This window comes from Acinetobacter sp. RUH 2624 (assembly GCF_000162375.2).
In the GTDB taxonomy this organism is placed as follows: Bacteria; Pseudomonadota; Gammaproteobacteria; order Pseudomonadales; family Moraxellaceae; genus Acinetobacter; species Acinetobacter nosocomialis.
In genome coordinates this window covers 3,118,472-3,176,142 of the sequence record NZ_KI391939.1, presented here as the reverse complement: position 1 = coordinate 3,176,142, position 57,671 = coordinate 3,118,472, and the positions used below count along the sequence as shown (strand labels likewise).

Here is a 57,671-nt window from a genome sequence, read left to right as displayed (position 1 = left end):
TTTTCTACATAAGTAAAATGATCTGCATTGTAGCGTTGTATAGGTGCAATAAAATCACAACTTACTGCCTGAGTTCCCTGATGGAGTAATTGATAAAAGGCATGTTGAGCATTTGGCCCAACTTCACCCCATACAATTGGGCAAGTATCTAATTCAACTTTTTGTCCACCACGTTGTACCGATTTACCATTAGATTCCATTTCGAGCTGTTGCAAATAAGCTGCAAAATATTTTAAACGGCCATCATAAGGTAATACAGCATGGGTCTGAATATTTAAAAAGTTATTATTCCAGACTCCTAATAATGCCATAAGTACAGGTATATTCTGCTCAAAACTTGTATTTTGGAAATGCTCATCAACAGCATGGGCACCAGCTAAAAGCTGTTGGAAACATTCAACCCCAACTGACAATGCGATAGGTAACCCAATACACGACCAAAGAGAATAACGTCCACCAACCCAATCCCAAAGTAATAATTGATTTTCAGGAGCAATCCCCCACTCTGACATTTTGTTAGCTTTTGTAGAAACACCAATAAAATGGCTTTTTACCACCCGTTCGTGTTTCCCTAAAGCTTTCTCAAGCCACTGACGAACAGTTTGTGCATTGGATAAAGTATCAATAGTGCCAAATGACTTCGAAGAAATAATAAATAACGTTGTTTCTGGACGCAGCTGATGAAGCAATTCCGATAACTGGCTACCATCCATTGTTGATACGAAATGAACATTGAGTGGTTTAGCTGTTTTTACTTTAAAATCCGATAATGCATGGGTTACCATTTGAGGTCCTAAATCAGATCCTCCTACCCCAATATTAACGACATCTTGAATGACTTCACCTGTGGCACCACGGTATTGTCCAGCATGGATTTTTTCAACCAACGCATACATACGCTGCAATTGGCTATGGACCTTTTCAGTTAATTCCGGAAATTTAGAATATTCTAATGGTAAACGTAAAGCCCAATGCATTGCAGCACGCTGTTCGGTACAGTTGACTTTATCTTGAGAAAATAATCGTTCAATCCAGTGAGTCAATTGTTTAGTTTTTGCTAAAGCCACCAATTGCTCTAACACACTTTTAGTCACACGGTGCTTACTATAATCAAAAACCAGTTGATCGAACTTTACAGAATATTGCTGAAATCGATCAGACTCTGATGCAAATAATTCTTTTATATGTAAGTTTGAATTTTTCTCAACCAAAGAATGAAGCTGCGCGATAGGAGAAACTAGCTCTTTGGGAAACTTCTCGATAGATTTACTCATAATCGACCTACTCCTTCATAAGCAAAACCTTTAGATTTTACATATGCTGGATCATAAATATTACGCCCATCCAAAATAAGAGGATGCTGCATCAATTGTTGTAACTGTTTAAAGTCAGGACTCCAATACTGCTTCCATGCCGTAACTAAGCATAAAGCATGTGCTCCTTGTGCTGCTTCATATTGATCAGCGCATAAAATCAGGTCTTCACGGGTACCATATAAAGCTGCAATTTCATTAAGAGCTTGTGGGTCATGTAACCGAACCTTTACATCTTGCGCCCATAAAGCAGCCAATAAAATATGAATAGGTGAGTTATGTGTACTTGGAGTATTCTCTTTAAATGAAGCTCCCCAAATTGCAACAGTTTTTCCACTCAAATCACAATGATAGTAGTTCCATAATTTACGGAATAAAATTTCTTTTTGTTGTTCGTTAATCGCCCAAACTTGTTCTAGAAGTTGACTTTTCACACCTGTTTCAGAAACTGTACTTGAGAGTGTTAAAATATCATGTGAAAAATTTTCACCACCAAAACCCACACCTGCAGATAGGTATGCTGCGCCAATACGAGTATCAGCCGCAAGCCCATGTTTTATATTGGCAATATCAATACCCAGCTTTTCAGCAACTAGAGCAAGATCATTCATGTAACTGATGCGAGTTGCCAACATACCTGAAATACTGAGCTTGGTAAATTCGGCATCTAAAATCGGCATGAATAAATATTGATAGCTGAAACGGAAGAATGGTCGTAGTAATTCTTGCATCGTATCTTGAGCATAACTCGATTCAACACCAACAATGACATGCTTTACATTGAGTACACTATTAATTGCATTCCCTTCTTGAATTACATCAGGAAAATAGACCCACTCATCTTTAGGTAAATATTGCTTTAATTTTTCTGTCCCATGTAAACCAAAAGTAGATCCATTAACCATTAACTTTGGATGAACAATTGGACGTTCACTTAACTTCTCAACTGTTTTTAAAGCTAGGTCTATTTGTGTTGGGCTAAAACAGAATAAATAAACTTCAACATCCAAAGGAATTTGAGAAAAAGGACTTTCTGTTAAAAAACCTGCTTTTCGTTGTTTATTTAAATAATGATTAACTTCTTGATCTTGATATGAAAGTACAGATATATTTTCTTCACAGGTGACACTTGTACACCAATAGATCTGATTGCCATATTCAGCTAATAATGCTGCCATTACACCAGCATGTAAGGTGGTTCCAAATACCGCGATTTTCATTGTACACCTGATTTTAATATTCTATAAAATTCTCTTCCCTTTCCAGGAAGAGAATATATTGCTCTGTTCATATATTCATTCGTTTTTACAAATAGTTAAACAGAGCTACAAAATTTTATAATTTAAGTTCCTGAATTAACTGTTTAAAATCATTTCCTAACTTAGGGTGTTTAATTCCATAGTGTAGTACAGCTTTTAAATACCCAATCTTACTACCACAATCAAACGTTTGACCTTGCATACGATAAGCTTCAACAGTATCTGTGTCTTGAAGCATTGCAATTGCATCAGTTAACTGAATTTCATTACCCGCACCTTTCGGCGTGTTCTCAAGTAATTGCATAATCTTGGCAGGTAACACATAGCGGCCAACCACTGATAAGTTTGATGGTGCAGAGCCTACTGCAGGCTTTTCAACAATACCCTGCATAGCAATGCTTTCACCTTCATTTGGGCTATGTTTTACATCCACAATCCCATATTGATCTACTAAATGGTCTGGCACTGCTTCAACCATGATTTGAGCAGCTTGGCTTGAGTTATAGCGAGAAATCATACGGGATAGATCATTTTGTCCAGAGCTATCTTTCACCAATACATCTGGTAATAGCACAGCGAAATCATCTTGACCGACAACACTCTTTGCACATAACACAGCATGCCCTAAGCCTAAAGGCTGAGGTTGTCTTACACTTACTACACTCACATGCTCAGGCACAATTTGAGTAATCTCTGCAAGTAAATCGAATTTTTTCTTTTGTTCTAGAGTGGTTTCCAACTCAAAGTTACGATCAAAATAATTTTCAATTGATGCTTTCGATGAATGAGTAACTAAAATAATTTGTTCAATTCCAGCCTCTACCGCCTCGCGTACTACATATTCAATTGCAGGACGATCAACGACCGTTACCATTTCCTTTGGAATAGACTTACTTGCCGGTAGAAAACGTGTACCTAAACCAGCTACTGGTAAAACTGCTTTTTTAATCATAAGAAAGATTTCAAGATATAAAATTTACTTAACAGAAGAATCAATATTTTCTTGGGTATCATTACCTTTAAATAAAGATGGCCCAACATGCCCTGGAGCATTAATTCCTTCACGTTTTAACATCACTTTGACTGTTTTAAACATGATTTTGAAATCAACCCAAACGTTGTGATTATCTACATACCATACATCACACTTAAATCGTTCTTCATAATCAAGTTCATTACGCCCGCTTACTTGAGCTAAACCCGTCATTCCAGGGCGTACTTCTAAACGACGCGCTTGTTCTGGTGAATATAAAGCAACAAAATCTTTTAACATTGGACGCGGCCCTACCACACTCATGTCACCTTTTAGTACGTTAATGAGCTGTGGCATTTCATCTAGACTAGTTGAACGCAGTTTTTGTCCAAACGGAGTAATACGAGCTTCGTCTGGCAATGGATTTCCTTGAGCATCAAAAGCATCTTTCATAGAACGGAACTTAATCATTTTAAATAATTTTCCGTCTTTACCAGGTCTTTCTTGGTAAAAGAATATTGGTGAACCTAAATTTTTACGGACTTTATAAGCAACTATCAGAAATATTGGCGACAGAACAGTTAAAGCTATTAAAGAAATGACTATGTCTACTAAACGCTTCATATTTTCATTCACTCATTTTTTAATATCTTTACGAAGAAAGGTATTATAAATTGTACCTAATAAATTCGCTGGTAACAGTCTAAACGCAGACCGTACCAGAAACAGCATGTTAGCATATAGAGGATTTTGTAACTTTAGTTGTTTTTTTAAATCTAGTAACTGTTTTTCACTTTTAATATATTGGAAACCTTTGCGCCGTGCGTGCATACCATTACCAACACGAGCATATAAAAGCACATCAGGCAAGTTTGCTACTTTGTAATTATTTCCAATTACACGTAGCCACAAATTATAGTCTTCCATAAATAAATGGTGCTGATAACCACCTAAGCCTAAAATTACATCTCTCTTATAAGCTACAGTCATATGATTAAATGGGCAACGCTTTTGCGCAAATTCTCTAATTTCTTCATAAGTTATCGGTACTGCTTTAAGAACATTTGCATCAGTAATGTCTTTATCAAACTCCATCACTTGTCCACTAAACAGAACAACATCAGGGTTCTGCTTTATAAAAGCAACCTGTTTTTCAAAACGATCAGGGGTACAAATATCATCCGTATCCATACGGAATACCCAATCATAACTGCACTGTTTCAAACCTTCATTTAATGCTTTTCCAAGCCCAACATTTTGAGGTAGCGCAACTACTTTTAAGCAATCACCAATTTTTAACTTCCACTTTTGTACACATGCATCAAGCTCATCCCCAATTGAACCATCTAAAACTAATACAATTTCACTAGGTTCTAAGCTCTGATTATCCCAAATACTTGCAAAGCATTTTTCTAGGTATTCGGGTTTCTCTTTGAAATATAAAGATAACAATACAGAAAACTGCAACATTAGAAATTCACCCTTTCATAATATTTTAACTGATTATCAATATCCACTTTCCTAGCAAAAAAATGGGAACACGTATTTTTGAGCTTTAACAACTGATCAGCATTTAAGTAAATAGGATTATTTCCATTATTATATCTCTTATCAAAAATAATATACCTATTGTTACCTTTCAAACTAATATTATTTCTAAGACCAGCTTTCACCACTATATATTGGAAGAAATGCTCATCAGGATTTAATCTATGTTTAAATAATGAAATATCTCTATCTGTAATTGAGTTTAAAATAATTTTCAATTCTTCTCTACGAATTGAAAACCAATTACTTCCAAACCAGAAATCTTTCTTGGTAATAAAAATTTTATCTAATATCTTTAAAGAAAAAGTAAATAATTTACCTACTAGCTTACGTTGCCATCTAGTCTCAACATGGGGAGCAAAAAATCTTACACGATATCTATGTCGAGGAGAGTCCGTAAGTTCCATAAAAATATTAGAATTACTCCAAGTTAAAGTTTCAGATAAATTTTTATTTGTTGATAGAATAACATCTTCACCACTTACTACATGAAAAAATTCAGAATCGGAATTATGGAATACAAAAGAAAGTAAATTGAGGGTAGCTTGTACTTGCGAAAATCCTCCCCACTTAACATCTACTCTTAACTCATCTTTTAAAAAATATAAATTTTTAATTTCAGGATTAACAAAATTAGTCTTTATATCCATGTGGACAAAAAAATTAACTTGCTGATTATCTCTTGCTAAACCTTCAAAATACTTTATAGGTTTATGAGCCATAATTAAAATAGCTATTTTTCCCATACACTCACCCAATATTCTTCAAACTATAACTTTTTGACAAAAGATTGTAAAAATTCATAAATAAAAAAATAGATAATAGTAAATTTCCATTAAAAATATTCTCATAGAAATAGAAACATACAAAAATTATGAATGTTGCATTTACTCTGTAATCCTTCTCTCTTTTTAAAAAAATAAAAAAAAATAATGTATATAAGAACCATCCCCCTTTAATCAGAATATTACTTAAAGCAGAGTCAATGAAGAAGTACTTTGAACGAGAAAATAATCCTGTCCCTACATATTCCATATATATTGTAGAGTCGTCCCAAACCTGTTCGTTGATTAAAATAACATCATCGCTATTAATTAAATAAAAATATTTATTCCGAGTATCTTGCTGTAAAATATAGTTCATTAAATTAAGAATATCTTTCACTATACTATATCTAGCCCATTTACTATCAACCCGATTTTCCACACAGAAAATATTTCCTATATTAGAAGTAGCTTTTTTTATTTTAACAAAATTAACCTTTAAATTAATGTGAATATAAAAATTAGAATCAAGTATTTGTTGCACCAAATTATAAATATGATCAATATTTTTATGAGACAGAATTAAAGAAGCATTCATAAATTAAAGACCTACATATAAAAGCATATTAAAAACTGATGGGAATATAAACGTTGGGACTATAGCAACAAATACCAAAGCAAATCTAAAAACAAGAATATTCTTTTTATTATCTTCAATAAACCAATAAATTGAATATAATAAAAAAATTAAAGCAATCATACAAATTCTTTTTGCTGGAGCATTAGATAAAAATAAAACAGAAAAAAGAGATACAAATATGCAGTACATATTTATATAATATAAATCTATATTTTTTTTATATAATATTAATTTATTCAATGATAAAAAAATCAGCATTCCAGCGCACACAACAGCAAAAAAAAGCAATGGAGATGTTTCTCCGGTATCTACTTCAGATTTTGAGCCCGATAAGAGAATCATAGCAAATATAGAAGTAATAGAAGCTAAAATAAATTTAATTTGAAAAAATTTCTTCCTTATGAAAATCAAAGGCAAGAATATAGCTCCCACATTATGACTAAAAAAAGAAGCTAAATAAAAAAACTTGGAGTTTATATGATTCTCATAAACAAGCAAAAAAGACAAGAAAAGAAATACTGTTGATATATATTGCCTATAAACGTTTAAAAAACCCATAACATTAGGAAAGAACAATATAAAAACCAAAATAAAATATGGTTTTACATCTTTTTTATAAGCAACATAGGTAAGTAAGCTAAAAATTATAGCATCCCATATAATAAATACAAAAATAGGATCTTTAAAAAAATCATAAAGAATTTTACTTGTAATCCAATAAACTGGCTCTCTTAATACATAAAAGCTTTTAAAAAATTCCCAATCATAAGTCATTACCTCCGAATAAACTGTCAAATCTTGTTGAATTGAGTTAAACCGCGCAACAATAGACCACCCCATCAAACAGGAGAAAATAAAAACATAATTTAGAAAATGTTTTTTTTGCACAAAAGTAAAACCTAAAGCTATTAAACAAAGAAAACAATACATAAATAATGTCATTGGCTAATCCTATTAAATAAGATTGAGAAATATTTATTAAAATTTATTTCCATTACAATCTATGTTTTAAAATTTCATAGAATTGAAAATAATTAATATTAAATATTATCCACATAATACTTTGATTTGTATATTCTTTAAAGAGATCACATTCAAATCTGCTGTGCTCAATAAGTATATAAATCTCAAAAAACAGCTATCTTTTAACAAGTTTAAAATATAGCCCTTATAATCTAATAAAGAATCTATACATTTAAAATATTACCCTTCCTTGTTTTACGTGAATAATAGAATCAATTATCAACACGCAAAACCTCAATAAACATATCACTTTCACTCAATATCCGTATTAATATTTAAGAATATCGAATCGACCAATTCACTAAAGTATCTTTTTTTATCATTGACTCTATTACCATAATCAATAAAAATTACACCTTTATAAACATATTTTTTATATGCGATAAAATCTTTTTTTACATCTAAAAATTGAAAATCCAGAATATCTCTAATATCTCTAATATCTCTAAAGGATTTGAGGTTATATACGTTATTAAAGTTTTCATAAAACACTCTACCCAAAAGATAAACTGGTTTTCCAAGAAGTAAAGCTTCATACCCAGCCGTGCTATTAACAGTAATAACACCTAATGACTTTAGAATTAATCTCTTAATATTCACATCAAAATTAACTAAACGAACATTAGGTAATGAACTTACTTTTTTATAGAATTCATAACTCTGCACACCTTTTGCACTTTTGTGGTCTTTTACATATAAATAAGTACCAAAAGGAAGATTATTGGCAATATTTATAATATTCGAGTATTCATTTGTATATTCCGGCGCCAATACAGAAGTTGAAGACTCAGGATGAAAGTGGATTGGATATATATAAAATCTTTCTTTAGATGAGCAAATTTCTAACTCGTCATTATTTATATAAAATTTTTGAGATTTTTTTGTATTTAAATATCTTTTAATATTTACTCGGATTGCTTTAATAGGGACCATAAATGGATTACCAAACTGATAATCGTAATAATGTTTATATTTAAAACCAATAGTAAGTAAGCGTAATGCTTTTAAAAACTTATTAAGTTTCACTATTCTAGAAATTGCAACATTATCCAATCCATTCTGTTTCATATAATCTGGTTGAATATCTACAATACTCTTTTTATAGTTTTCAAACCACTCCATCTCATCTTGTGTTATTGGTTTTTGAGCCAAGATTTCTAGTTTTTTTAACTCCTCCTCCACAATAGAATTTTGAATTTCAAAGTGATTTGGTAAACGTGACCCCATTAATCCAATATATTTTTTACCAAGTTTCGTGCACTGTAAATAAGCGGCATAAGCAAAACTGTTTGATATATTTTCATACAAAACAAAGTCAATTTGTTTATCTTTTATAATATCTTCAAAAAAAGAATCTAGACTAACTTTTACATTAAGCCAATAATTTTTATCTTTATTTAAATTAAAATCATGCGTTAAAAAACGATCATAATCCGAATAAAAATAATCTCCCCAATATTCTTGATTATTATTGTGTGAAACACTTAAATTTTTATCAAAATTTTTCTCTAAATAGCTATCAAAAAAGAAAGAATTTTGATTATTATCTAATTCAGGTAATGGTTCAAGATACTTTGAACGATGAGAATCTATAGCAAAATAAATGTTGTGCCCACGGCTTTCTATTTCTTTCGCTAACTCATAAAAGAAATATTTATAGTTGGGGGCAGAATTTATCAATATTAAGAAATTCATCGCTAAACAAACCTATTTTTTTTGAACGAGAAGACCACTTTTGCTATCAATATTGATAAAAAAGCACAGCATAATCCATAAGCTACAGCAACTTGTACTTTATTAAATATTAAAACGAGTGTACTAAGAATAAATATAGCTAAACCAAGAATATGAGAAAGAACAATCTGCTTATCTCTATGTTTTGCATATAAAATATAATGAGGAACCATACTTACGCAATAGATTAAATTCGCAAACAATACAACGTAGAAAATATGTTTATATGTATAGTATATATCTTTCCCAATCCAATGTAGGAAATAGGGAAAACTTATCACTAATACAATAGATATAAGTAAAGCTAGCCCTAAGGACTGGAAGAACATTTTCTTTACAAGTATTCTAAAATTTTCACTATTACTTTTCTCTTGGATCATTTTAGGATAGATAAAGGAAAAGACTCCTGTTTCTAAAAAACTAATAATTGCATTGGTAAGTCCAATAAATAAGCTATATGCAGCAATTACTTTTAAACCTTCTAATTGTTCTAACCAAAGCCGATCTACTGTTGTGATGGCTCTCAAAATTAAAGTGGAAATCAGTAGTGGTATACAAATTTTTAACCCACTTTTCAACCATTCTATTTGTATGATCTGACTCTTACTAAATACTAGTCCTTTCTTTAAAGCTAACCAACCTACAATCAAAGCAATCAAGTCAGAGACTATCCAAGCATCAAGAATACTATCGAGTTGATTTTCAACTAGTGCAAAAATCATACATCCAATAATAAGGTAACACCAAAGGCCACTTCTAATAAAAAGTAGGTTATTTGCCATAACTGTTTTTTTATCAATAATCAAAAGCCGCATGAGTTCCTGATTTAAATGTTCCAAAACTATCAGCAAACCCAAAAAAAATAACCACTTAGTTGGAATCGAGTAACTAGCAAGGAAAAGAATAATTGGTAATATAACAATATAAGCAAAAATTATTAAAAAACTTTGACTTTTTAAAAAGCTTCCCCATTCTTTTTTATCTTTTAGCACAAGCTCACGTGTAGAAAATGTATAGAAATCAAATCCTACAGCATATAATGAGTAACTCACCAATACTACAAATAGACCATAAACACCGACCTCTTCAGCACTAAGAAATTTTGCCATATAAAAAAGTAAAATAAACTTGCCCAGAAGCGTCAGTGCTCGGATAGACAAGTTTATGAGCGGTGCTATTTTCAAACCTAAGGTCATTAGCTAATAATTTCTAACTTTACTGGCGTATTTACACTTACGTCCTGCGTTACTTTTTTACCTAAAAGTTCGTCATAAAATTTAGGTGGTAGACCATAGCCTGGGCGTACGCTTCGGATACTTGATTCATCAATTACATCACCTGCTTTTAAATCTTTTACAAAATAAAGTGAGCGTCTAAATTGAGCATTGCCTTGTTCACTTGATTTTCTACCATAGTCTACATGACCAAGTGCCTGCCAAGCTGTTTTGGCGCCTTGGCACAATTGCTGAAGTTCTTTTGGCTCTAAAGAGAAACTATCATCGGGTCCTCCACCATTGCGGTCGAGTGTAAAATGCTTTTCAATAAGGCATGCACCCAAAGCAACAGAAGTAATTGCCGTAGTATTATCTAAAGTATGGTCTGATAGACCAACTGGCACATTAAAAGATTTCGCCATATCAACCATGGTCAGCAAATTATAATCTTCTGCCGGAGCAGGATAACCACTTACACAGTGCAAGACTACAAGTTCTTTGCAACCACCATCATAAGCAGCTTGAATTGCTTCACCAATTTCTTCTTTATCCGCCATACCTGTTGAAATAATCATTGGTTTGCCGGTTGAAGCTACATATTTAATTAATGGCAAATCGACCGCTTCAAAAGAGGCAATTTTATATGCTGGTGCATTAAGGTCTTCAAGTAAATCAACTGCAGTACGATCAAATGGTGAGCTAAAAATCGTAATATCTAAAGCACGCGCGTGGTCAAAAAGCGGTTTATGCCATTCCCATGGCATTTGTGCTTTTTGGTAAAGCTCATATAGAGACTGCCCATCCCATAAACCACCACGGATCATGAACTCTTCGTTTTGGCTATTTAATGTAATAGTGTCGGCACTATATGTTTGCAATTTAATTGCATCAGCACCACAGCGCTTCGCTTCTTCAATAATCTTGAGTGCCGTTTCTAAACGCCCGTTATGGTTCGCAGAAAGCTCAGCAATCACATACGGTGGAAAGTCTGTACCGATATCACGATTATTAATTGTAATTTTTTTGCTCATCTCATTTACCCTCTAGCCATTCTGTTCGCAACAAACCAAATTGATATATATCAAATTCGCCTCGCTGATCTTTAAAATGTTTTCTCAACAAACCTTCTTGGACAAAACCCATTTTTCTATGAAAATTTAAAGACTTACCATTAAATGATAAAACCTGACCAAAAACTTTTTCTAAACCAAGTTTATTAAATGCATGATTCAGTGCAATGTTACCCAGCAACTGTCCCATTCCTTTTTCAGCATCGGGTTTTATATAGAAACCCCATTCATAAGCTGTACTATTTGGGATCATAACAAAGGAGATGTACCCCTGTGGTTGCTGCTGATATTCAAAAATATAAAATAATCGATCAGTTCTATTCTTGTTCCGCTCAAACCAAGCGAAATGGTCACTTAAAGTAATAATATCCGAGTTAACCATCCATTTACGAATGTCATCATGGTTGCGCCATTGCAGTACCATTTCTAGATCATCATGACCAAGGAGCCTGAGCTGAGCATTCTTTTGATCTAACATTCCTTAAATTCCTCAGAAAAAATGGTTTGCAAGAGCAAATCTACACCTATACCATCGGTAATGGATAAAGCTTTTTGATGCATAAGTTGCAATTGTTCCTGATCAAACTGTTGTAATGCCCATAATAACTTTTCATGAATCTCTGCTTGATCCAAAGATATGGCGACACCTAAATCATGCAAATATTTTGCAATCATTTTTTGATTATCCGCCATGCAAATCATAATCGTGGGCAGTCCTAAACAACATCTTTCCCAAGCTGTACTACCAGCAGCACCAATCGCCAAATCATGCTCAGCCATTAAATCTGCCATATTATTAGCATTAATAAGTATATTGATGCTAAAGGGAAGTTTCTTTGCTTGTTGCAGAACAGATTCTTTCCAAGGAGCGTTAACCCCCATAACCACAGTAACAGATAAATGCTTTTCCTGTGGGCTATTTGATAGAGTTTCTAGCACAGTCCCTGTTAAATTATCTTTATCTACCCCACCAAGATTAACCAAAATTCTTAGCTTTTCCTGATTATATGTTTTTGGATGTTGCTCTAACCATAATCGTTTTGTACGAAATTCCGGACGAAGTAAAGCATAGCGTGGCCCCATTAAATAATGGCCCACTCGCTGATTTAATTTTGCATAATCTGATGGTGTATTCGCCAAGCCACAATCTAAAATGATATCTGCATCGTGTTTGCGGTTTGCCAAATCGTCAATAACGACAATACGGCTAACCTCTGGGCGAATTATTTGCTGCCATATTGCTGACAAACCATAGTGATCAACAATCATCCAGTCTACTGGGTATTCTATTAAAACTGCTAGCGTCTCTTGGGCATCTTGTTGCTCTGTTACACCCAACCAACGTTGATACTCAGAAAACTCTGAAGACATATTAAATAATGGCTGTGAAAGAGCATGAACCATATAGCCACGCTGCTTTACAAACTCGATTAAATTGCCTTGATGCGGGCGACAAATAAAATAGCTCTCGTGTCCATGTTGGGCTAAAGCATCAGCTATCGTTAAACAGCGGATCACATGCCCAGAGCCTATATATAAAGATGCATCCGCTCTAAAACAAAACTTCATTTTTTATACATCTAATAGTAGTTGTGCCATCAACTCTGCACGATGCCAATCTTCAGGAGTATCAATATCCTGAACCCGTGTTCTAGGAAGCTCTACAATCCGTGATCTATTTGAAAAAATCACAGATTTCTCTAGCCATGCCTTTGCCGTTCCCCAATAGAATTGCCCCGCGTCGTGCCATGCTTCTTCTAAATCCTGAGAACGCTTATTAAAGTTTTCTGGCTGGAACATTTCAACATTACCATCCTCATTCAATTTAATAGCTCTTTGAATCGGGAAAGCAAAAGTCGTTGCACTAAAAGCATAATCTAGCGGATGAGATTGTAATAGCTGTAACCCAGTTTTCAGATCATCAACCTGTACAAACGGTGCAGTGGCATATAAACAGCAAACAAAGTCTGGCGATTGACCCCGTAATTGTGCAAAAGCTTGTGTCGCATGTTGCATGACATCTGCTGTAGTTGCATAATCATCAGACAAGTGAGCTGGTCGCATAAATGGAACTTTCGCTCCAAACTCTACTGCAATCTCTGCAATTTCTTGATCATCAGTCGAGACCCAGACCTCGTCAAAACATTCACTTTTCAGTGCTGCTTCTATAGACCACGCAATCATGGGCTTACCGTAGAAGTCTTTAATGTTTTTACGAGGAATTCTTTTGCTTCCACCTCGCGCAGGAATAACCGCCAGTTGCATTCTTATACCAACACCTCTTTTAGTGTCTGGTAAATGTACTGTATTTGCTCATCAGTCAAATCAGGGAACATTGGTAAGCTAATAGCAGCTTCATAATAAGCTTCTGCTTCAGGGAAATCGCCTTGTTTGAAGCCTAATTGTTGATAATAAGGTTGGGTATGTACTGGAATATAATGCACATTTACTCCAATACCCTTTTCTCTCAATATCTCAAAAATTTCTTTACGCCCTTTACTCAATTCATCTAGCTTTAAGCGAATAACATATAAATGCAAACCAGAATATGTTTCCGGTAATTGGTACGGAGTAATTAACGGTAAATCTTTTAAGAGCTCATTATATTTTTTAGCAATCTCATGTCGTTTAGCCACAAATGTTTCTAAGCGAGTCAACTGTGTAACCCCTAATGCAGCTTGTAATTCGGTCATGCGATAGTTATATCCCAACTCAACCTGTTGGTAGTACCAAGGGCCTTCTGATGGTTTGGTCATAAATTCCGGGTTTCTTGTAACGCCATGACTACGTAATAAATCGATTTTCTTAGCTAAATCTTCATTATTGGTAAGCGCCATTCCACCTTCAGCTGTTGTAATAATTTTGACTGGATGAAAACTAAAGATTGTAATATCAGAATACTGGTTAGAACCAATATAACTTTCTTTATATTTACCCCCAATTGCATGGGAGGCATCTTCAATAATGCTAAAGCCATATTCTTTCGAAAGCGCATGGATTTTTTCCATATCGCATGGCTGCCCACATAAATGCACAGGCACTACAATTTTTGGTAATTTATTATTTTGCTTTGCAATTTCTAATTTGGCTTTTAGAGCATTAACCGAAAGATTATAGGTATCTGGGTCAATATCGACGAAATCAACATCTGCTTCACAGTACAATGCACAATTAGCCGATGCAACAAAAGTAATCGGAGATGTCCAAAGGACATCTCCTTTTTTCAATCCCAATGCCAAACAAGCTACATGTAAAGCTGATGTTGCACTATTCATAGCAAAGGCATATTTTGCCCCAACTAATTCTGCTACTGATTTTTCAAATAAAGGAACTTGAGGACCTTGTGTTAAAAAGTCAGATTGGAGAACTTGAACCACTGCATCAACATCAGCCTGATTTATATTTTGTTTGCCATATGGGATAAACATGTTAGATATTTCCTACTTTCTCAGCGTTTTCAATTAACCATTGTTGTAAATCTTCTGGACTCATCCATTCAGTATTATTATCACTAGAATAGTGGAAACCTTCTGGAACTCGTTTACCGTCTTTAATACGTTCTTGTGTTTCCGCCCAATCATTGATTACAGGCAGGATTTTATAATGCTCTGGATATTCATAAGTATAATAAGCGTCTTCGACACTGATCATTTGCTCATGTAATTTTTCGCCTGGACGAATACCTACAACTTCTTGTTTAGCTTCAGGAGCAACCACTGCAGCAAGATCGGTGACTTTCATTGATGGAATTTTTTTCACATAAATTTCACCACCAACCATATCTTCAAATGCATGCCAAACAAGCTCTACACCTTGTTCTAACGAGATCATAAAGCGAGTCATACGGTCATCTGTAATTGGCAGCACGCCTTTATCTTTAATTGACATAAAGAAAGGAATAACTGACCCACGAGATCCCATTACGTTACCGTAACGCACAACAGAGAATTTTGTACCGTGTTCACCAGAGTATGCATTACCAGCAACAAATAATTTGTCAGATGCAAGTTTTGTTGCACCATACAAATTAATTGGACTACTTGCTTTATCAGTTGAAAGAGCAACAACACCTTTTACTTTTTTATCAATACATGCATCAATCAGGTTCATGGCACCATTAATATTAGTCTTGATGCATTCAAAAGGGTTGTATTCAGCAGTTGGTACAATTTTTGTTGCAGCAGCATGTACAACATAATCAACCCCATCTAAAGCGCGATATAAACGTTCTTTATCACGCACGTCACCAATGAAAAACCGAACACGTTTATCATCTTTAAATTTCTTCGCCATTTCCCATTGTTTCATTTCATCGCGAGAAAAAATAATTATTTTTTTAGGATTATATTTTTCCAATGTCATTGGAACAAATGTATTACCAAAAGAACCTGTTCCACCAGTTACTAATATTGTTGAGCCTTGTAACATCTCTTCCTCATTTTTAAACAAATTAAAATTATTAGCCTAAATAATATCAAAGTCTGATATCGGTCTCTGATTTATCTAAAACATACTTCAAATCATAAAGTACATGCTTTTCTTTACCTAAGGCATGAAACTCATGTGCACTCATTGATTTAAACTGATTATGGGCAACGGCAATAACGATCGCATCATACAAGCCTTGTTGTAATTCTTTAATTGGCGCTAAACCATATTCGTGTTGTACTTCTGTATCATGTACCCACGGGTCATAGATATCTAAATCTAAATCGTATTCTTTCAACGCTTTAATAAAATCAACAATTTTTGTATTACGAATATCAGGGCAATTTTCTTTAAAACTAAGTCCCATAACTAAAATACGAGCACCAACCACCTGAATACGTTGCTTAACCATCTCTTTAATGAGCTGAGTTGCTACATGCTCACCCATACGATCATTTAAACGGCGAGCCGCTAAAATAATTTCAGGATGCAACCCGATAGACTGGGCTTTATGAGTAAGATAATAGGGATCTACACCTATACAATGCCCTCCAACCAATCCAGGTCGGAATGGTAGAAAGTTCCATTTAGTGCCAGCAGCCTTGAGTACATCTTCGGTATCAATATTTAATTTATTAAAAATAAGAGCCAATTCATTAATCAGAGCAATATTGACATCACGTTGTGTGTTTTCGATTACTTTAGCCGCTTCTGCTACTTTTATATTCGGGGCCTTATGAGTGCCTGCCTCAATAATTAAATTATAAACTTCATCAATATAATCAGCGACCTCAGGTGTGGAACCCGATGTGATTTTTAAAATATTAGTTACACGGTGCTGCTTATCACCGGGGTTAATGCGCTCTGGACTATAACCTACAAAGAAATCTTGATTAAACTTGAGTCCAGATACTTTTTCCAAAACCGGAATACATACCTCTTCTGTTGCGCCTGGATATACGGTGGACTCATATACCACTACATCACCTTTTTTTAAAACCTGTCCAATACTCGTCGAGGCTTTAATTAAAGGCGTTAAATCGGGCTGCTTAAAGTCATCAATTGGTGTAGGCACTGTGACTATGAAAAAATTAGAGTCCTGTAAATCATCTAAATGAGCAGTATAGTTGAGGTGAACAGCTTGCTTTAATTCATCAGGTGAAACTTCTAAGGTATGATCTTGGCCATTCTTAAGCTCATCTATACGTTTTTGATAAATATCAAAGCCGACAACTGGTACCTTTTTTCCAAACTCAACTGCCAACGGCAAGCCAACATAGCCTAACCCAATAATTGCTATTTTTAATTTGGCAATTTGCATATAAACGAGCCTTTTTCCTTAGAGTTTATATCTAATAAATCATGCTTTTGGCACTAACAGTGCAGCGTACTATATCAGATTTTCATTCAGCGCCGTACGTCAATTGTATAAATGTGTTTACAACGTTTATAAGCTACCTTTTTAATGTAGCCAAAATTATACATTATTAATATTTCTGCACTGTGACCACTGCTTAAAAGCCCGTTCCAGATAAACTAAACATACAAAGCCTTGCGATTTTTCTATGTTTTTTCATTTCTTTTCAGCTAGAATCAGTTCAGCCTGCGTTTAATAGACACTTGTCGCTATGCAGTGGACAATATCAATTAAAGATAAATACACAAAGGGTCGCGTGTGAAGTATTGCCAGTTTTTCTCTGTTCTTGCCTTAAGTTTAAGTGCTGCCAGCTGCGCGGTTACTTCCGGTTTACAAACTTATGATATTCCGAGTGAGGGAGTTTATAAAACAGACCTCGGAACTACGGTTAATGTCATTAAAATTTCTCAAGAAACATTACCGGCAATACAACCAGCTCAAATTGACTATCAACGTGACTACGCTTCCTTATTTAAAAACCAACAATCTATTTATCGTTTAAGTCCAGGCGATGTTCTCTCTATTCAGCTGTGGGCTTACCCGGAAATTACTCCTCCTGTAAGCAACATTAGTAATGAACAATCTGTTCAAGCGAATGGTTACCCAATCGACCAAACGGGGTATATTCAGTTTCCACTAGTTGGACGCTATAAAGCATCCGGTAAAACACTTGCTCAAGTCAACCGTGAGCTACACAACCAACTGGCTCGCTTTTTAAAAAATCCGGATGTGGTAGTGCGTGTAGTCTCTTATGAAGGACAACGTTTCTCTGTTCAAGGTAGTGTTACTAAAGGTGGTCAATTTTATTTAAACGACCAACCTGTCAGTATTTATACTGCATTGGGTATGGCAGGTGGTGTAACTACAACGGGTGATAACACTTATATTCAACTCATTCGCAATGGCCGAACTTATAACCTAAATACGATTGATTTAGAAAAGGCTGGCTATTCACTTCATAAACTTCTGGTTCAGCCAAACGATACTATTTATGTAAGCACACGTGAGAACCAAAAAATTTATGTGATGGGTGAGTCAGGTAAAAACCAAGCGTTACCAATGCGTGATCAAGGCATGACACTGACTGATGCCCTAGGTGAAAGTTTAGGAATAAATCCTTTATCTGGAAGTGCTAGCCGTATCTATGTAGTACGGACTAACCCGAATGACCGCACAACCGAAATTTATCATTTAAATTTAATGAGTATTGGTGATTTTGGTTTAGCGAATCAATTTAGACTACGTAGTAATGATGTCGTTTATGTTGATGCAACTGGCTTGACACGTTGGCAACGTATTATCAACCAAATTATTCCTTTCTCAAATGCTTTATATAACATAGACCGTTTGGGACAATAATTTTATGCAAATTAAAAATATTTTAGTCGTCTGTATTGGAAATATCTGCCGTAGTCCTATGGCAGAATATTTTTTAAAACAGCAATATCCTCAACTCAATATTGAATCTGCGGGTATTTCGGGGTTGATTGGGCATCAGGCTGATGAAAAGGCACAACTCTGTATGCAGCGTTTAGGCATTGATATGCAATCCCATATTGCAAGAAAACTCAATGCCGAACTCATCAAAAAAGCTGATCTTATTTTAGTGATGAGTAATAACCAACAAAAGCATATTGAGCAAACTTGGCCCTTTGCGAAAGGTAAAACCTATCGCTTAGGCCACTGGCAAAATAAAAATGTGCCCGATCCTTACCAGCATGAGCAAGCTGTATTTGATGAAACTTGCCAGCTCATTCAGCAATGCGTGGCTGACTGGAAACCTTATATTTAACGTATAGATTTTTAAGCATATGAACCAACAGAATACTAATACCGAAGATACAATTGACTTAAAAGAATTGTTTTTTTCACTGATTGCACAGTGGAAACTCATTGCTCTATGCGTTATTTTAAGCGTTGTATGTGCACTACTCTATTTACGTGTAACACCAGATACCTATTCGGTAGATGCTTTAGTTCAGGTTGAGGACAGCAAGGGAGCTTCTGCTGCACTTTTAGGCGATCTATCACAAATGATCGAGCAAAAATCACCAGCTCAAGCAGAAATAGAAATTTTAAAATCTCGTTTGGTTTTAGGTTCTGTTATTAAAGATTTACATCTGAATATACAGGTCTCTAGCACTGAAAATACATTTACACATCGCTTATTGAGTGATACTGATTACAAAACTGAATATGCTAAAAAATCGGTTTTATTTAAAGATGGTTTAAAAAGTTTTGATATACGTCAGTTTGAGATTCCAGCTTATTACTTAGATAAGAACTTACTTCTTGATTTTGATAAACAGTCTTTACGTTTAACAGATCCAGATACTGAAGAAGTCATCTTAACTGTTCCATTAAACCAAGCTAACAGCGTTACAGGACCGTATGGTGTATGGAAAGTTGCTATATTTACAAACGACCAATTTGAATCAACTTATAATATTAAGAAATTATCACTTCCTTTAGCTATAAAATCTATCAGTTCCGACTATTCTGTAGAAGAAAAAGGTAAACTCACAGGTATATTAGGACTTAGCTATCAAGGGCAAGATCAAGAACATATTACTAAAGTCTTAAATGCTATTTTAGCGACCTATAGTGCACAAAATATTGAGCGCCGTTCGGCAGAATCTGCTCAGACCTTAAAATTTTTAGATGAACAGCTACCTGACCTGAAAAAACAGCTAGATGATGCTGAGCGTCAATTTAATAAATTCCGTCAACAGTATAATACCGTTGATGTGACTAAAGAATCTGAGCTATATTTAACTCAAAGTATTACTTTGGAAACTAAAAAAGCAGAGCTTGAGCAGAAACAAGCTGAAATGGCAGCAAAATATACGGCTGAACATCCGGCAATGAGAGAAATTAATGGCCAGCTCGCTGCGATTAATAAGCAAATTGGTGAGCTCAATAGTACTTTAAAACAATTACCCGATGTTCAACGCCAGTATTTACAGCTTTATCGTGAAGTTGAAGTTAAAACACAGCTTTATACAGCTCTTTTAAATTCATATCAGCAACTTCGTATTGCCAAAGCCGGCGAAATTGGCAATGTACGCATTGTCGATACGGCTATCGAACCTGTTCAGCCTATTAAACCAAAGAAACTATTAGTCCTTATTTTATCTGTATTTGTGGGTGGTTTTCTTGGAACATTGATTGCCTTATTACGTAATATGTTACGTACAGGTATTAAAGATTCTGGACAGATTGAAAATGAATTGGATTTACCGGTTTATGCAACTGTTCCTCGTTCTCCAATTCAAGAAAGCCGCATCAAGATTTTAAAGAAGAAGAAGAGTATTCCTATTCTTGCGGTTAAAAACAGTGATGATATTGCCATTGAGAGCTTACGTAGTATCCGTACAGCTATTCACTTTGCATTAGCAAATGCAAAAAATAATATCATTATGATTGCAGGCCCTTCTCCTGAGGTAGGTAAATCGTTTATTTCAACTAACTTGGCGACTATTTTTGCCCAAGGCGATAAACGAGTACTATTGATCGATGCCGATATGCGTCGTGGTTATATGCATAAATATTTCGATGTTGATGTGAAACCAGGTCTATCAGAATTGTTAAGTGGACAAGCTGATTTACAAAAAGTATTGCACAAAACTCAGGTAGCCAATCTTGATGTGATCACTCGTGGTAAGAGTCCAACAAATCCTTCAGAGATTTTAAGCTCAAATCAGTTTAAAGAATTACTTGAACAACTACAAAGCCAATATGACCACATCATTATTGATACTCCACCAGTACTTGCGGTAACCGATGGTATTATTATTTCACAATATACTGGTGTGAACTTAATTGTTGCACGCTACGCCAAGTCACAAATGAAAGAGCTTGAACTAACTGTTAATCGTTTTGAACAGGCGGGTGTTAAAGTTAACGGCTTTATTCTCAATGATATTCAACGTGCTAGCGCTGGCTATGGTTATGGTTATAACTATGCTTATGCCTATAAGGCACAAAAAGAAGACTAATTAAAACTCTTCATAAAACCGGATCAAATGATCCGGTTTTTTATTTGCTTTTTAAGTTTTGCCACATTAAAACTAACTAAAATATATAAAAAACCACTCGTTTTTTTTGTTAAACATTCTATGCTTAAGTCGAAGCATGCTAAGATCGAAGCAGCCTTTTAGACTCAAATGATTATTTTTGGAACCTTTTATGAGTAAAGCCTTACCCATTGCTGTCGCTGTAGTTTTAGGCGGTGCTGCACTTGTACCTGTATATTATGCAACTCAACATCCGACCACAGAAGTCGGACGTAAAGCAGACAAAAATGCTTCTCCAATTCAAAAAATCAGTTATGTTCTTGGGTATGAAGTTGCTCAGCAAACCCCTCCTGAACTAGATACTAAAGCATTTGTTCAAGGGATCCATGATGCGCGCAATAAGCAGCCTAGTGCTTATACTCAAGAAGATTTAAAAGCTGCCGTTGCTGCTTATGAAAAAGAGTTACAACAAAAAATGCAGCATCAAGACAAACCTGAGCAAGCGGGTACAGCTGCTGACTCTGCAGATGCACAGTTCCTTGCAGAAAACAAAACGAAAGCTGGCGTAAAAACCACTGCATCAGGTTTGCAATATATCATTACTAAAGAAGGTACTGGTAAACAGCCAACTGCTCAGTCTATTGTTAAAGTACATTATGAAGGCCGCTTAATTAATGGACAGGTTTTCGATAGTTCTTATAAGCGTGGTCAACCAGTAGAATTCCCGCTTAATCAGGTCATTCCGGGTTGGACTGAAGGTCTTCAACTCATGAAAGAAGGTGGAAAAGCGACTTTCTTTATACCATCAAATCTTGCATATGGCCCACAAGAGCTTCCTGGAATTCCAGCAAACAGTACACTGATTTTTGATGTAGAACTCATTTCAGTGAAATAATAACAATCCAGGAGAGCCGTTATACTCTCCTGTTTTTTTTGGAAAATGACATGAAAAAAATCAGTTTGGTTATTGCAGCGTCAACAATGAGTTTATCTGTTTTTGCTGCTGCACCGATAACAAATAAAAGTCCGGCAAAAGATCAGTTTAGTTATAGTTATGGTTATTTAATGGGCCGTAATAATACTGATGCGTTAACAGATTTAAATCTTGATATTTTTTACCAAGGTTTACAAGAAGGTGCTCAAAATAAGACAGCACGCCTAACTGATGAAGAAATGGCGAAAGCAATTAATGATTATAAAAAAACATTAGAAGCTAAACAGCTAGTCGAATTTCAAAAACAAGGTCAACAAAACGCTCAGACTGGTGCAGCTTTTCTGGCAGAAAATGCTAAAAAATCTGGTGTGATTACGACTAAATCAGGTCTGCAATATCAGGTATTAAAAGAAGGCACTGGTAAAACACCTAAAGCCACCTCTCGTGTAAAAGTAAACTATGAAGGACGTTTACTCGACGGAACTGTATTTGATAGCTCAATTGCACGTAATCACCCTGTTGATTTCCAGTTAAATCAAGTGATCGCTGGATGGACCGAAGGCTTACAAACTATGAAAGAAGGCGGTAAAACCCGTTTCTTCATTCCAGCAAAACTTGCTTATGGTGAAGTTGGCGCTGGGGATAGTATCGGTCCAAATAGTACTTTAATTTTTGATATTGAGTTGCTACAAGTTTTGCCAAAATAATTTTCGAAGATAAAAAAAGCGATCTAAATTGATCGCTTTTTTATTTTAGTGTTTTAAATCTCTCGGTCTAAAGCCTGTCAGTAATAAGCCAATTAAGTAAGCGATCACACCTACAACGCATAAACCTACCACCTCTGCAACACGAACCCATTGAGAGAGTTCTCCGTTATACCAATTTAACCCGAACCAAAGCGCTGCAATCATCGCAAGATTAGCCAAGCCATATTGAAGTGCCAGTTTTTTCCAATGTGCACCAAATCGGAAAATATTACGCTTATGTAGGTAGAAATAGAGCAAACCTGCATTTACTAAAGCTGAACCAGAAGAGGCTAATGCAAGCGCCATATGCTCTGCATGCCAATTGATTAATTTAAAGAATCCAATGAATACAACGTTTAAAATCGCATTGGCAGCAACCGACATTAAACCCACACGGACCGGTGTTTTTGTATCTTGCTGCGCATAGAAACCTGGTGCAAATACTTTAATTAACATAAAGGAAATTACGCCTGCACTCATACATTGCAATGCAAGTGCTGTCATTTGTGTATCGCGTAAATCAAACTCACCACGTTGGAACAATGCCTGAATAATCGGTGTAGAAAGCATAAATAAAGCAATACTTGCTGGCAAACCAACCAACACAATCACTTTTGCTGCCCAATCGATCATACTGCGAAACTTCGCTTGGTCTTGTTCAGCATGACGTGCTGACAGTGAAGGCAAAATCACTGTACCAATCGCAACACCGATTAAACCTAAAGGTAACTCGGTCATACGTTCGGCACTGTAGAGCCAAGACACTGAACCATCTTGCATGAAAGATGCCCAAATCGTATTTAGCAATAGGTTAATCTGAGTCACAGAGACACCAAATAATGCTGGAAGCATTAATTTTAAAATACGCTCAACGCCTTCATGTTTAAAATCAACTTTTGGTGGGATCAGTAAGTTTTTACGCCATAACTCAGGAATTTGTATAGCTAACTGTAAAATACCAGCCGCAACAACTGACCAACCTAAAGCTTTGATTGGCTCAGCCATATACGGTGTAAGCCACCAAGCCCCTGCAATCATTGCTACGTTCAGTAAAACAGGTGAAAAAGCTGGCGAGGCAAACGAGCCATAACTGTTTAAGATGCTACTGGCAAAAGCCGTAAGCGACATAAACATTAAATAGGGAATGGTCAGACGGAACATACTGACCGCTAAATCAAACTTTTCAGGGTCATTATGGAAGCCCGGCGCATACATGTAGATAATTGCTGGAGCTAAAACCATAGCCACGAAAGTCAGTAAAGTCATGACTGTCAGCAAACAGCCAAATACCCGACTAATCAGGATTTGAACTTCTGCATGCGCACGACCTGTTTTATATTCGGTCAATACCGGAATAAAAGCCTGTGAAAAAGCCCCTTCGGCAAACAACCGTCGAAAGAAGTTGGGAATACGAAAAGCCACAACGAAGGTATCGAAATCTTTACCCGCACCAAACACGTTGAGCAATACGACATCTCGTACTAAGCCTAATACCCGTGACAACATCGTCATCGCACTGACAATAAAAGTCGATCGCCATAATGCCATCGTACTCACCTACAGCTATATTCGAAAGTCGCTATTGTAATGAAACTAGAAAATCTTTTCGTTGTGAAATGATGAATGAACTCAAGTTTTTTTCTGTGCTAACAACTGCCTAAAGTGCTGCCATTTAAAATAAGGTCCCGGATCGGTTTTTCGGCCCGGTGCAATATCTGAATGCCCTGCAATATGGTTTTTAATTTCAGGATAGGCCTGATGAATAGCAGTAACAACGTCAGTTAGCACTTCATATTGTACGTCTTCAAAAGGTAAATCATCACTTCCTTCAAGCTCAATACCAATTGAATAATCATTACATTCAACTTTGGCTAAGTAGCTTGAACGCCCTGCATGCCAAGCACGATCATTAAAGTTAACAAACTGTAGGACTTCACCTGTTCGTAAAATTAACAGGTGTGTAGAAACTTGCATACCTTCAATAGTCTGAAAATAGGGATGAACGGACCAATCTAATTTATTCTGGAAAAACTGTTCAATATAGCCTCCCCCAAACTGAGAAGGCGGCAAGCTAATATTATGAACCACAATCATTTGTATTTCGGTACCAGCGGGACGCTGGTTAAAATTTGGAGAAGGTACTTGTCTCGCCCCTTTTAATTGTCCATCTATAACTTCATACGGTGTGATTTGCTTCATTGAGATGCCAATAAATTGCTTGCCAATTGTTTTAGTTTAAAACAGTTAATTGCTTTTCAGAGTAGTCAGTATGATTGTTTATCGCGATTAATCTGATAAAACAGCTTATTTTTAAAGTCGACGGTGCTAATATATCGCAAGTTTTAGGGTCATCGACAAAATGGAAACCGTATGAGCATACCTCAGTCTTTGCTTGAACAGTCAATTCAAATCAATATTCAACAAGCATTACAAGAAGATATTGGGGACGGTGACATTACCGCCATGCTCACACCTGAAGATGAACAGGCTACTGCAACTATCATTAGCCGTGAAGATATGGTTTTAGCTGGACAGCCTTGGGTGAATGCGCTCATCTCAGCTTATGACAACACTATACAGGTGACTTGGTTAAAACAAGAAGGTGACCGTGTTGCTGCAAATGAAGCCTTTTTAAAGCTTACTGGTTCTGCACGTAGCTTACTGACTGTAGAGCGCCCTGCTTTAAACTTTATTCAAACTTTATCTGCTGTTGCTACAAAAACTGCTGAATATGTTCAGCATCTTGAAGGTTTAAATACAAAACTTCTCGATACACGTAAAACTTTACCGGGCTTACGTATTGCACAAAAATACGCCGTAACCGTCGGCGGCGGACAAAATCACCGCCTCGGTTTATTTGATGCATTCTTAATTAAAGAAAATCATATTATGGCAGCGGGCGGTATTGCCCAAGCGATAGCAAAAGCACATCAAATTGCGCCGGGTAAACCTGTTGAAGTCGAAGTTGAAACTTGGGATGAGCTAAACCAAGCGCTTGAAGCAGGTGCAGACATTGTCATGCTCGACAATTTTAGCCAACAACAAATGATTGATGCTGTAAAACACGTGGCGGGACGCTGTAAACTCGAAGCTTCGGGCAATATCACTATTGAAAACTTACGCGAAGTAGCGACTACTGGTGTCGACTATATTTCTATGGGCGTGTTGACTAAAGATGTCAAAGCCGTTGATTTATCAATGCGTTTTAATGCCTAAATAAAATCAGCATCATTATTGGTATTTTTTTGCGACTTGGTCATGTCTGCCGCTTGTGTTTTTTGCCATGCTGACTGAGTCGCTTGTGCCCCACTATCCCGTGGATCGGCAGCCATTAAAACAAAAGTAACTACTGCTAATAATACAATAAAACCTTGTAGCATAAATTTTCCCCATCACTTTAAAAAATTAGGGTTTCAAGGTAAAAGATAAATATGACTAGGCTTAGGAGATTCTGTTACAAAAGGTAAGTCTTTATTTTTATTATTCATCTATACGACAGCATCTTCCCACATAGTATTTTATATAAACACCCTATTCCCTTTATTTACTATCGTGACAGGTGACATGGATGTTACCGTTTCTCTGTGTTACATGGAGGTAACATCAGAGAAACAGAGGTTTTTGTCACTTTTGACCTTTCAAAAGTGAGGAAGCCTATACAACATCTATTTGAATTTCATATGATATAAGGCCGTGCTTTTTTATCAAAGTCATCTAAATCGGCTTTAAATAACAATTCCAATTCAGACTATATAACTTAAGACTCTAAATAACCCATATATGGATCAGAAATTGAATCTTCTTGAGTTTCTATACGTCCTGCAAAACGGCGACTAAACGTCGCATCGTCCGCTAATGTCACTGTAAAATCATACCAACCACCAAATTCAGACATATCCCAAACCAGTTCTTTTTCAGAACTATTAGTTTCTATCATCCATGTCTTGTTTGGTAGATAAGCATTAGCTTTGACGTTGAGCTTGACTGACTTATTACCATCATGACGCACTTTTAAATATAAATTCGCATCACATTCTTCTACACATACTCTAATTTCCGGTAATGCTTGAGTCTGATTAGCTTGACTTAAATTACCTTTAAACGCACGGTGAAAACCATTTGGTCCAAGTACCCATAAATCATACTGTCCATTGATAGTATTCCACGCGTCATCAAGCTGTTTGCCCGCCTCAACCATATAACGGCGTGGAATTGCCGTAAGATCTAATCGGTTATAGACATGGAAAACGGCTGCCTGTTTACCCGTATTGGAGAACATCAGTTTAACCGTTTTTTGAGTGACATCGACTTTGGCACTAGTGTGCAAAATATAAGGTAAAGCACGCGAAGGTCGAATTCCTATTTCCTGCTGAGGAAATTGTTGCTGGCTCGGAACAGAAACTTGTGGCAATAGTTCTTGAGCGACACGAATCGCATCGGCTTCGGCTTTTGTTTTCTTCCCATCTAGTTCAGCAACAGGCAAAAGATTCGGTGTTTTAAAATTAAATGCCGTTGTTAAATCACCACATACAGCACGGCGGTATGGGCTAATGTTAGGTTCTTGCACACCAAAACGTTTTTCTAAGAATTGTAAAATAGAAGTATGATCAAAGACTTGAGAATTTACCCATCCTCCACGGCTCCACGGCGAAATCACATACATTGGAACGCGTACACCTGGGCCATACACCCGTCCGTCTGTTTCGGGTTGAGATTTTGAAGTCGCTACTGCTGGATGGTTAAAGTATTCATAAGATACTTGTTGGTCCGTTAAAGTAGTTTTTCCATATACAACACCGTTTATATCTTTAGAAGGTGCGCTTGGTGAAGGAACATGGTCAAAGAAACCGTCATTTTCATCGAAGTTCACCAATAAAACGGTTTGACTCCACACTTGAGGGTTTTCAGTTAATACATTTAATACTTCCTGAATATACCAAGCGCCTTGTACAGGACTAGATGGCCCCGGATGTTCACTGTAAGTTGCAGGAGCAACTAACCAACTCACTTGCGGTAATTTACCCTGCGCAATATCAGCTTTAAAAGTTCCTAAAAAACCACCGTCTGGCATGGTATTGGCAATACCTTTGTAAAGTGGTTGAGTCACATCAATCTTTTCATCATATGCTGGACACGTTAGTGTGTCGTTACTGACAGGTTGACCAGATTGCTCATTTGCACGGCGATATTGCTTGAAACCAGCTAAAGGGTTATCAGTAAAGTTATCCGGCATGTTTTGATAAACTTTCCATGTCACGCCAGCCTGCTGTAAACGCTCAGGATATGTCATCCATTCATAACCTTCTGTTGATGGACCAATTCCATCAAATTCGTTGACCACACTCGCAACACCTGCGCCTGTAGGTCCATTGGTTCCCGTCCAGATAAATTTACGGTTCGGGTTAGTTCCCGCGTGCATGGCACAGTGGTAGGCATCACAAATCGTAAAAGCATTCGCTAAGGCAAATTGATATTCAACTTCTTGTTTTTTGTAATAGCCCATCGACTGCGGTTGTTTATGCGCTACCCAATCACTCATACGCCCATTATCCCAAGCACCTTGACCATCTGACCATGAATGATTTGTACCAGTAACACGCTGAGCATTGCCTAAACGACTATCTAAGTGGTATGGCAATACTTTCTTTTTGTTGGCGTCATATTGTTCCCAAACCTTTCGGCCTTCTGTCATAGGAATGGTAAAACGGTCACCGAAACCACGTACACCTTTGAGTGTTCCAAAATAATTATCAAATGAACGGTTTTCCTGAGTCAAAATCACAATGTGTTTAACATCTTGAATAGTTCCACTTTCAACTTTGGCGTCAATTGCTAACGCTTTTTGAATACTCAGCGGGAAACTCGCCAGAGCAGCGGTCCCAAACATTGTTTTTGTAGAATTTAAAAGAAATTCGCGACGATTCATTAGTTCTATCCTGAGTTCTTATTATGGTGCACAGTGCATTTTGCAATTACTGGTAGGCGGTGTTGTTGGCGATGAATTATCTGAGTCATTATCATCGTTACAAGCACTGAGCATGAGTGCTAAAGATGTAATTAATAAAATTGAAAGTTTTCGCATTGGTTTTTTCCAAACGGTTTAAATGCGAACTACTAATAAAGCGAAAAGGTGACAGGCAAGTGATGTTTTTATGTCGATTTGATGAAGGTATAAAAAAACGCATCCGAAGATGCGTTTTTTAGAAAACTTAAACTTACCAGCCTAAAGCTTCTTGTTGCTTTTTAATAAGCTCGGCAATTCCTTTTTCAGCCATTTCTAACATGGCATTGCTTTGAGCACGGGTAAACGGTTTGTCTTCCGCTGTACCTTGAATTTCAATAAACTCGCCTGCTTGTGTCATCACGACATTTAAGTCAGTTTGACAGTTCGAGTCTTCTTCATAGCAAAGATCAAGTAATACTTCATCTTGATACATACCTACAGAAATTGCAGCAACTAAGCCTTTAAGCGGATCTTGCTTAATTTTTTTCTGTGCAAGTAGAACATTCATCGCATCAACCAATGCTACAGCAGCACCAGTGATTGAAGCAGTACGTGTACCGCCATCTGCCTGAATGACATCACAGTCGATGGTAATGGTATTTTCACCAAGCTTTTTCAAATCAACCATCGCACGTAAGCTACGACCAATCAGGCGTTGGATTTCTTGAGTACGACCAGTTTGTTTGCCACGAGCAGCTTCACGATCACAACGTGAGTGTGTTGAGCGCGGTAACATGCCATATTCTGCTGTTACCCAGCCTTGACCTTGGCCTTTTAAAAAGCGTGGCACTGAGTTATCAATGCTTGCAGTACAAAGGACTTTGGTGTGACCAAATTCGACCAGCACAGAACCTTCAGCATAACGGGTGTAGTTTCGTGTAATTTTCACTTCACGTAATTGGTCTAATGCACGTTGGTCAATACGCATAATCCTTCCTAAATTCTCTTAAATACAAACTTGGGCATAGTATAGCAAAGGATTTTGACAGGTTGAGTTTATTCCCTACTTTCAAATGTAAGTCTGCACTTTTCAGGACTTAAAAATAAAAATAGCCCCTTTTTAGGAGCTATTTATTGGTCTATCTATTAGGCAAATTTGAATTTTGCTTTTAATTTTTCTAATGTCTGCATCACTTTTGCAGTGGTGTGGTTTGGTAATGAGCATTTTACTAAACGCACCCATACACTCCAGAACTGACGCATGAAATTAGCTTCATTGTAGTTAATGCCGTATTCTGCACAGAGTGCCTTAATTTTCGGTGCTACTTCTTTATAGCGGTTGGCAGGCATATCTGGGAATAAATGGTGTTCGATTTGATGGCTTAAATTACCACTCATAAAATGAAGCCATTCTGTACCACTAAAATTACTTGAACCACGAATCTGACGTAAATACCACTCTGCCTTAGTTTCAATGTCGGTATTATCCGGCTCAAACGTTTCTGCATCTTCAGTAAAGTGACCATTAAAAATCACAGCAGATGACCACAAGTTACGAATAATATTAGCAACTACATTGCCTGCAAAAACCGGTAAAAACATAGGACCAGAGATCACAGGGAAAAACACATAATCTTTTAAAATTTGGCGCGTTGCTTTTTTACGGACCTTAGCCGCATCTTTCCACACCTGTTTCCAGCTTTTGGTTTTATAAACTAATGCATCTTCAAGATGTAGATTTTGTACACCTACATACCATTCAAAGAAAAACATTAACTGTAGAGCCAAAGGAATATTAAATAGGTGACGAGGTTCCCACTTCTGTTGATCACTTACTCGCAAAATACCATATCCGACATCGTGGTCTTTACCAACAATATTGGTATAGGTGTGATGTACATAGTTGTGTGTTTCACGCCAGTCATCACCAGAGGCAATGGTATCCCAATCGTAAGTATTACCATTCAGACTTGGTTCATTTAACCAGTCAAACTGACCGTGCATAACGTTATGACCAAGTTCCATGTTTTCTACAATTTTAGAAATACCCAGTAAACCTGTACCCAATAACCAGACAGGAGGAATCCAGCCACAAAACATCAACATGCCACGTGATGCGATTTCGGTATAGCGAACGAAGTTACGGACTTTGTAGATATATTTTGCATCTTGCTCACCAAGACTTTGCATAACATCTTGACGAATCTGTTCAACACGACGGCCAAATTCTTCAATCTGCTCAGGGGTTAAATGAGCAGATTTAGAAACGGTAGAAAATTCTAATGCCATATTCATAGGGTTAATCCTCTTTAATTCTTTTTATAGATCAATCGTGACGGGGCTTAATGCCTGGCTCACGCATAGTTTAATTGGACGGTTCGGTTGGTCTTCAATTTCACCTGTTAACAGGTTTTGAGTAACTCCGCTTACCTTGGTACAGCTGCATTTATTGCAGACACCCATACGGCAACCATATTGTGGGCGTAAACCAGCTTGCTCTGCACTGCTAAGTAAATTCGTTTCAGCTAAAAACTCGTGTTGAGCACGGCGGAAAATAACAGGCTGTGCTGCATGTGTACCAGTCACTTGAAGTGGTTGGAAATATTCTTGGTGAAGCTGAGACTGAGCACCTTTTTGCGCATAAATTTCATTCGCCTGCTGCATCATGCTGTGGTGCCCACATATATAGGTCGCAGTCTGCGCAAAATCTGGAACCAGCTTTTGTAGTAAGCTTTCCGTTAAATGTTGTTTTTGCTCGCTGGTATTAAAAAAATGATATTGAAGCTGTGGATGCTGTTCTGCCAAAGCTTTTAATTCGGCATGAAAAATTTCTGCACGATTAAAATAAATGACATGGATTTGTTCAAGCTGCTGTTTTAAAGCTTGCTGCAAGAGTGAATAAATTGCAGTAATACCACTTCCTGAGGCAATTAAAATCGCAGGCTGCTGACCTTGATGTAAAATAAAATCACCTTGTGGCTGTGAAATCTCAACACACTCGCCTACATGTAATAGTTGAGCTGCACGAGACACCAAGCCTTGTATTTTAATACCTAAAGCGATTTCACCTTGAGTGGTTACCTCAATAATCGAATAGCTACGTTGTTGGTAAACGCCATCGATAAGCAACGTCAGTAGAATGCTTTGTCCCGCTCGAACTTGATCGAAATTAAAATTACGATTTGGTTTAAGCTTGATCAGTACCATATCGGTATGAAGCGGCTGAACAGCGGTAACTTCTGCAAGTACCCTTTTCCAAGCCCAAGTCGCGTTAATTTTCTGCAAAACAAAATCAACGAAATCTTCTCGAACCCAATGTGGTTGATAGTTAAGTGTTGCGTTCATACGTTCCTCTTTTGTTTCTGGCTATTTATTTGAGTGAACACATGTTCGTATAGTGAACATATGTACACTATATTTATAAGTGTTCACTCAGTCAACACTTGTTCACTATTTTTTTTATGAAAGTTTGCTCTTTTTTGTTAGACTTTGGCTCACGGTTTAAATAGGTTTTTTTAATGTCGATACGGGATGAACGAAAACAGCAAAGTCGTCAGGCACTTCTCGATGCAGCCTTGCATCTGAGCACGTCTGGGCGTTCGTTCAGTAGTATCAGTTTGCGTGAAGTTGCACGTGAAGTGGGTTTAGTGCCAACAGCGTTCTATCGTCATTTTCAAGACATGGATGAACTCGGGAAAGAGTTGGTTGACCAAGTTGCCCTACATTTAAAAAGCGTTTTACATCAACTTGGCCAGAGTTATTTACAGCACAAGTCTGCAAAAACCCAAACCAGTATTGAACTATTTGTACAGGCAGTGAACCATAGCCCTAAACAGTGGCAATTTATGATTGCTGAACGTTGGGGTGGTTCAGAAACGGTCCGTGCAGCCATTGCTAGAGAAATTGAATTTTTGATTGAAGATCTCACAACAGATCTGACTAAACTCGAGAATTTTAAACATATTCAAAATCCTCAAGACTTAAATGTCTTATCTACCATTTTGACCAATATGTCATTTACATGGGCAATGACGTGGCTCAACCTCGCCAAACAATATCAAGGTGAGCAACTTAAACAGCAACAAACCGCGTTTATTGAAAATGCGTCTACACAAGTTCGCTTACTGTTTAGAGGCATTGCTAACTGGGAACGGTAAAACTGGCAAATGACAAAAAACAGGTTATGTGTTAATACGTAAAGAGTGAAAGAAAAAGGCGAAAATTTCAAGAAAAGTCTTTTTCTTTTTACAGGAAGTAAACTATTCGTTAGGCCAAACTGGTGTGGGAATACCTATGAATCTTGATCGTCATACACAGTTTTTGATGCGCAAAGAAAAAATTCTAAGCGTTGCAGAAAAATTGTTACTAGAAAACAATCAGGAAATTACTCTAGATGAATTAGTGGCCGAGCTAGATATTGCAAAAGGTACGCTTTATAAGCACTTTAGAAGTAAAAATGAACTTCTGCTTGAATTGATTATTCAAAATGAAAAACAAATTTTAGAAATTTCTCAAAAATATAATACTGATTTTAAAGAGTATGCACCACGGTACATGCTCCACCATTTGCTCACACCGGGAAAAACGATTTTATTGCATCAACTTGAAGAAAATCTGACGATGACAGAGTCTAAGTTGAAGCATCTTTTTGAAGAGCTTTATGAAGTTCGTCAACAACGTATTCTAGCGATTAAAGACATTACAGAAAGTTATTTAAAATCATTAAATTATGATATGTCGATTCGTGACTATTTATCTTATATCTGGTCACTCACTTACGGTGCATCGTTGCTTTTAAACTCGACTTATTATCAGCGCTCGATTGGTTCTCGCCAAAAATTAATTAATTTATATATTAACCAAGCATTATCACTACCTACCCAAACCACCAATTTTGATGCGCTAAATTTTCAGATTGAAGACGAGACTTCTCAAAATTAATTGAATTATTTCGTGATTATGAAATAAATTTTATAAAAAAAGGGCTTCTTATGAAGCCCTTTTTAAAGCAAAAAACTATTATTTTGCCTTACGTTCTTTTTCAATTAAGTAATTAAGGACTTGAGTGACTTTACCATCTTCACCCTGTACAACATATTTACCATTAACGACAACTGCTGGAACACCTGTTAATTGGTACTGTTGAGCAAGTTTATTTGACTCGGCAACTTTTGCAGTTACAGCAAATGAGTTGTAAGTGCTATTAAATTTTTGTTCAGGCACACCGTAACGAGTAAAGAATTTAGCCGCAGAAGCCTGGTCAAAAATCTGCTGACCATTCACCTGAATTGCATGGAATAATGGTAAATGCGTGCGCTTACGTACACCTAATGCCTCAGATGTATAGTAAGTACGTGCCCCTTGTTCCCATACTTTGTTCATGGCTGCTGGCGTACGCACAAAACGTACATCACTCGGAATTTGTTTTAACCACGTTTGCATATGTGGTTCAAGTTTAAAACAGTGCGGACAGCCATACCAAAAGAACTCACGAACTTCGATTTTCCCCGGTACTTCCACTTTGCCTGGATTGGCGATGACGGTGTAGTCTTTACCAGCAACAAAATCTGCTGCCATTGCACTACCCGATACGGCCATAATTGCTGCACTCAAACCACCCAAAACCAATTTTTTCATTGTTACAGCTTTTCCTCTAAGTTGTTATGCATTAGCTTATGCCCTAAATATAAAACAAATATGCTAAATTCGTTTTGCTTCTGTGAAGTTTTTTATTGGGTTTATCGCTTTTTTCCCAATAATCGCTACACTAACGGCGAACTACATCAAAAAGATAACCCAAGTTTAGAGGTGACACCATGTCGCAATTGAATGTTGATTTACAAGAAATCGCAAAATTTGAAGCACTTGCTGCCAAATGGTGGGATCAACATTCTGAATTTCGCCCACTTCATCAAATCAATCCTTTACGCTTGAACTGGATTGATGAACGTGCAGGTGGCCTTGCCGGTAAAAAAGTACTTGATGTCGGCTGTGGCGGCGGTATTTTGGCTGAAAGCATGGCACGTCGTGGAGCAGATGTACTGGGCATTGATATGGGTGAAGCACCTTTAGCCGTAGGTCGTTTGCATGCTCAACAAGAAAATGTTCAAAATATTGAATATCGTCAAATTCCAGTTGAAGAGTTGGCGCAAGAACAAGCAGGCCAATATGATGTGGTCACTTGTATGGAAATGATGGAACATGTTCCAGACCCGGCATCCATTGTGAAAGCATGTCAGACTTTGGTTAAACCAGGTGGCCATGTGTTCTTCTCGACCATCAACCGTAACCCGAAATCTTATTTATTCGCCATTATTGGTGCTGAATATGTGCTGCGCATGCTGCCAAAAGGTACGCATGATTATCACAAGTTTATTCGCCCATCTGAAATGGCACATGACATTCGTAATGCAGGCTTAACTTTAAAAGAAATGACAGGCTTGCTCTACAACCCAATTACGAAGCGTTATTGGTTAGCACCAAATGTTGATGTTAACTATATGGTTCACACAATAAAGACAGGTGCATGATGAAAGCTGTTTTATTTGATTTAGACGGCACTCTCATCGATACGGCTGCCGACTTTATTCGTATTATTCAACAAATGTGCCGTGATGCAAGACGCCCTGTTGTAGAAGCCGATCTTATTCGTACACAAGTGTCTGAAGGTGCCCGTGCCATGGTCAAATTGGTTTACCCAGAGCTGGATGTGACCAATCCAATTTTCTTGGCACATCGACAAAATTTTTTAGATTTGTATGGCAATAATATAGTTGTCGATACTGACCTGTTTGAAGGGATGTATCCACTTTTAGAAGAGTTAGAAGCTCAGCAAATTCCGTGGGGTATTGTCACCAATAAACCACGTGGTTTAAGTGAATCTCTTCTAGAAAAGTTAAACCTGACGGAACGCTGTGCGGTTTTGGTATGTCCTGAAGATGTTTCTAAAACCAAGCCAGACCCGGAACCAATGTATTTGGCTGCAAAGCAGTTAAATATCCCGGCAAATGAAATCATTTATGTGGGGGATCACCCACGTGATATCGATGCTGGCCGCAATGCTGATATGTATACCATCTTGGCAGCTTATGGCTATTTACCTATCGAACATCGGGATGATTTAAACGCTTGGCAAGCCGATTCGATTGTAAATACGGTGACAGAATTACACGAGTTGTTACGTCAAAAGCTTCCTGCTCTACAGGAAAATCAGCGTATGATAAGTTAACACAAGAGTTTTATAAGCTTTTTTAACGGTTACTTATATCAATATAAAAAGAAGGAGGTTTACCAATGAAATATTCAGAATATCAACCTCGTCCGGATCTACTCAAAGATCGAATTATTTTAATCACTGGTGCTGGTGATGGAATTGGGCGAGCTGCGGCCCTCAGTTATGCTTTACATGGTGCAACTGTCGTCTTGCATGGTAGAACCTTAAATAAACTTGAAGTAATTTATGATGAAATTGAAGGTTTAGGCGCGCCTCAGCCTGCTATTTTACCCCTCCAGCTTTCGAGTGCTTCCGATCGCGATTATGACTTTTTAGTAAGTACGCTAGAAAAACAATTTGGTCGTCTGGATGGCATTTTGCATAATGCAGGTATTTTGGGTGAGCGGGTAGAACTTGCACATTATCCAGCAGAAGTATGGGATGATGTGATGGCAGTCAATTTACGTGCACCTTTTGCTTTAACCCAAGCTTTATTACCGCTACTACAAAAGTCAGAAAACGCTTCTGTCGTATTTACCAGCTCAGGTGTAGGCCGTGAGGCACGCGCGCTCTGGGGTGCGTATTCTGTCTCGAAAGTCGCGATTGAAGCGGTGAGCAAGATTTTTGCGGCTGAGCATACTTATCCAAATATTCGCTTTAATTGTATTAACCCAGGAGCTACACGTACTGCCATGCGTGCTAAAGCTTATCCTGAAGAAGATCCGAAAACATTACCAACACCGGAGTCCATCATGCCGGCTTATCTTTATTTAATGGGTGAAGATAGCTTAACGCTCAATGGGCAAAGTATTGATGCACAGGATTAAATAATTACAGATGAAAAGCTAAAATAATTTATAGCCGATCATCACATCTGGCTTGGCTATACCTGAAAAGATATATACAAGCCTTTTTTATTATTGAGAAAAACGCTGGATTTATCCGTAATTTTAATTGAAGCATTAAATGATCTTCACAGTTTCTCTGCATTTTGCGCGTACAGTATTCAACATGAGAGACATCAGATGTAAACGAGGATGCATCATGAAAAAGTTGTTCACCATCTTAGCCCTTTGCATCACTGTACTGACCACCAGTATGGCTAGCTTTGCTGATCCTCCTTTTGACCGAGGACATGGCCCGAAAGGTCCTAAAGGCGGACCTCGTGGTGAATGGAATGATCGTGGGCATAAATTTGACCGTGACGATAATGGTGATCGTGTTCGCGATGAACGCCGTATGCGTGAGGAACGTGGCTTTGAGCGTCTGAAACAACATCGTTGGCAGCCAGGTTATGTGATGCCACAGCACTATCGTGGTAATGGTTATAAAGTCGACTATAAAGACAATAACTTACCTAAACCCGATCGTAACCAGCAGTGGTACAAAATTAACAATGACTATATTTTAGTCGACACGGACTCTAACAGTATTGTGAGTATTCGCGGTTTCTAAGATAGATAGCTCCTCACTATCGCTTAGTAGGAAAGGATGAAGCTGATCGGCTTTATCCTTTTTTTATTTTTATATCAATATGATATAAAAATTTAAATCTTCTAAATTTCTTCTTATTTCATAGAAAATTTTCACATTTATTATTCTTCGCCTTCACGATTTATCTGTAATTTTTCACTAATCTTCAATTATCGAAATTTAATAGATCATTCGAGGTTTACGATGAAAAAGATAACAACAGCAATTATTCTTTCAATGAGTGGTTTAATCGCAACAACAGCAATGGCTGCGCCTCACGACCATTATCACCACCAAGGATATGAGACAAAAACAGTCAAAGTTATCCATAAAGATGATCATGCGAATATTTGGCGTGCAGGCCAAGTTGTACCGCATCAATACCAACATCCACGTTATGTCATTGACTACCGTTCACACCAGAAATTGACTAAGCCAGGTCGTTATCAAAAATGGTATAAGGTGAACGGAAATTATGTACTCGTAAATGAGCAAAGCCATAAAATTATTAAAGTAATTCGTTAAGTTCATAAAACATCTAACACCCAAAGCTAATTTGGGTGTTTTTTTATCTAAAACATGCGACTTTGAGCTTTTTTGTTTAGAATCCTCTTTATATCTTTTTGCTGTTGATTCGAGATCGGTATGCCAACTAAGTCTTTAGAGAAATCACATAATAATACCCAGCATTATGTACATTGGTTCCGACATTCAGCACCCTACATCAATGCGCATCGTGATAAAACTTTTGTTTTAATGTTTGGCGGTGAAGCAGTCCGCGATCCTAATTTCGAACATATTATTCACGATATTGCCTTATTACATTCTCTTGGCATCCGTTTAATCTTAGTGCATGGCGCACGTCCACAAATTAATCACAACCTTAAAGAAAAAGGGATTGAAACCCCTTTTTATGATAACTGCCGTATTACTACACGCGAATCTTTAAGCTGTGTCATGAGTGCTGTAGGGTCTATTCGGTTAGAAATCGAAGCATTGTTATCTATGGGCTTAGCTAACTCTCCAATGTATGGCGCTCGAATAGATGTCGTATCAGGTAATTTCGTAACCGCTAAACCTTATGGTATTCGTGAAGGAATGGATTTTCAGCTTACAGGCGAAGTTCGTTCAATAGATACAGACGCGATTGAACGTCATCTTGATAACAATAATATTGTTTTACTTGGCCCAACGGGCTATTCAACCACAGGTGAAGTATTTAATTTAAGAGCTGAAGAAGTTGCAACCAAAACTGCGACTTATTTAAAGGCAGATAAATTAATCTTTTTAGGTGAGCAACAAGGTTTACCTAACGAAGATGGGCAATTACTGCGTGAATTAAGCCCACACCAGCTTGATTACTATATTCAACAATACCAAACCACACACCCAACTCTAACCCTACATTTGCAAGAAGCAAAAAAAGCATCTTTATCGGGTGTACATCGTGTCCATCTAATTTCTTATTCTTATGATGGTGCACTTATTGAAGAACTCTTTACGCGTGATGGTGTGGGTACCATGATTACCGATGCGCATTATGAAGAAGTTCGTATGGCGCATATTCAAGATGTCGGCGGCTTAATGAACCTATTACGCCCGTTAGAAGAAGAAGGCATTTTGGTGTATCGCTCACGTGAACGTTTAGAACAAGAAATTAACCAGTTCGCTGTCATTGAACGAGACGGTATGATTTTGGCCTGCGCTGCCCTTTATCCAATTCCGACTGAGTTTAATGAAACACGTTCAGCAGAAATTGCTTGTGTGGCAGTACACCCAAGTTATCGTAAATCAAACCGTGGCAGCCAAATTCTGCAATTTCTCGAAGAAAAGGCCAAACAACAAGGCATTCGTCAATTGTTCGTTTTAACCACCCGTACCGCACACTGGTTCTTAGAGCACGGTTTCCATCAGGTGAGTGTGGATGACTTACCAAATGCCCGTCAGGCACTTTATAACTATCAAAGAAATTCTTTAGTCTTTAAAAAATTGCTTCCCTAGACTATGCATTTTTTAAGATATTCTTATTTCAGATAAGCTTAGTCTAAAAAGTACAACCATAAAGGTAATTAATGTATGGTTGTACTTTTTTTAAATCTTTAAATTTTATTCTTTTAATAACTTTTACTTTATTTACATATACTTAAATATCTTTTTATAAATATTGTCCTGTTCAATAAATCATTTTTTTGCATAAGTTTATCGCCGAAAGTTTTTAGCTTTTTTTTGCATAAATAAAGACTGAATATTTATTTTTTACGAAATAAAAATCCCTTTAGGGTATCTGCTCATCCAATTATTTTTCTTTTTCTCTTTCGGGGAGCACAAAACCACATGGCACTTTTTAATTCCACTTCATGGGCAAAATATTCAGTCATTGCTGCCAGCCTTGCGGGAGTGATGATGCTAGGTGGTTGTGCCAAAAAAGAGGAGCACACCACGACAACTTTAAATATCGGCTATCAGAAATATGGCATCCTTCCTATTCTAAAAGCACGTGGTGACTTGGAAAAAGCACTCAAAGATCAAGGCGTACAAGTGAAATGGGTCGAGTTTCCTGCGGGACCTCAATTACTTGAAGGCCTAAATGTAGGAAGTGTTTCGTTAGGCGAAGCAGGTGAAGCACCACCTATTTTTGCTCAAGCAGCCAATCCAAATTTAGTCTATGTCGCAAATCAACCTGCTGCACCAAAAGCAGAAGCGTTATTAGTACAAAAAGATTCTCCAATCCAGTCTATTAAAGACTTAAAAGGAAAACGTGTCGCACTGAATAAAGGTTCGAATGTTCACTACCTTTTATTAAAAGTCTTAGAAGCAAATCACTTGAGCTTAAGTGATATTCAACCTGTTTATTTACCACCATCAGATGCGCGTGCAGCCTTTGAAAAAGGAGCTGTCGACGCATGGGTGATTTGGGATCCGTTCTTTGCAGCAGCTGAACATCAAATTCAGGCCCGCGTTCTGGCAACAGGTGAAAACTTGGTAAGCAATCATCAGTTCTACTTAGCTGATCGTAAATTTGCAGAAAATAATCCAAAAGTTCTGAACACGGTTGTACAAACGCTAAACCAGACAACTGAATGGGTCAGCACACACCAAGATGAGGCTGCCAAGCTACTCGAAAAACCTACGGCACTTGAGTTTGATGTACTCAAAACGTCTATTTCACGTATGGGTTTTGGAGTTCAGCCAATATCTGACAAGGTAGCTCAAGAACAACAATATGTAGCTGATGCCTTCTACGCGCAAAAGCTCATTCCCAACAAGCTCACCATTCAAGAAGCCATTTTAAAACTGAAATAAACCCAGCTTGGGCACAGCTTAAATAACGATATAAATGCTGTGCCTTGTGTTAAGGGAACAAGGATATCAATATGCAACATCAGTCATTATTTAATAAGAGTCAGTGGACCCAGTTAGTTAAGCGCTTTAGCGCGGTCGTTGTATTAGGTTTAACAATCGCAGCACCTGCTTGGGCAATTGACCCAACAGTGAAAGAACTTCGTATTGGTTTTCAAAAAAGTTCGATTAACTTCGTGATTGCCAAACAGCAAAAACTATTTGAACAAGAATTTCCAAATGCCAAAATCACTTGGAATGAGTTCCCCGCTGGCCCTCAAATTTTAGAAGCCTTAGCTGTTAGCTCACTCGATGTTGGCGTTACTGGAGACACGCCCCCGGTCTACGCTCAAGCCGCTGGCAAGCCTTTATATTACATTGCTTATGAAGCAGCCAAACCATTGGCCTCAGCAATTTTAGTTCCCAAAAACTCACAACTAAAACAGCTTAAGGACCTAAAAGGTAAACGTATTGCGCTACAAAAAGGTTCTAGCTCACATTACCTACTTGTACAGGCCGTACGTAAAGCAGGCTTAAAATGGAGCGACATTACCCCAATATGGCTCACACCTGCCGATGCTCGCGCTGCATTCCAAAAGGGTGCTGTTGATGCATGGGCAATATGGGATCCGTACTACGCTTCAGCACAACTAGAAGACCAAGCTCGTGTTCTTGCATCTGGTAAAGGCCTAAGCCCGAACTATACCTTTTACTTAGCCGCTCCAAATTTTGTTAAGCAATATCCAAAAGCTGTTCCAGGACTCATCAAGCAGATCAATCAAGCTGACAAATGGGTCCAAAGCCATCAAGCAGAAACTGCAAGTGCGATTGGCCAAAGTACAGGCCTAAAACCTGCGACCAGTGACTTATTTATTAAACGCCGTCCACGTCCATCATCGGCAGCTCCACTTAACAGCAAAGTCATTGCTGAACAACAGCAGCTTGCAGACATCTTTACTCAACAAGGCATCATCCCTAAACCAATCAGCATTAAACAAGCTGTTTGGGGTGCCAAGTAATTTCAATAGATATATAGGTAATGCACATGAAAATTTTCTGGTTTATTCCTACCCACGGTGATAGTCGCTATTTAGGTACAAGTAAAGGCGCTCGTCAGGTTGACCATGCCTATATGAAGCAAATTGCTGTGGCAGTAGATAACTTGGGTTACGAAGGAGTACTTATTCCAACAGGTCGTTCATGTGAAGATCCTTGGATTACGGCGGCTAGCCTAATCGATGCAACTCAACACCTTAAGTTTTTAGTTGCATTACGTCCAGGGGTAACAACACCAGCGTTGGCAGCTCGTATGGCTGCAACATTTGACCGCTTGTCGAATGGTCGTGTTCTACTCAACTTAGTGACAGGTGGCGATGAAGCAGAACTACGCGGTGACGGTTTATATGAAGATCACTCAACGCGTTATCAAACAGCCAATGAATACGTAAAAATCTGGCGTGAAATTTTGACGCGTTCACATACGGGTGAAGCTTTTACATTCCACGGTGAACGCTTACAAGTAGATGATGCAAAACTACTTTACCCACCTGTTCAAAAACCTTATCCACCTCTTTGGTTCGGTGGTTCTTCAGATGTAGCTGTTGAACTCGCGGCTGAGCAAGTCGACACCTACCTGACTTGGGGTGAACCACCAGCAGCCGTGAAAGAAAAGATCGAACATGTTCGTGCCAAAGCTGAGGCTAAGGGCCGTAAATTAACTTATGGCATTCGTTTGCATGTCATTGTTCGTGAAACCAATGAACAAGCATGGGCAGCAGCTAACGAGCTTATCCAGTATCTGGATGATGCAACTATTGCTGCAGCACAGAAAAAATTTGCACAAATGGACTCAGTTGGTCAGCAACGTATGGCTGCTCTACACGGCGGTAATCGAGACAAACTTGAAGTATCTCCAAATCTTTGGGCAGGTATCGGTCTAGTCCGCGGTGGTGCAGGTACAGCACTTGTCGGCGATCCTGAAACCGTTGCTGCACGTATTCAGGAATATGCGGATTTAGGTATCGATACCTTTATTTTCTCAGGCTATCCACACCTTGAAGAGTCAATCCGTTTTGCAGAGTTAGTATTCCCATTATTACCAATCGAGACCCGAGCTAAACTTGCTCAACCAAACTTAACTGGTCCATTCGGTGAAATCATTGCCAACAACTATGTTCCAGACGAGAAGAAACAAAATAGTTCCGTCAAGGAGCCTGCATGAGCAAAGATATAAATATTGTTTCACGTGGAACGAAGCAAGTCGGGCAGCATCTGCTGCCTTGGATTTTCCCGATTGTTCTATTGGTTGTTTGGCAAATTGCATCGAGTTCAGGCCTTTTAGAAAATCGTATTCTACCGGCTCCTACGGCTGTCGTTTCTGCTTTTTGGCATCTTTTGGTGAGTGGGGAACTATGGCATCACGTTAAAGTAAGTGCTGGTCGTGCACTGCTTGGCCTTCTGATAGGCGGCGGTTTAGGTTTGCTCTTAGGTCTGCTCAATGGATCTTCACGTTTCGCCTCTACCCTGCTCGATACGACCTTGCAAATGATTCGTAATATTCCGGCTCTTGCACTTATTCCACTGGTGATTTTGTGGTTCGGTATTGATGAAACAGCAAAATTATTCTTGGTGGCAGTTGGTGTTTTCTTCCCTATTTATATCAATACCTATCACGGTATTCGTTCAGTCGACCCCCAATTGATTGAGATGGGTAAAAGCTATGGCCTTTCCCGTTGGCAGCTTTACAAAGAAATTATTCTACCGGGTGCGATGCCTTCTATTTTAGTCGGTTTACGTTTTGCATTAGGTTTGGTTTGGGTGTTGCTCATTGTAGCTGAGACTATTTCAGCACAAGCAGGTATCGGTTACATGACCATGAATGCGCGTGAGTTTTTGCAAACAGATGTGGTACTCGTCGGTATTCTTCTTTATGCCCTATTAGGTAAGTTAGCCGATGTCTTAGCACAACTTTTGGAACGCTATTTATTACGCTGGCACGCGGGATATCAGAAATAAGGGAGCTTAGAATATGACAAATCTGAATTTAAATATTAATCAGAATGACGTAGAGCTCATTCCAGAAAATCATCCAGAGTCACAAGAACCCGTAGTAGGTGCAGAGATTCTGATTGAACAGCTTTATAAGTTTTATGGTGAGGTTAAAGTTCTTGAAGATCTTAACCTACATATTCAACCGGGCGAATTTTTAGCTATTGTTGGTCGTAGTGGCTGCGGTAAAAGTACCTTACTACGCTTAATTGCCCAACTTGAAAAAGCAAGTTTTGGTGAGATCAAGTTTAAATCTGCGCGACATTTACGTGAAGGAATTACTAACGATGACATTCGGGTTATGTTCCAAGACCCACGCCTACTTCCTTGGCGAAATATTCTTCAAAATGTTCAACTTGGGCTACCAAAATCGCAACATGCTTTAGCAGAAGAATTATTAGAGAAAGTAGGTTTAAAAGAAAAAGCGGGACAATGGCCTTCACAGCTCTCTGGTGGACAACGACAACGTACCGCCCTAGCCCGTGCGTTATCTCATACTCCCCGTATTTTACTGCTAGATGAACCTTTGGGTGCATTAGATGCGCTCACCCGCCTTGAGATGCAAAGCTTGATTGAGCGTTTATGGAAAGAGCAAGGTTTTACTGCCATTTTGGTCACACACGATGTAAGTGAAGCAGTGCAACTGGCCGACCGTATTATCCTATTAGATAAGGGCCAAATTGCCCAAAGTTTCCAAGTGAATTTGCCACGTCCGCGTAAAAAGAGCATCACTTTTGCCCAGCTTGAACAACAAGTACTCGACGCAGTCTTAGCAACTTAAGGTTGAGATGAGTAATGAGAACCATTTCAACAACAAAATGCCCACTTAATGAGCAATAAAACTGATGATTTATTGCTCTTTTTTGGGGCGAATATAAAAAAATATTTTTAAGAATAACAATAAACTAGTGAATCTCTCTATTTTTTGCACAATAGTATATCTATTGCTCAAATAACTATCCGTTTTTTCACTAAAAAAGTGAGACACCTGTGCACAAATCAAACGATTTACCTTACAATGGGAGCACTATCTTTTTAATTTATGCAGCAAATGGAACAAAAGAAGAGTACTCAAAAGCGCAATCAGCTTCTTGCTGCCGCCCTTGATGTGTTTTCACTATATGGGTTCAGTGGTGCAAGTCTGGATGAAATTGCCCAACTCGCTGACATGCATAAGTCGAATATTTTCTATTACTATGAAAATAAAGAGTCTTTATATGTGGAAGTGCTGACCACAGTTTTACAAAAATGGCTTGCTCCCTTACAAACTTTAGAAGCTGAGTTAGAACCAGCCGAAGCTTTGTCTCACTATTTAATACAAAAAATCGAACTTTCTCGTAGCCAACCAAAGGCTTCGCGATTATTTGCTTTGGAAATTATCCAAGGGGCACCACACATTTTGCCTATACTGAAAGGGCCTTTGAAAAAGCTATTTAAGCGTAAAGCCAAGGTCATTCAGACATGGCAAGAAGAAGGAAAAATTTCTCCAGATATCGACCCTGAGCTGTTAATACTCAATATTTGGGGTCTTACACAAAACTATGCCGATTTTGCCACGCAAATGGAAATGGTGACTGGAAAAACACTGCGTAACCGCAGTATGTTCCAACGCTCGATTGAGCATACAGTACATATGATGCTCTACGGCGTATTACCTCGCTAAAATAAAAAAGATCGGCAAATTTGCCGATCTTTTTTTAGAAATGATTTTGATAAAGAGCCAAGAGCTTTTGCGCACCCAATAATAAATTTTCTTCCCAATCTAAATGAGCGGTATCGTCTGCGCCATCAGTAATATATTTCACCGAAATTAAACGTACACCTAGCTTGTGGCAAACTTTGGCTAAAGCATACCCTTCCATATCCACCACATCACACGCGACTTTTGGCTGGCCAGTTTCAAATGAATCCCCTGTCCCGCAAATCCCTTTTGGTAAATCAGCAAAATGTGGTTGAAGATGAATCTCTGCCGGTAAATGATCATCTAACGGCGTTACACCTACTTCAAACCCTAATGGTGAAACATCCATATCACGTTGTACAAAGGTTTTTACTTCAACTAAATCATGTCGATTAAAAGATGAACTTCCTGCCGAACCTAAGTTAATTAGAGTTTTACAGCCTGTTTTTTGAATAACTTCAAATGCTTTAAAGGCAGCGTTGATTTTACCTATACCACTGTAATGGACTTCAATACCTGCTTGCTCAAACAAACCTTTAGATTCATTAGGAAGTGCCATAATTAAAGCGATATCTTTGTTCATTCAAAAAGCTCAAATCAAAATTAAATAAATTAGAAAATAAGTATAAATCAGGTGCAAAAGCTTTTTTGCACCTTTTCACTATTACTGCATTTTTTGTTGTAAGGCGATTAAACATGGAGAGAAGAACAGTTGCCCACTATAGGCTCCGGCTAAGGTTTTCTTCATTACAACGCTCCACATCACTAATAATAAAACACTAAGTGCCACTGCAACATACTGTAAAAATACAACTTCAACCTGATGCCCTAAATTAAATAAAACCAGAATAAACACACCAAGTGGAAAGGTTAAGCCCCACCATCCCAAGTTAAATGGAATACCTGTCTTTGCATGACGAAGCGTTGTTAATATCGCAAGACCTAGCCACCATAACCCAAAGCCTAACAGTACCAAACTGCCCACCACGCCTAATGCTTGAAATACATTGGCAAACTGGTCAAATCCTACATTTGGCGCCACTCTTTTTGCCTGTTCACCTAGCAACAATAGACCTAAAGCACCTGTTCCAATTGGACCTAAAGATAACCAGCTAGAAATTGCGACTTCTTTTTCCGGTAACTGATGCAAAGCCATACGCAACATTAAAATCGTTAAAATGGCAAATGCAGGTAAAACAGAAATTCCCCATAGTACATAGCCCGCTAACAATAAATGAAAGCTGTGGAAATCTGCTGGTAAATGTGCAACCAACATGCCCGCAGAGCTTGCAGCGACTTCACAAGCAACAACAGGTAACAACCAAATTGCAGTCATGGTATGTAGCTGATGATTCTGACGGCTAAACATGCAAAATGGTACGATCCACGCAATTGCTAACGCTAAAAAGACATCGATGTACCATAAAGCTTGAGCAATATGGATTGCTATTTCACCATAAAGCCCGATTCCGAAGCTTAAAAAGCCATTTAGTATGGTTGCAAGCCCCATCGGTATAGCGCCTAAAAACAAGCTCATATTTGGATGATTAAATATTTGCTTCGCTTCATGTGGGAATAGTAACCACCGCAATAAATAGAGAACTGAAAAAACACTAAATAGAACAATATTAAATTGCCATAACAGTGTCGCCAGCATAAATAAAAATGATTTGGCAAATGGAAGCTGAATTAAAATCATACTCACCACACCAGTACCCATAGTTGCTGTAAACCAATTTGGGGTAAAATGCCGTATAACATCTTTACTTTGATTTAATTGGTAAAAGGGTTTTTTCATCTTAAGTCTCTAATCAAAGAGTGGATGAAACTATAGTAGGATAAATTTATAATAAGAAAAATTGATTTATTTTTATTTAATTCATCAATTTTTTAGATACAAAAGATATTCATATTGAAAAATACCTGAGTAAAAACACAACAACAAGACGAATCTGTGAGATTATGGCAATATATAGCCCTTGCAAAAATAGCCATATTTTAAGTTCATGAAACTGCTACGTCTTAATGCGTTATCGCCCAATTTCCAGTTGCCGCAAACAGCGGTAACTATTGGTAATTTTGATGGTGTCCATTTAGGTCACCAAGCGATGATTGCTCAACTGAAAAAAATTGCTGCAGCACAAGGCTTAAAAACATTGGTCATGATTTTTGAGCCCCAACCGCTTGAGTTCTTTAAAGGCTACGATGCCCCGCCTCGTATTAATTCCTTACGGGAAAAAGTTGAATATCTAGCTGAACTTGGGGTGGATTACATTGCGGTTGCCAAGTTTGACCAGCATTTCCGTAGCATGAGTGCTTCTAAATTTGCAGATTTATTAAAAGACAAATTAAATGCTCAAGCTTTGGTTTTAGGAGATGACTTTCATTTCGGCAAAGACCGTCAAGGTAACAGCGAATTTTTAAAGAATTATGGATTTCAAGTCACAAATTTACATACGATTGAACTCGAAGGTGAACGCGTCAGTTCAACTCGTATTCGCCAAGTGCTTCAAGTGGGTAATCTCGCTTTAGCAGCTAAATTATTAGGCCGTCCGTACAGTATTACCGGACGTGTTCAATATGGCGACCAAATTGGACGAACTTTAGATTTTCCAACGATTAATGTTCGTCTAAACCGCCATAAGCCTTGTTTAAATGGTATTTATGGCGTTGAAGTCATTTGCGAGACAACTTCGCTAACTCAAAAAGTGCTTCAGGACGACCCTGAAAAACCGGGAATTGCCGGATATCATGAAAACAGCCTTTATGGTGCAGGTCATGTCGGTACTCGCCCAGCCATCCAGCAAGAGCATCCAGAGTGGAGATTAGAAGTACATTTCCCTGATGTTTCTGCTAATCTGTATGGCTTATTTATGCGGGTGACTTTTCTTCACTATCTTCATGGTGAATTAAACTACCCTTCGCTTGAAGCACTTAAGGCAGGAATTGATAATGACGTGCAGCAATTACGACAATATCGTAACGACACGACACAATTTCCTTTTTAATTCGAATTTTGATTGTAAAACATGTCGGCTCCCAAGCTGATTAAACTGGAAGACAACTTGCATGAGCGATAAGCAAACTACTGAAAATGCAGTGGACTACAAAGCCACGCTAAACCTGCCGGATACTCAATTTGCAATGAAAGCAAATTTGGCAGTACGTGAAGTGAAATGGTTAGAAGAGTGGTATACCGACAACATTTATCAGCAGATTCGTGCATCGCGTATTGGCAAGAAAAAATATATTTTGCATGATGGCCCTCCATATGCGAACGGTACAATTCACTTGGGCCATGCGGTTAACAAAGTACTTAAGGACATCATCGTAAAAAGCCGTACTTTGGCAGGTTTCGATGCGCCATATGTACCAGGTTGGGACTGTCACGGTTTGCCAATCGAACTAAAAGTTGAAGAAAAAGTAGGTAAAGTGGGCGAAAAAGTTGATGCAGCCACTTTCCGTAAACACTGCCGTGAATATGCACTAAAACAAATTGATTTGCAGCGTACAGACTTTAAACGTCTTGGTATTTTAGGTGACTGGGATAATCCTTACCTCACCATGAACTACAAACAAGAAGCCGATATCGTTCGTGCTTTAGGTTTAATCCAAAAAAATGGCCATATCCAGCCGGGCTTAAAGCCAGTGAACTGGTGTATGGACTGTGGCTCAGCACTTGCAGAAGCTGAAGTTGAATACGAAGATAAAAAGTCTGACGCAATTGACGTTGGTTTTGGCGTTGTAGATTTAAAAGACTTAAGCGCTCGTGTAAATGTAGATGTTCAAGATCCAACTGATATCGTGATCTGGACCACTACTCCTTGGACATTACCAGCGAACCAAGCAGTTGCATTGCATGCCGAAATTGAATATCAATTGGTACAAGTGACTACTGAACGTGGTAAGCAAAACTTTATTCTTGCTAAAGACTTAGTTGCTTCTGCAATTGAGCGTTATAAGCTTGAAAACCCAGTTGTTTTAGCTGACTTCACTGGTTCAGCTCTTGAAAACCTTACTTTACAACATCCTTTACTTACCGATCGTCAAGTTCCGGTTATTTTAGGTGAACACGTTATCGCAACAAGCGGTACAGGTGCGGTACACACTGCTCCTGGCCACGGTGCAGACGACTATAAAGTAGGTCTTCAATACAACCTGAAAGTTGAAAACCCAGTGGGTGGTAACGGTGTTTACTTACCAACCGCACCAATCTTTGCTGGTGAGCACATCTATAAAGCCAATCCAAAGATTATCGAAGCTTTAGGTGCTGTAGGTCGCTTGTGGGCTCATCAACCGATTAAACACAGCTATCCACACTGCTGGCGCCATAAAACTCCGATTATTTTCCGTGCTACACCACAATGGTTTATCAGCATGGATCAAAAAGGTTTACGTGACGGTGCGCTTAACGCCATTGAAAACGATATCGAGTTTGTACCGAACTGGGGTAAAAACCGTATTGAATCAATGATCGAAGGCCGTCCGGACTGGTGTATCTCACGTCAACGTACTTGGGGTGTGCCAATTCCTTTCTTCGTTCATAAAGATACGAATGAATTGCACCCTCGCACGCCTGAACTCATTGAAGAAGTTGCAAAACTTATCGAACAAGAAGGTATCGATGCATGGTTTAACAGTGATGCAAAAGACTTCATTGGTGAAGATGCTGAACAGTACAATGCTGTTCGTGATACGCTTGATGTATGGTTTGACTCTGGAACAACACATTACGCTGTACTTGAGCAACGTGAAGAATTAGAAAGCCCTGCTGACTTATATTTAGAAGGTTCAGACCAACACCGTGGCTGGTTCCAATCTTCTTTATTAACCTCTATGGCAATTCACAACCGTGCGCCATATAAAGCCTTGTTAACTCACGGTTTTACAGTGGATGAAAATGGCCGTAAATTGTCGAAATCTTTAGGCAACTATATTCCGCTTGAAGAAATCATCAAACAACTGGGTGCCGATGGCTTACGTTTATATGTAGCATCTAGCGACTATCGCTATGAAATTGCAGCATCAAAAGAAATCTTTAGCCGTGTAAGTGATAGCTACCGTCGTATTCGTAATACGCTCCGCTTCTTGCTTGCAAACTTAAATGGTTTCAAACCAAGTACAGATGCTCTGGCAGTAGATGATCTTATTGCTCTTGATCAATACATCTTACAACGTGCGAATGAAGTACAACAAACTATTATCGCGGCCTATGAAGAAATGAACTTCCATGTCGTGTGTAGCGCATTAACAAGCTTCTGTATTAATGACTTAGGTGGCTTCTACCTAGATATCATCAAAGACCGTCAATACACCACTAAGGCTGACTCACAAGCACGTCGTTCTGCACAAACAGCGCTTTACCATATCGTACAAGCATTTGTGCGCTGGATGAGCCCTATCTTAAGCTTCACTGCTCAAGAAGCTTGGCCACTTATTCCAGAACAAACTGAAAAGTATGTATTTACAGCTGAATGGTATGACCTACCTGTTTCATCAAAAGCAAACTTGCTTTCTGAAGCAGATTGGCAAACATTGATTAGCGTAAAATCTGCAGTAAATAAACAGATTGAAGCAGCTCGTAACGCTAAACTTGTCGGTAGTAATCTTTCAGCCAAAGTTGAACTTTGGGCAAATGAATCATTACAAACAGTTTTAAACCAACTGGCTGATGAACTCCGTTTTGTTCTTATTACTTCGCAAGTAGTAGTACATCCATTTGCTGAACAAGGTGAAGCAACTGAAATGGAAGGCTTACGTGTACAAGTATCTGCAGCTGAAGGTGAAAAATGTGCACGTTGTTGGCATGTCCTTCCGGATGTAAATACACACGCCGATCATCCTGGTTTATGTGGTCGTTGTATTGTGAACGTCACTGGTCGTGGCGAAGTGAGAAAATATGCCTAATTCACAAGCTAAAAAAGGCTTATTCCAGTTTTATCCGCACAACCTCATTTGGCTTGGACTTTCTGTCCTTGCCATTGTGTTGGATCAATGGACAAAATGGATTGCAAGTACACATCTGAACTACGCAGATCCTGTACCTGTACTTCCATTTTTAAACTGGACACTATTACATAACTATGGTGCAGCTTTTAGCTTTTTATCTGATGCTGGAGGATGGCAACGCTATTTCTTCACATCTTTGGCAGGCTTAGTTTCAATACTTTTTGTATTTTGGTTGCTACGTATGCCTAAAAAAATGGTGGTGCTACCTGTAGCTATCGCTTTAATTTTAGGTGGAGCATTAGGTAATCTAATTGACCGTATTACTTTAGGGTATGTGGTCGATTTCATTCATGTTTATTACCAAAATCATCACTTTCCAGCTTTTAATATAGCGGACAGTGCCATTACTCTAGGTACCATTTTGCTACTCATTGATACATTCTTCCTTGAGAAGCAAAGACCTAAAAATTCGGATGCATAATATGACCGAAATTATTCAACCTAATGAAGAAATTCGTATTACTGACGGTTCTAAAGTTGACCTACACTTTTCTGTTGCTATCGAAAATGGTGTAGAAATTGACAATACACGTAACCGTGAAGAGCCTGTTAGCTTGACTATTGGCGACGGTAACTTATTACCAGGCTTTGAGAAAGCATTACTTGGCTTACGTGCAGGCGATCGACGTACTGTACATCTTCCACCAGAAGATGCTTTTGGTCCTTGGAATCCGGAAAATATACAAACTTTTGATACGGTTAAATTCGAACAACGGCCTATTCCTGGTCACATGATCGAGTTTGAAGATAAAGCAAAAGCAACTTTATTTGGTGTTGTGAAGTCAGTGAATGATGATATTACTGAAATCGATTTCAACCACCCTCTAGCCGGCAAAAATATTACTTTTGAAGTAGAGATATTCAAAGTGACTCCAGCTGGTCAGCAAGGCATTAAGATCATGTAAAAAAAGCCCTCGATTGAGGGCTTTTTTATTATTTAACCTTTTATGGATGACATAAGAATCCTTACAAATTCTATATTCTCACGTTCTATGTAATGAATTAAGTTATAAAGATAAAAATCCTTAGGAAAAATATATGCTGGTCTATATCATCGTAGGAAGTGTTCGTGAAGGACGCACAGCTATTAAAATTGCCAATTGGTTAGAAACAGCAATTCCATCATTTAATCTAAAAGATTTTCAGACAGAAGTAATTGATTTAAAAGAGTGGAATTTACCGTTATTTTCAGGCTCACACCCACCTGCAACAGGTATTTATGATCAACCAAAACAACAAGAATGGGCAGATAAAATTGCCCAAGCTGATGCATTTATCTTTATTAGCCCCGAATACAATCATGGATATAGTCCAGCTTTAAAAAATGCTCTGGACTATGTAGGTAAAGAATGGAGTGGTAAACCTGCTGCATTTATTGGCTATGGTTCAACGAATGGTTCTCGCTCTATTAGCCAAATACGCCAAGTCACCTCAAGTTTAAGTATTGTTGACCCAAATGCTGTAATAGAAATACGAGATATCTTTAAACGCAATAAAGATGAAAAGTTTGAAGCCAATGAATTTGAAGTAAAAGCGCTTCAATCTATTGTTGAAAAGCTGCAAAAATATCATTTGTCTTAAATTGAACAAAAAGCCTCTTTTCCCAATAAAAGGGGCTTTTTAATTTTATAAACTTTTTAAATAATTCACTACGTCTGTATTCCCAGCCATTTCTGCTAACTGTAGTGCTGTGTATTCGCTTTTATAAGCGACATGTGCCCCTTTTTCAACTAAGAGCTTCACTATCTCTAAATGGTCATTTTCAGCAGCTGCCTGTAGAGCACTATATCCCTCATCATCTGTCTGATTAGGATCTTCTCCATCTATTAGTAATTGTTTTACTTGCTCTAGGTCACCTAAAGATGCCCAATAGATCAACTCTGGAAGAGAAAGTTCTTCATTATTTTCAGGTAATTGAGAGAAAGAATTAAATTTCACGAGATCACGCCCAAATAAAAAGCTTCTTCATTATATCTCTGAAGCAGGAAAACCGTGCAAATTTGTTTTTTAGTTATGTGTTTTCTATTTATTCCTGCGCAATAAAAAACACCCCCACTCTTTAGAATGGGGGTGTTTAGAATAATGAGCTGGCGATGACTTACTCTCACATGGGTAACCCCACACTACCATCAGCGCTAAGAGGTTTCACTTCTGAGTTCGGGAAGGGATCAGGTGGTTCACTCTTGCTATGGTCGCCAGCACAACTGTTTATGGATACTTGCTTTGGTCTTATTGACTGCCGAAGCGTTTTCCAAATCTTTACAGACTGGGCTGATTGAATCTGATTGTGTTCATTTTATCTAGTGGTATAACTAAATCAAGTTGCTTTGTAGATTTATGAATCGATTGATGCTTTATATACAACTGCTTGGGTGTTGTATAGTCAAGCCTCACGAGCAATTAGTATTGGTCAGCTTCACATATCACTATGCTTCCACATCCAACCTATCAACGTCCTAGTCTCGAACGGCTCTTTAGAGGAATAAATTCCTAGGGAAATCTTATCTTGAGGTAGGCTTCCCGCTTAGATGCTTTCAGCGGTTATCCCTTCCGAACATAGCTACCCGGCGATGCGACTGGCGTCACAACCGGTACACCAGAGGTTCGTCCACTCTGGTCCTCTCGTACTAGGAGCAGATCCTCTCAAATTTCCAGCGCCCACGGTAGATAGGGACCGAACTGTCTCACGACGTTCTAAACCCAGCTCGCGTACCTCTTTAAATGGCGAACAGCCATACCCTTGGGACCTGCTTCAGCCCCAGGATGAGATGAGCCGACATCGAGGTGCCAAACACCGCCGTCGATATGAACTCTTGGGCGGTATCAGCCTGTTATCCCCAGAGTACCTTTTATCCGTTGAGCGATGGCCCTTCCATACAGAACCACCGGATCACTAAGACCTACTTTCGTACCTGCTCGACTTGTGGGTCTCGCAGTTAAGCGCGCTTTTGCCTTTATACTCTACGCGTGATTTCCGACCACGCTGAGCGCACCTTCGTACTCCTCCGTTACTCTTTAGGAGGAGACCGCCCCAGTCAAACTACCCACCAGACACGGTCCTCGTCCCGGATAACGGGACAGAGTTAGAACCTCAACATTACCAGGGTGGTATTTCAAGGACGGCTCCATTGGAACTAGCGTTCCAACTTCAAAGCCTCCCACCTATCCTACACAAGTAAGGTCAAAGTTCAGTGTCAAGCTGCAGTAAAGGTTCACGGGGTCTTTCCGTCTAGCCGCGGGTACACTGCATCTTCACAGCGATTTCGATTTCACTGAGCCTCTGCTGGAGACAGCGCCGCCATCATTATGCCATTCGTGCAGGTCGGAACTTACCCGACAAGGAATTTCGCTACCTTAGGACCGTTATAGTTACGGCCGCCGTTTACTGGGGCTTCGATCAAGAGCTTCGCTTACGCTAACCCCATCAATTAACCTTCCAGCACCGGGCAGGCATCACACCCTATACGTCCACTTTCGTGTTTGCAGAGTGCTATGTTTTTAATAAACAGTTGCAGCGGCCTGGTTTCTGCGGCTGTCATCAGCTCAGGAAGCAAGTTCCATCACCAACAACAGCGTACCTTCTCCCGAAGTTACGGTACCATTTTGCCTAGTTCCTTCAGCAGAGTTCTCTCAAGCGCCTTGGTCTACTCGACCTGACCACCTGTGTCGGTTTCGGGTACGATTCCTGTGTAACTGAAGCTTAGAGACTTTTCCTGGAAGCATGGTATCAGCCACTTCGCTGTACAAGTACAGCTTGCTATCGGATCTCAGTATAGAGTACCCCGGATTTGCCTAAGATACATACCTACATCCTTCCACCTGGACAACCAACGCCAGGCTGACTTAACCTTCTCCGTCCTCTCATCGCATTACACAGAAGTATTGGAATATTAACCAATTTCCCATCGACTACGCCTTTCGGCCTCGCCTTAGGGGTCGACTCACCCAGCCCCGATTAACGTTGGACTGGAACCCTTGGTCTTTCGGCGAACGGGTTTTTCACCCGTTTTGTCGTTACTCACGTCAGCATTCGCACTTCTGATACCTCCAGCATACTTCTCAATACACCTTCATCGGCTTACAGAACGCTCCCCTACCACTTGACTAATGTCAAATCCGCAGCTTCGGCACATAGTTTTAGCCCCGTTACATCTTCCGCGCAGGCCGACTCGACTAGTGAGCTATTACGCTTTCTTTAAAGGGTGGCTGCTTCTAAGCCAACCTCCTAGCTGTCTATGCCTTCCCACATCGTTTCCCACTTAACTATGATTTTGGGGCCTTAGCTGGCGGTCTGGATTGTTTTCCTCTTGACTACGGACGTTAGCACCCGCAGTCTGTCTCCCGGATAGTACTCATAGGTATTCGGAGTTTGCATCGGTTTGGTAAGTCGGGATGACCCCCTAGCCGAAACAGTGCTCTACCCCCTATGGTATTCGTCCGAGGCGCTACCTAAATAGCTTTCGGGGAGAACCAGCTATCACCAGGCTTGATTAGCCTTTCACCCCTATCCACAAGTCATCCCCTGGCTTTTCAACGACAGTGGGTTCGGTCCTCCAGTTAGTGTTACCCAACCTTCAACCTGCTCATGGATAGATCGCCTGGTTTCGGGTCTATACCCAGCAACTAAACGCCCTATTAAGACTCGATTTCTCTACGGCTCCCCTATACGGTTAACCTCGCTACTGAATATAAGTCGCTGACCCATTATACAAAAGGTACGCAGTCACACCACGAAGGTGCTCCCACTGCTTGTATGCATGCGGTTTCAGGATCTATTTCACTCCCCTCACAGGGGTTCTTTTCGCCTTTCCCTCACGGTACTGGTTCACTATCGGTCAGTCAGGAGTATTTAGCCTTGGAGGATGGTCCCCCCATATTCAGACAAGGTTTCACGTGCCTCGCCCTACTCGTCATCATTATGTGTGCCCTTTCGTGTACGGGAATATCACCCTCTACGTTCGCACTTCCCAGAGCGTTCCACTAAAACACACATAACTTAATGGGCTGATCCCCGTTCGCTCGCCGCTACTGAGGGAATCTCAATTGATTTCTTTTCCTAAGGGTACTGAGATGTTTCACTTCCCCTCGTTCGCCTTGCAACACTATGTATTCATGTTGCAATACCTACCTTAAAGTAGGTGGGTTCCCCCATTCAGACATCTCCGGATCAAAGGATATTTGCCGCCTCCCCGGAGCTTTTCGCAGGCTATCACGTCTTTCATCGCCTCTGACTGCCAAGGCATCCACCACATGCACTTAATTACTTGACTATACAACCCCAAACAGTCGACGTTACCTACAAGTTAGTAACTTCAACATTTCAGTTTAGAGCACTGTGTATTTAAACACTGTACAGCTTCAATCTAAATTCATATACCAAAACGCTTGATTCAGTTAATTTGCTAGTTCTCAATTCATTCAGATTAATTGCTTAATCTAAACTCTTGAGTGAACAATTTATTTCAGACTCAATTTTGCCAATCTGTTAATGAATAAACATGCCTTCGTCAGGTCATGCTTAATACCGTGATACTTAAATCACAGAAGTTAATAAACCAAGACCGAAATCTCTATTTACTAATTTCTGTAATCCGAACTTATCTTAAGTTCTGGTGGAGACTAGGAGAGTCGAACTCCTGACCTCCTGCGTGCAAAGCAGGCGCTCTACCAACTAAGCTAAGTCCCCAGCTTACATCATCAGTCATGTATCTTTTATCTATAACTTTAACCAGTCAAAGTCATGGTGGGTCTGACAAGACTTGAACTTGTGACCCCACGCTTATCAAGCGTGTGCTCTAACCAACTGAGCTACAGACCCTCAGATACATCTATGAAGAACAACTTGTTGTGGATTCTTACCAATCGTCAATCTTTCGTTAAGGAGG

At 38.5% G+C, this 57,671-nt stretch carries 54 protein-coding genes, 2 tRNA genes and 2 rRNA genes (1 of these 58 cut by a window edge); 25 read left to right on the top strand and 33 right to left on the bottom strand.

The window, feature by feature from the left end:
• The 17 genes from pgi to tviB all read right to left on the bottom strand — a co-directional run.
• A protein-coding gene (pgi, locus tag HMPREF0014_RS21550) for a glucose-6-phosphate isomerase (protein ID WP_006581401.1) crosses the window boundary here: on the bottom strand, positions 1 to 1,274 show its 5' portion. It extends 397 nt beyond the left edge of the window; 1,274 of the gene's 1,671 nt are visible here — the first part of the coding sequence; it begins with the start codon at positions 1,272 to 1,274; the stop codon falls past the left edge of the window.
• On the bottom strand, positions 1,271 to 2,533 hold the full coding sequence (locus HMPREF0014_RS21545; protein ID WP_006581402.1) for a nucleotide sugar dehydrogenase: 1,263 nt from the start codon (positions 2,531 to 2,533) through the stop codon (positions 1,271 to 1,273). Before HMPREF0014_RS21545 ends, pgi begins: the two co-directional genes overlap by 4 nt.
• A gap of 115 nt (positions 2,534 to 2,648) precedes the next feature.
• Positions 2,649 to 3,524, bottom strand: a complete 876-nt coding sequence (galU, locus tag HMPREF0014_RS21540) for a UTP--glucose-1-phosphate uridylyltransferase GalU (protein ID WP_000591438.1) — start codon at positions 3,522 to 3,524, stop codon at positions 2,649 to 2,651.
• A gap of 24 nt (positions 3,525 to 3,548) precedes the next feature.
• Positions 3,549 to 4,169: a sugar transferase gene (locus HMPREF0014_RS21535; RefSeq protein WP_000826958.1), complete on the bottom strand. Its 621-nt coding sequence runs from the start codon at positions 4,167 to 4,169 to the stop codon at positions 3,549 to 3,551.
• A gap of 12 nt (positions 4,170 to 4,181) precedes the next feature.
• On the bottom strand, positions 4,182 to 5,015 hold the full coding sequence (gene gtr5, locus HMPREF0014_RS21530; protein ID WP_000938925.1) for an oligosaccharide biosynthesis UDP-D-galactose glycosyltransferase Gtr5: 834 nt from the start codon (positions 5,013 to 5,015) through the stop codon (positions 4,182 to 4,184).
• Positions 5,015 to 5,839, bottom strand: coding sequence for a beta-1,6-N-acetylglucosaminyltransferase (locus HMPREF0014_RS21525; protein ID WP_000515955.1), 825 nt, complete (start codon positions 5,837 to 5,839; stop codon positions 5,015 to 5,017). The genes gtr5 and HMPREF0014_RS21525 overlap by 1 nt, the downstream gene beginning before the upstream one ends.
• A 4-nt stretch (positions 5,840 to 5,843) precedes the next feature.
• Positions 5,844 to 6,455, bottom strand: coding sequence for an oligosaccharide biosynthesis glycosyltransferase Gtr3 (gene gtr3, locus HMPREF0014_RS21520; RefSeq protein ID WP_006581405.1), 612 nt, complete (start codon positions 6,453 to 6,455; stop codon positions 5,844 to 5,846).
• 3 nt (positions 6,456 to 6,458) lie between these two features.
• Positions 6,459 to 7,439 (bottom strand): EpsG family protein, encoded by a 981-nt coding sequence (locus HMPREF0014_RS21515; protein WP_006581406.1) that lies wholly within the window; start codon positions 7,437 to 7,439, stop codon positions 6,459 to 6,461.
• A 333-nt stretch (positions 7,440 to 7,772) separates the two neighbouring features.
• Complete coding sequence (locus HMPREF0014_RS21510; RefSeq protein WP_001010045.1) at positions 7,773 to 9,215, bottom strand: capsular polysaccharide synthesis protein; 1,443 nt, start codon at positions 9,213 to 9,215, stop codon at positions 7,773 to 7,775.
• Between the two features lie 2 nt (positions 9,216 to 9,217).
• A complete protein-coding gene (wzx, locus tag HMPREF0014_RS21505; RefSeq protein ID WP_000172211.1) occupies positions 9,218 to 10,450 on the bottom strand; it encodes an oligosaccharide translocase Wzx in 1,233 nt (410 codons plus the stop codon).
• Positions 10,450 to 11,499: a pseudaminic acid synthase gene (pseI, locus tag HMPREF0014_RS21500; protein WP_000037963.1), complete on the bottom strand. Its 1,050-nt coding sequence runs from the start codon at positions 11,497 to 11,499 to the stop codon at positions 10,450 to 10,452. Before pseI ends, wzx begins: the two co-directional genes overlap by 1 nt.
• A 1-nt stretch (position 11,500) precedes the next feature.
• A complete protein-coding gene (gene pseH, locus HMPREF0014_RS21495) occupies positions 11,501 to 12,016 on the bottom strand; it encodes a UDP-4-amino-4,6-dideoxy-N-acetyl-beta-L-altrosamine N-acetyltransferase (RefSeq protein ID WP_000886732.1) in 516 nt (171 codons plus the stop codon).
• Entirely contained in the window at positions 12,010 to 13,107 is a 1,098-nt protein-coding gene (gene pseG, locus HMPREF0014_RS21490) for a UDP-2,4-diacetamido-2,4,6-trideoxy-beta-L-altropyranose hydrolase (RefSeq protein ID WP_000666853.1), read from the bottom strand. Before pseG ends, pseH begins: the two co-directional genes overlap by 7 nt.
• 3 nt (positions 13,108 to 13,110) lie before the next feature.
• Positions 13,111 to 13,803: a pseudaminic acid cytidylyltransferase gene (gene pseF, locus HMPREF0014_RS21485; protein ID WP_001175208.1), complete on the bottom strand. Its 693-nt coding sequence runs from the start codon at positions 13,801 to 13,803 to the stop codon at positions 13,111 to 13,113.
• A 2-nt stretch (positions 13,804 to 13,805) separates the two neighbouring features.
• On the bottom strand, positions 13,806 to 14,966 hold the full coding sequence (gene pseC / locus HMPREF0014_RS21480; protein WP_000470519.1) for a UDP-4-amino-4,6-dideoxy-N-acetyl-beta-L-altrosamine transaminase: 1,161 nt from the start codon (positions 14,964 to 14,966) through the stop codon (positions 13,806 to 13,808).
• Between the two features lies 1 nt (position 14,967).
• The gene (pseB, locus tag HMPREF0014_RS21475) at positions 14,968 to 15,966 is read right to left on the bottom strand and encodes a UDP-N-acetylglucosamine 4,6-dehydratase (inverting) (RefSeq protein WP_000939040.1); all 999 of its coding nucleotides are present in this window, start codon (positions 15,964 to 15,966) and stop codon (positions 14,968 to 14,970) included.
• 46 nt (positions 15,967 to 16,012) lie between these two features.
• Complete coding sequence (gene tviB, locus HMPREF0014_RS21470) at positions 16,013 to 17,287, bottom strand: Vi polysaccharide biosynthesis UDP-N-acetylglucosamine C-6 dehydrogenase TviB (RefSeq protein WP_001165091.1); 1,275 nt, start codon at positions 17,285 to 17,287, stop codon at positions 16,013 to 16,015.
• 354 nt (positions 17,288 to 17,641) lie between these two features.
• Between tviB and HMPREF0014_RS21465 the strand changes: the two genes are divergently transcribed.
• The 5 genes from HMPREF0014_RS21465 (at position 17,642) to HMPREF0014_RS21445 (ending at position 23,040) form a co-directional block, all read left to right on the top strand.
• On the top strand, positions 17,642 to 18,742 hold the full coding sequence (locus HMPREF0014_RS21465; protein ID WP_000872583.1) for a polysaccharide biosynthesis/export family protein: 1,101 nt from the start codon (positions 17,642 to 17,644) through the stop codon (positions 18,740 to 18,742).
• Positions 18,743 to 18,746: 4 nt separating this feature from the next.
• Complete coding sequence (locus HMPREF0014_RS21460; protein ID WP_001165989.1) at positions 18,747 to 19,175, top strand: low molecular weight phosphotyrosine protein phosphatase; 429 nt, start codon at positions 18,747 to 18,749, stop codon at positions 19,173 to 19,175.
• A 19-nt stretch (positions 19,176 to 19,194) separates the two neighbouring features.
• The gene (locus HMPREF0014_RS21455) at positions 19,195 to 21,381 is read left to right on the top strand and encodes a polysaccharide biosynthesis tyrosine autokinase (protein WP_001075967.1); all 2,187 of its coding nucleotides are present in this window, start codon (positions 19,195 to 19,197) and stop codon (positions 21,379 to 21,381) included.
• 190 nt (positions 21,382 to 21,571) lie between these two features.
• Positions 21,572 to 22,294, top strand: coding sequence for an FKBP-type peptidyl-prolyl cis-trans isomerase (locus HMPREF0014_RS21450; RefSeq protein ID WP_000030395.1), 723 nt, complete (start codon positions 21,572 to 21,574; stop codon positions 22,292 to 22,294).
• 50 nt (positions 22,295 to 22,344) lie between these two features.
• On the top strand, positions 22,345 to 23,040 hold the full coding sequence (locus HMPREF0014_RS21445) for an FKBP-type peptidyl-prolyl cis-trans isomerase (protein WP_000724225.1): 696 nt from the start codon (positions 22,345 to 22,347) through the stop codon (positions 23,038 to 23,040).
• A gap of 45 nt (positions 23,041 to 23,085) precedes the next feature.
• Here the strand turns inward: HMPREF0014_RS21445 and murJ are convergent, their stop codons facing one another.
• Entirely contained in the window at positions 23,086 to 24,636 is a 1,551-nt protein-coding gene (gene murJ, locus HMPREF0014_RS21440) for a murein biosynthesis integral membrane protein MurJ (protein WP_169518025.1), read from the bottom strand.
• Between the two features lie 72 nt (positions 24,637 to 24,708).
• Positions 24,709 to 25,278, bottom strand: coding sequence for a 1,6-anhydro-N-acetylmuramyl-L-alanine amidase AmpD (gene ampD, locus HMPREF0014_RS21435; protein WP_000810003.1), 570 nt, complete (start codon positions 25,276 to 25,278; stop codon positions 24,709 to 24,711).
• Between the two features lie 171 nt (positions 25,279 to 25,449).
• Between ampD and nadC the strand changes: the two genes are divergently transcribed.
• Positions 25,450 to 26,295 (top strand): carboxylating nicotinate-nucleotide diphosphorylase, encoded by an 846-nt coding sequence (gene nadC / locus HMPREF0014_RS21430; RefSeq protein WP_000026917.1) that lies wholly within the window; start codon positions 25,450 to 25,452, stop codon positions 26,293 to 26,295.
• On the opposite strand, the gene HMPREF0014_RS21425 is transcribed toward nadC, so the two are convergent.
• The 6 genes from HMPREF0014_RS21425 to HMPREF0014_RS21405 form a co-directional block, all read right to left on the bottom strand.
• Positions 26,292 to 26,459, bottom strand: a complete 168-nt coding sequence (locus HMPREF0014_RS21425) for a hypothetical protein (protein ID WP_000938939.1) — start codon at positions 26,457 to 26,459, stop codon at positions 26,292 to 26,294. The two genes, nadC and HMPREF0014_RS21425, sit on opposite strands and share 4 nt — an antisense overlap.
• 377 nt (positions 26,460 to 26,836) lie before the next feature.
• A complete protein-coding gene (locus HMPREF0014_RS21420; protein WP_004644027.1) occupies positions 26,837 to 29,005 on the bottom strand; it encodes a phospholipase C, phosphocholine-specific in 2,169 nt (722 codons plus the stop codon).
• A 21-nt stretch (positions 29,006 to 29,026) separates the two neighbouring features.
• On the bottom strand, positions 29,027 to 29,161 hold the full coding sequence (locus tag HMPREF0014_RS26445; RefSeq protein ID WP_254974790.1) for a hypothetical protein: 135 nt from the start codon (positions 29,159 to 29,161) through the stop codon (positions 29,027 to 29,029).
• 133 nt (positions 29,162 to 29,294) lie between these two features.
• Entirely contained in the window at positions 29,295 to 30,011 is a 717-nt protein-coding gene (gene rph / locus HMPREF0014_RS21415) for a ribonuclease PH (protein WP_001217232.1), read from the bottom strand.
• 158 nt (positions 30,012 to 30,169) lie between these two features.
• The gene (locus HMPREF0014_RS21410) at positions 30,170 to 31,312 is read right to left on the bottom strand and encodes an acyl-CoA desaturase (protein WP_082187654.1); all 1,143 of its coding nucleotides are present in this window, start codon (positions 31,310 to 31,312) and stop codon (positions 30,170 to 30,172) included.
• A 30-nt stretch (positions 31,313 to 31,342) separates the two neighbouring features.
• Entirely contained in the window at positions 31,343 to 32,368 is a 1,026-nt protein-coding gene (locus tag HMPREF0014_RS21405; RefSeq protein WP_000994531.1) for a ferredoxin reductase, read from the bottom strand.
• Positions 32,369 to 32,541: 173 nt separating this feature from the next.
• On the opposite strand from HMPREF0014_RS21405, the gene HMPREF0014_RS21400 reads away from it, so the two are divergent.
• On the top strand, positions 32,542 to 33,180 hold the full coding sequence (locus HMPREF0014_RS21400) for a TetR family transcriptional regulator (RefSeq protein ID WP_000027529.1): 639 nt from the start codon (positions 32,542 to 32,544) through the stop codon (positions 33,178 to 33,180).
• A gap of 136 nt (positions 33,181 to 33,316) precedes the next feature.
• On the top strand, positions 33,317 to 33,964 hold the full coding sequence (locus HMPREF0014_RS21395) for a TetR/AcrR family transcriptional regulator (RefSeq protein WP_001047028.1): 648 nt from the start codon (positions 33,317 to 33,319) through the stop codon (positions 33,962 to 33,964).
• A 78-nt stretch (positions 33,965 to 34,042) separates the two neighbouring features.
• Here the strand turns inward: HMPREF0014_RS21395 and HMPREF0014_RS21390 are convergent, their stop codons facing one another.
• Complete coding sequence (locus HMPREF0014_RS21390; protein ID WP_000737567.1) at positions 34,043 to 34,660, bottom strand: thiol:disulfide interchange protein DsbA/DsbL; 618 nt, start codon at positions 34,658 to 34,660, stop codon at positions 34,043 to 34,045.
• Between the two features lie 179 nt (positions 34,661 to 34,839).
• Here HMPREF0014_RS21390 and ubiG point away from each other — a divergent pair, with 179 nt between their 5' ends.
• The 12 genes from ubiG (at position 34,840) to HMPREF0014_RS21330 (ending at position 45,759) form a co-directional block, all read left to right on the top strand.
• Complete coding sequence (gene ubiG, locus HMPREF0014_RS21385; RefSeq protein ID WP_000080760.1) at positions 34,840 to 35,553, top strand: bifunctional 2-polyprenyl-6-hydroxyphenol methylase/3-demethylubiquinol 3-O-methyltransferase UbiG; 714 nt, start codon at positions 34,840 to 34,842, stop codon at positions 35,551 to 35,553.
• Positions 35,550 to 36,251: an HAD-IA family hydrolase gene (locus tag HMPREF0014_RS21380; RefSeq protein ID WP_000973871.1), complete on the top strand. Its 702-nt coding sequence runs from the start codon at positions 35,550 to 35,552 to the stop codon at positions 36,249 to 36,251. Before ubiG ends, HMPREF0014_RS21380 begins: the two co-directional genes overlap by 4 nt.
• A 65-nt stretch (positions 36,252 to 36,316) precedes the next feature.
• Positions 36,317 to 37,063, top strand: a complete 747-nt coding sequence (locus tag HMPREF0014_RS21375; protein ID WP_000877608.1) for a YciK family oxidoreductase — start codon at positions 36,317 to 36,319, stop codon at positions 37,061 to 37,063.
• Between the two features lie 217 nt (positions 37,064 to 37,280).
• Positions 37,281 to 37,691 carry an RcnB family protein gene (locus HMPREF0014_RS21370; RefSeq protein WP_000732887.1) on the top strand — a complete coding sequence of 137 codons (411 nt, stop codon included), beginning with the start codon at positions 37,281 to 37,283 and terminating at the stop codon, positions 37,689 to 37,691.
• Positions 37,692 to 37,913: 222 nt separating this feature from the next.
• Entirely contained in the window at positions 37,914 to 38,234 is a 321-nt protein-coding gene (locus tag HMPREF0014_RS21365; RefSeq protein WP_000724538.1) for an RcnB family protein, read from the top strand.
• A 120-nt stretch (positions 38,235 to 38,354) separates the two neighbouring features.
• On the top strand, positions 38,355 to 39,710 hold the full coding sequence (gene argA / locus HMPREF0014_RS21360) for an amino-acid N-acetyltransferase (protein WP_001142457.1): 1,356 nt from the start codon (positions 38,355 to 38,357) through the stop codon (positions 39,708 to 39,710).
• A gap of 333 nt (positions 39,711 to 40,043) precedes the next feature.
• Positions 40,044 to 41,012 (top strand): sulfonate ABC transporter substrate-binding protein, encoded by a 969-nt coding sequence (locus tag HMPREF0014_RS21355; protein WP_001173275.1) that lies wholly within the window; start codon positions 40,044 to 40,046, stop codon positions 41,010 to 41,012.
• 71 nt (positions 41,013 to 41,083) lie between these two features.
• Positions 41,084 to 42,067 carry a sulfonate ABC transporter substrate-binding protein gene (locus tag HMPREF0014_RS21350; protein ID WP_006581410.1) on the top strand — a complete coding sequence of 328 codons (984 nt, stop codon included), beginning with the start codon at positions 41,084 to 41,086 and terminating at the stop codon, positions 42,065 to 42,067.
• 26 nt (positions 42,068 to 42,093) lie between these two features.
• On the top strand, positions 42,094 to 43,269 hold the full coding sequence (gene ssuD / locus HMPREF0014_RS21345; RefSeq protein WP_000689552.1) for an FMNH2-dependent alkanesulfonate monooxygenase: 1,176 nt from the start codon (positions 42,094 to 42,096) through the stop codon (positions 43,267 to 43,269).
• Positions 43,266 to 44,063, top strand: a complete 798-nt coding sequence (gene ssuC, locus HMPREF0014_RS21340; RefSeq protein ID WP_006581411.1) for an aliphatic sulfonate ABC transporter permease SsuC — start codon at positions 43,266 to 43,268, stop codon at positions 44,061 to 44,063. Before ssuD ends, ssuC begins: the two co-directional genes overlap by 4 nt.
• A 13-nt stretch (positions 44,064 to 44,076) precedes the next feature.
• Positions 44,077 to 44,877 carry an ATP-binding cassette domain-containing protein gene (locus HMPREF0014_RS21335; RefSeq protein ID WP_000183286.1) on the top strand — a complete coding sequence of 267 codons (801 nt, stop codon included), beginning with the start codon at positions 44,077 to 44,079 and terminating at the stop codon, positions 44,875 to 44,877.
• 261 nt (positions 44,878 to 45,138) lie between these two features.
• A complete protein-coding gene (locus HMPREF0014_RS21330) occupies positions 45,139 to 45,759 on the top strand; it encodes a TetR/AcrR family transcriptional regulator (RefSeq protein WP_002050490.1) in 621 nt (206 codons plus the stop codon).
• A 34-nt stretch (positions 45,760 to 45,793) separates the two neighbouring features.
• Here HMPREF0014_RS21330 and HMPREF0014_RS21325 read toward each other — a convergent pair whose 3' ends face one another.
• Positions 45,794 to 46,360 (bottom strand): 5'-methylthioadenosine/S-adenosylhomocysteine nucleosidase, encoded by a 567-nt coding sequence (locus tag HMPREF0014_RS21325; RefSeq protein ID WP_006581412.1) that lies wholly within the window; start codon positions 46,358 to 46,360, stop codon positions 45,794 to 45,796.
• Positions 46,361 to 46,441: 81 nt separating this feature from the next.
• On the bottom strand, positions 46,442 to 47,575 hold the full coding sequence (locus tag HMPREF0014_RS21320) for a TDT family transporter (protein WP_006581413.1): 1,134 nt from the start codon (positions 47,573 to 47,575) through the stop codon (positions 46,442 to 46,444).
• A gap of 208 nt (positions 47,576 to 47,783) precedes the next feature.
• Between HMPREF0014_RS21320 and ribF the strand changes: the two genes are divergently transcribed.
• From ribF to HMPREF0014_RS21295, 5 genes are all read left to right on the top strand, one after another.
• Positions 47,784 to 48,785 carry a bifunctional riboflavin kinase/FAD synthetase gene (gene ribF, locus HMPREF0014_RS21315; RefSeq protein ID WP_006581414.1) on the top strand — a complete coding sequence of 334 codons (1,002 nt, stop codon included), beginning with the start codon at positions 47,784 to 47,786 and terminating at the stop codon, positions 48,783 to 48,785.
• Positions 48,786 to 48,846: 61 nt separating this feature from the next.
• A complete protein-coding gene (ileS, locus tag HMPREF0014_RS21310) occupies positions 48,847 to 51,684 on the top strand; it encodes an isoleucine--tRNA ligase (RefSeq protein WP_006581415.1) in 2,838 nt (945 codons plus the stop codon).
• Complete coding sequence (lspA, locus tag HMPREF0014_RS21305; protein WP_001133879.1) at positions 51,677 to 52,207, top strand: signal peptidase II; 531 nt, start codon at positions 51,677 to 51,679, stop codon at positions 52,205 to 52,207. The genes ileS and lspA overlap by 8 nt, the downstream gene beginning before the upstream one ends.
• A gap of 1 nt (position 52,208) precedes the next feature.
• Positions 52,209 to 52,691, top strand: a complete 483-nt coding sequence (locus tag HMPREF0014_RS21300) for an FKBP-type peptidyl-prolyl cis-trans isomerase (protein WP_020992344.1) — start codon at positions 52,209 to 52,211, stop codon at positions 52,689 to 52,691.
• A gap of 133 nt (positions 52,692 to 52,824) precedes the next feature.
• Positions 52,825 to 53,367: an NAD(P)H-dependent oxidoreductase gene (locus HMPREF0014_RS21295; RefSeq protein WP_006581417.1), complete on the top strand. Its 543-nt coding sequence runs from the start codon at positions 52,825 to 52,827 to the stop codon at positions 53,365 to 53,367.
• 45 nt (positions 53,368 to 53,412) lie between these two features.
• Here the strand turns inward: HMPREF0014_RS21295 and HMPREF0014_RS21290 are convergent, their stop codons facing one another.
• The 5 genes from HMPREF0014_RS21290 to HMPREF0014_RS21270 all read right to left on the bottom strand — a co-directional run bounded on the left by HMPREF0014_RS21290 (position 53,413) and on the right by HMPREF0014_RS21270 (position 57,604).
• Complete coding sequence (locus HMPREF0014_RS21290) at positions 53,413 to 53,724, bottom strand: ankyrin repeat domain-containing protein (RefSeq protein WP_006581418.1); 312 nt, start codon at positions 53,722 to 53,724, stop codon at positions 53,413 to 53,415.
• 147 nt (positions 53,725 to 53,871) lie between these two features.
• A 5S ribosomal RNA gene (rrf, locus tag HMPREF0014_RS21285) occupies positions 53,872 to 53,986 on the bottom strand.
• A gap of 179 nt (positions 53,987 to 54,165) precedes the next feature.
• A 23S ribosomal RNA gene (locus tag HMPREF0014_RS21280) occupies positions 54,166 to 57,056 on the bottom strand.
• Positions 57,057 to 57,396: 340 nt separating this feature from the next.
• A tRNA-Ala gene (locus tag HMPREF0014_RS21275) sits at positions 57,397 to 57,472 on the bottom strand.
• A gap of 55 nt (positions 57,473 to 57,527) precedes the next feature.
• A tRNA-Ile gene (locus HMPREF0014_RS21270) sits at positions 57,528 to 57,604 on the bottom strand.
• Between the last annotated feature and the right edge of the window lie 67 nt (positions 57,605 to 57,671).

Bases quoted from the DNA above. Each gene is read 5' to 3' on its own strand.
- pseG (WP_000666853.1), bottom strand. From the start codon at position 13,107: ATGAAGTTTTGTTTTAGAGCGGATGCATCTTTATATATAGGCTCTGGG.
- HMPREF0014_RS21395 (WP_001047028.1), top strand. From the start codon at position 33,317: ATGAATCTTGATCGTCATACACAGTTTTTGATGCGCAAAGAAAAAATT.
- HMPREF0014_RS21450 (WP_000030395.1), top strand. From the start codon at position 21,572: ATGAGTAAAGCCTTACCCATTGCTGTCGCTGTAGTTTTAGGCGGTGCT.
- HMPREF0014_RS21460 (WP_001165989.1), top strand. From the start codon at position 18,747: ATGCAAATTAAAAATATTTTAGTCGTCTGTATTGGAAATATCTGCCGT.
- argA (WP_001142457.1), top strand. From the start codon at position 38,355: ATGCCAACTAAGTCTTTAGAGAAATCACATAATAATACCCAGCATTAT.
- ileS (WP_006581415.1), top strand. From the start codon at position 48,847: ATGAGCGATAAGCAAACTACTGAAAATGCAGTGGACTACAAAGCCACG.
- HMPREF0014_RS21425 (WP_000938939.1), bottom strand. From the start codon at position 26,459: ATGCTACAAGGTTTTATTGTATTATTAGCAGTAGTTACTTTTGTTTTA.
- galU (WP_000591438.1), bottom strand. From the start codon at position 3,524: ATGATTAAAAAAGCAGTTTTACCAGTAGCTGGTTTAGGTACACGTTTT.
- HMPREF0014_RS21320 (WP_006581413.1), bottom strand. From the start codon at position 47,575: ATGAAAAAACCCTTTTACCAATTAAATCAAAGTAAAGATGTTATACGG.
- HMPREF0014_RS21445 (WP_000724225.1), top strand. From the start codon at position 22,345: ATGAAAAAAATCAGTTTGGTTATTGCAGCGTCAACAATGAGTTTATCT.
- gtr5 (WP_000938925.1), bottom strand. From the start codon at position 5,015: ATGTTGCAGTTTTCTGTATTGTTATCTTTATATTTCAAAGAGAAACCC.
- pseH (WP_000886732.1), bottom strand. From the start codon at position 12,016: ATGTTAGATCAAAAGAATGCTCAGCTCAGGCTCCTTGGTCATGATGAT.
- lspA (WP_001133879.1), top strand. From the start codon at position 51,677: ATGCCTAATTCACAAGCTAAAAAAGGCTTATTCCAGTTTTATCCGCAC.
- gtr3 (WP_006581405.1), bottom strand. From the start codon at position 6,455: ATGAATGCTTCTTTAATTCTGTCTCATAAAAATATTGATCATATTTAT.
- HMPREF0014_RS21350 (WP_006581410.1), top strand. From the start codon at position 41,084: ATGCAACATCAGTCATTATTTAATAAGAGTCAGTGGACCCAGTTAGTT.
- HMPREF0014_RS21545 (WP_006581402.1), bottom strand. From the start codon at position 2,533: ATGAAAATCGCGGTATTTGGAACCACCTTACATGCTGGTGTAATGGCA.
- HMPREF0014_RS21525 (WP_000515955.1), bottom strand. From the start codon at position 5,839: ATGGGAAAAATAGCTATTTTAATTATGGCTCATAAACCTATAAAGTAT.
- pseI (WP_000037963.1), bottom strand. From the start codon at position 11,499: ATGAGCAAAAAAATTACAATTAATAATCGTGATATCGGTACAGACTTT.
- HMPREF0014_RS21325 (WP_006581412.1), bottom strand. From the start codon at position 46,360: ATGAACAAAGATATCGCTTTAATTATGGCACTTCCTAATGAATCTAAA.
- HMPREF0014_RS21515 (WP_006581406.1), bottom strand. From the start codon at position 7,439: ATGACATTATTTATGTATTGTTTTCTTTGTTTAATAGCTTTAGGTTTT.
- HMPREF0014_RS21370 (WP_000732887.1), top strand. From the start codon at position 37,281: ATGAAAAAGTTGTTCACCATCTTAGCCCTTTGCATCACTGTACTGACC.
- ssuC (WP_006581411.1), top strand. From the start codon at position 43,266: ATGAGCAAAGATATAAATATTGTTTCACGTGGAACGAAGCAAGTCGGG.
- HMPREF0014_RS21375 (WP_000877608.1), top strand. From the start codon at position 36,317: ATGAAATATTCAGAATATCAACCTCGTCCGGATCTACTCAAAGATCGA.
- HMPREF0014_RS21420 (WP_004644027.1), bottom strand. From the start codon at position 29,005: ATGAATCGTCGCGAATTTCTTTTAAATTCTACAAAAACAATGTTTGGG.
- pseB (WP_000939040.1), bottom strand. From the start codon at position 15,966: ATGTTACAAGGCTCAACAATATTAGTAACTGGTGGAACAGGTTCTTTT.
- HMPREF0014_RS21300 (WP_020992344.1), top strand. From the start codon at position 52,209: ATGACCGAAATTATTCAACCTAATGAAGAAATTCGTATTACTGACGGT.
- HMPREF0014_RS21400 (WP_000027529.1), top strand. From the start codon at position 32,542: ATGTCGATACGGGATGAACGAAAACAGCAAAGTCGTCAGGCACTTCTC.
- tviB (WP_001165091.1), bottom strand. From the start codon at position 17,287: ATGCAAATTGCCAAATTAAAAATAGCAATTATTGGGTTAGGCTATGTT.
- HMPREF0014_RS21405 (WP_000994531.1), bottom strand. From the start codon at position 32,368: ATGAACGCAACACTTAACTATCAACCACATTGGGTTCGAGAAGATTTC.
- rph (WP_001217232.1), bottom strand. From the start codon at position 30,011: ATGCGTATTGACCAACGTGCATTAGACCAATTACGTGAAGTGAAAATT.
- ssuD (WP_000689552.1), top strand. From the start codon at position 42,094: ATGAAAATTTTCTGGTTTATTCCTACCCACGGTGATAGTCGCTATTTA.
- HMPREF0014_RS21335 (WP_000183286.1), top strand. From the start codon at position 44,077: ATGACAAATCTGAATTTAAATATTAATCAGAATGACGTAGAGCTCATT.
- nadC (WP_000026917.1), top strand. From the start codon at position 25,450: ATGAGCATACCTCAGTCTTTGCTTGAACAGTCAATTCAAATCAATATT.
- HMPREF0014_RS21355 (WP_001173275.1), top strand. From the start codon at position 40,044: ATGGCACTTTTTAATTCCACTTCATGGGCAAAATATTCAGTCATTGCT.
- HMPREF0014_RS21455 (WP_001075967.1), top strand. From the start codon at position 19,195: ATGAACCAACAGAATACTAATACCGAAGATACAATTGACTTAAAAGAA.
- HMPREF0014_RS21380 (WP_000973871.1), top strand. From the start codon at position 35,550: ATGATGAAAGCTGTTTTATTTGATTTAGACGGCACTCTCATCGATACG.
- pseF (WP_001175208.1), bottom strand. From the start codon at position 13,803: ATGCAACTGGCGGTTATTCCTGCGCGAGGTGGAAGCAAAAGAATTCCT.
- HMPREF0014_RS21330 (WP_002050490.1), top strand. From the start codon at position 45,139: ATGCAGCAAATGGAACAAAAGAAGAGTACTCAAAAGCGCAATCAGCTT.
- ubiG (WP_000080760.1), top strand. From the start codon at position 34,840: ATGTCGCAATTGAATGTTGATTTACAAGAAATCGCAAAATTTGAAGCA.
- HMPREF0014_RS21295 (WP_006581417.1), top strand. From the start codon at position 52,825: ATGCTGGTCTATATCATCGTAGGAAGTGTTCGTGAAGGACGCACAGCT.
- HMPREF0014_RS21535 (WP_000826958.1), bottom strand. From the start codon at position 4,169: ATGAAGCGTTTAGTAGACATAGTCATTTCTTTAATAGCTTTAACTGTT.
- HMPREF0014_RS21410 (WP_082187654.1), bottom strand. From the start codon at position 31,312: ATGGCATTAGAATTTTCTACCGTTTCTAAATCTGCTCATTTAACCCCT.
- HMPREF0014_RS21510 (WP_001010045.1), bottom strand. From the start codon at position 9,215: ATGAATTTCTTAATATTGATAAATTCTGCCCCCAACTATAAATATTTC.
- HMPREF0014_RS21390 (WP_000737567.1), bottom strand. From the start codon at position 34,660: ATGAAAAAATTGGTTTTGGGTGGTTTGAGTGCAGCAATTATGGCCGTA.
- pseC (WP_000470519.1), bottom strand. From the start codon at position 14,966: ATGTTTATCCCATATGGCAAACAAAATATAAATCAGGCTGATGTTGAT.
- HMPREF0014_RS21365 (WP_000724538.1), top strand. From the start codon at position 37,914: ATGAAAAAGATAACAACAGCAATTATTCTTTCAATGAGTGGTTTAATC.
- ampD (WP_000810003.1), bottom strand. From the start codon at position 25,278: ATGAAGCAAATCACACCGTATGAAGTTATAGATGGACAATTAAAAGGG.
- wzx (WP_000172211.1), bottom strand. From the start codon at position 10,450: ATGACCTTAGGTTTGAAAATAGCACCGCTCATAAACTTGTCTATCCGA.
- ribF (WP_006581414.1), top strand. From the start codon at position 47,784: ATGAAACTGCTACGTCTTAATGCGTTATCGCCCAATTTCCAGTTGCCG.
- HMPREF0014_RS26445 (WP_254974790.1), bottom strand. From the start codon at position 29,161: ATGCGAAAACTTTCAATTTTATTAATTACATCTTTAGCACTCATGCTC.